The following is a 57671-nucleotide window of genomic DNA, read 5'->3' as shown; positions in this document are numbered from 1 at the left end:
GCCAAGTAACTCAATCCAACTCTAGCTCTTTTATACATTGGATCTTTGGTAATGACTAAATCATCTAAAATAATTTCACCCTGATCTGGACTAATTATTCCCACAACCATATAAAAAGAAGTAGTTTTCCCAGCGCCATTAGGTCCTAACAATCCAATAACTTGACCAGACTCAATCTTAAAGGATACTCCATCTACAACTTTTCTTTTTTTATAGGTTTTAGAAATATTTTCGATTCTTAGCAGACTCATATTCTATCAATATAGATAGCTATTCTGCTAATGTCAAATCTGGCTTGAAGCCTTTACTTTTTGAATTTTTATTTTTTTTCCACCATCAAAAAATAAAATTTCATCTCCACTAATTTCATCTTCATCTTGATAGATTTTTGGATTCCCATTGAATTTAAGTATATTGCTCTGCAAGTTAACTTCCAGCTCCTCACTGATCGCCCTGCGTTTCTTGTCTTTAACTTCGACACCACCTTTGACTCGAATATACTCCAAAGTTTTCATATTATGAGAATAATTAAAATAACAATCAGGCCCACGAATGATCATATCATTGTAGATAAGAATAACATTATTCTGAAAATGAACTTCTTTATTTTGACTGCTAAAAAGTGCCGACTCACTTTGAATATTTAAATTATTCATATTCTTTAGTTTTTTAGAAGATTGTACATCTTTAAATATTTTCATCTCCGATATATCAATCAAAACATGCATATTTCTTCCATTTAATACGAGCCCTTCCCCTTGCTCATCTCCGGGCCCCACCATTTTAATCTCTCCTGGAGAGATTATTTTTCTTAAAATAGAATTATAAAATAACTCCGCGGTATAAAATAGATATCCATTGCTGGATGTAATAACGACATTTCCTTTCACTTTCATGTTTCTGGTTATTCCATCAATTTCACCCTCATCACCAGTAACGATAAAATCAATTTTATCTTTATTATAAAATTGAACCTTCACTTTTTTTAAAAACCAATCACCTTCTCCCTGATAACCTCTGGCATTTTCCGCAAAAAGCTCCCAATCCCGATTGCCCTTTTGAGATTCAACAAGATGAACTCCATCCATTTTTTGCTCTGCTTTTTCTTGAGTTAAAGGATTCGAGTCTACAATATTATTTGCTGTCTCTAATTGTTTTGGAAAAATAAAAATAACTTCAAGAATAATTAAAAATAATAAGAATAAAAATATGGTTCTTTTTAAATTCCGCATGAGATTGATAATGATTGATTTTGCTTATTTTGCAATTTCTTTATCAGTTTTTTTAATAACAGCAAAATTAATTTCACCAGCTCCGGCCTCAGTGACAGTGTACATAATTTTTTTAACAGTCAGAAAATCAATATCTTTATCTGATTGAATCGTAATTTTTTTCCATGCAAATGGATCTTCGTCTTTTTCTCCTCGCGCATCTTCAACCGCTGTTTTAATTTTATTTTGCAGCTTACCTAAAAATTCTTGCTTTGATCTTATCAATCCTTGCTGTAATTGATCATATAATGATTTAATTAACCAATCTTGCTGAGATTGAACTTCAGCAAAAGAGGCTACCGCCGTTTTATCCAATAGAATTTCTTTTTTTGATATCGTAATTACAAAGGCAGGTTTTAATTCCTTTGTTGATTGAGCCTTTGGTAAAATAACTTCTTTAGGGGTATAAACAATAAAATCCTTAACATTGTAGTTTTGCAAAAGAAAAATAGCTAACACCGTAAACATGTCTACCATGGCCGTCAAAGAGAGAATGGCCGTTAAAGATCTTTTGCCTTTTTTTCGATTAAGTATTCGATGATATCTATATCTTTCTCCTGGTCGTCGAATCGGCATTAGTAAGGCCCCCCTGTAGCTATAGAAATATTAGGAAACCCGGCAACTAAAAAATAATCCATAATGATTATTAACTGTTCATAAGGAACCTGATCACTCATGCTCACGATTCCGTCAATTTTATCCGGATAAAGTTGTTTGAACCGTTGTAGCTGAGCAACTAAGCTGGAATTGTCATAAGAAGCCGCCACCTTTGGAATGGAAATGACTTGAGTGCCTACGGTTAAAACATAGCCATCATTTTTCACGTCGACTTTTAAAGCGATGTCAGCATTGGGAGGAGGTTTAGGTGAGCTTGCACTCTCATCTTTTTTAGCATAGAGAGAGCTCCCTATCTGAATCATTGATACCTGAGTCCACACCGCTGTGATCAACAGGAATGTAATAAGAACACTCATCAAATCAATAAAAGGAACTAAGTTAAGTTCAACACTGACAGGCCTTCCCCTTGCTCCTCCTGAATCAATATGTGACATGCTAATCCTTTATCTTGTCTCTGTTGGCAACTACTAAATTGAGTAATGACATGCTCGTCTCTACAACTTCATTTTCTGTTTTTTGAATTTGATGTTGAAACACTCCGTAAGAAACGATTGCCACAATAGCAACTAAAAGACCGAAAGCGGTGCAATTCAGAGCATGGGAAATTCCTTGAGAAAGAAGCTGAGCTTTTGTCGCGTTATCTGCCTCAGAAACAGCTCTAAAAGATCCAATCATTCCCATGATTGTACCCAATAACCCAGCTAACACCGCCACATTTCCAAATACAGCTAAAAAGGATGTCATACCTTCTATCTTAGGCATTTCTCTCAGAACCGAAGCGTCCATAGCGACTTGAATTTCCTCATCAGGTCTTTTATTTAATGCTTGCACTAACCCTGCCTTGACTGTGTTCGTTAAGGGAGACGGCCTTGAATCACAATGTGAAATAGCTTGTCGAATGTCGCCATTAACAACCATCCTAAAAATGCTGTCCGTAAAATCCCGTTTATTAACAAGTAAAGAATTCAGCTTCATCATCCTTTCAATAACAAGAATAACCGTTAATATGGCAAAAATAGCAATGATATACATGACCCATCCACCCTCACAGAAAGCTCTGGCGATAAAACTATTCGGATCACATTGTTGTATTGGGTTCACTTTAGTCCTCCTTAATTAAATAACTTTATTTATCATTTCTAAAAACAAATGGATACATAACCTCTGCCGTCGTATCCTTTGGCGGATCAGGAAAAACAATAGTTGCAAGCCTTTCTGCGATACACTTTTCAATTTCCCGATTGTTAAGTGTCGAGCTTGAAACTCTCACATTTTTAGCTACTCCATTATTTACTATCTCCCACTTTAAGACAACCTTTCCTTCTAAAGATTTTCGTCCTGATTTATCTAACCTATTCAGCTCTTGATTGTAACAACCTCTTATTAAATTTAAATTATAAGTGATTCTTCTTCTTACAGCATCTTTATCAATGGAACCCTCAAAACTCTCCTCACTTCCACCAGCTTGAATAGCAACTGTTGTTTTATCTCCGAAACCATCAATGGACCCATAACTACTGGTTCCTCCAGCTCGGCCTTTTGTCCCAATTCCCGAAATGCCTTCGGTAGCTGTCCCTTTTCCTCCACGGCCCGTGTCTTTAAATTTTGATCCTAAATCTTCACCTGGACGGTCTTCACCAAATCCTGTTGATCCACTGGCTTTATCTGCGCTCCCTAAAATATCTCCAGCTCCCTGATAGGCCTGATCCATTTTAGATCTTACTCCCCCCGAACCGAATGCACTAAATAAACCAATTTTACTGACATCTTTTTTATCACTTTGTGCATTGGCTCCAGCTTGAGATCCAATTTTAACAGCTCCACCTTGACGTAATGATGTAAATTTTTTGAGCTTATTTTGTGAATTGGCAATAGGCGCCACTTCAACAGCTTTTTTGGCAACTTGATTTGATACCGCTTTATTTTGAGAAGGAATCTTTCCTTTTACCGAAGCTTCACGATTTGCATCGGAGGCTTTCACCTTTACGATCTCGGGCTCGGGAGGTTTTATTTTTGGCAACTCTGGAGGAGTTGGCGGCTCGGGAGGTTTAGGTTGTTTTGGTTTTTCATTGAATAAAACTTCTGCAGTGTAAGTTGTTTTTATTTCTGTTGGATTAGGTTGAGTTTTTGAAGTCATCGTTGAAACATAAAATGCTAACATCAAGGACATCAAAACTGACAATGCAATGCTACCAATTTCAGAACTCGATAACAACAACGGGGCAAACGGCACAACGCCCGTATTCTCAACAAAACGAATGCAAAGCCCCAGATTTTTATCCGGTAAGTTTACAAAGAGCAAATCCCCCTGATCTAATCTCACCTGAAAGCCTTGTGACATTTTACTGGCTTTTCCCATGGAAAATAAAGTTTCCTCAGTCAATGAGGTTTTTAAATTAAGAAGCTCAACTTCCGAACCCACTGGTAAAAAAACTTTCAAGGTTGTTGAAATTTCAAGAAGTGGCCAATTTAAGGGTAACGAACTTGATGGGATATTAATCTGCTTTTCCTGTTCTGGCCCGACCTTAACTATTCCTTTATGCTTAAAATGATAACTCTGAATAACTCTTTCATTCCAAGTAAGGTTGACTTCAATCACACTACCCCTCGTCGGCGATAAATATGACTTCAAACTATGAATCTGACCTGGAGGAGCAAAAGAGACCCTCTTCTTTTTGCGCGTTGACTTTACAGGACTTAATTTATCAATTTGGGGTTTTGAAACTTGATTAAAATTAGATTTCTTAGAGTCTTTAATTTCCTTTGTTTTTTTTATAAGGTTGTCGTTAGCAGATGTCTGCTTCGACAATGGTTGTTTATCTTGAACCTTGACGACGTCAATGCCTTCTGTCTTCACAGCTGATGAATCAAGGGTCTCTTGAGACTTAGGAATCCCAACTGGCTTTGGAATTCCAATGAAAAACACGAGTTTAAATTTGCCAACAAAAATTTCATCCCCAGATTGAATGGGTTCATCAAGAACGGCTTGACCATTTTTAAAGGTGCCGTTTTGCGAACCTAAATCACAGATATAATATCCGCTATCTCTTTTTTCAATTAAACAATGAATAGGGGAAATGGAATCGTCGGACAATACCAATTGCGCTTCTAAATTAGAACCCACAACAATTTGATCAATAGTGAATTGCTTCACTTCATTCAGTTGATTGTTTTTGTAAACTCGCAATATTACTGGTGGTTTCAATTAACACCCCGAACTCGCTGAACATCCTCTGAGGTTTTTCGCATCTCAGGTAAAAAGTTTTCTCTCAATTTGATTAGCCTCTTATAGTTAAAATTTTTCTTTTGAAATAAATAAAAAAGTTCTGGTTTTTGTGTGGAACCTTCCACTAATTCATTCTCAAAATTTAACGTGGCCTTCTTGTCTTTGATTTTCACATAATTAGATTTATTAGTCACGTTTGTTGACTGGGCAAAACTATACGAAAGTCCTAAAAGAAAAATTAATAATAACTTTTGTGTTCTACTCACTTTTGCCCCTTTCGTGCTATCAACTCAAGCTCTTGTATCTTATTCCTTGACTGTTCAGGGATTCCAATAAACTTCAATTTCTGCAAAACTTCCAAGCCCTCTTGATTCTTTTTCAAATGTTCAATCAGTAAAATCGAAAAATTAAATAACACTTCCTTGTTACTACTATTCTCCTTCAGGGCCTCTCTGTATACAGATTCTGCATTTTCATATTTACCCAACCCAACCAGTGAAATGGCATAATTATTTAGAACCCGAAAATCCTTAATTCCCCGTTTATAAGAATTTTCTAAAACCAAGTTAGCTTTTTCATAGTCATAGGCTTTTATGTAGATTGAGCCCGCATTGCTCGCACTCACGGAATCATTTGGATTTAACTCTAGAGCCTTTTTAAATTGCCTTAACGCTTCATTTCTTTCCTCATTACCCAATAACACAATTCCCAAGTTTGAATAGACTTCAAAAGTAGGATTATTTTTCTGGGCCCTAAAAAGTAAATTCTTAGCAAGGTTAAATTGCCCTTTTTTGTAATAAACCATTGCCATAGCATTGAGCGCTTTGAAATCATTTGAATTTTGAATCAACAACCGTGAGCTTTCTTTTAAAACCCCTTCATCATCTTGATTTTTTATGTACACAGCTAATTGTGAAGATGAGCTTGCCGCGCTTTCACTTGTCCCCATCATTGGCTGTGGCGCCGATTGATTTCGATCAGAAGACTGAGCCGATTTCTCTTTTCTTACATTCATTGAATTATTTTCACCGAAGTCTAATCTTTCGTTTTCATTCTTGGAGCTTGCACTTACCGCATTATTTTTATATGAGCTGGAACAAGCTGAAAGGATCAAATAACTCATGCACCATAGAATTTTTATCATAAGGACATCCAGTTGATAAAACGAGTATCAAATTTCATTTCTCCAGAATTATAATATCTTTTTGGATCTTGTTTATTCATAAATTGATATGATTTTTCAAAATCATAATTATAACTTTCAAACTCAAATCCTCTTTCTACTGCTAATTTATAACTTTCTCTTGAACGATTTAAAAATGGTTCAGCTAGTTTTGGCAATGAATCTCTGTACTGCTTTTCTAAGTCAGCACCTAATCCTTTAGGAACAGGTGACTTTAAAATGGCACTTGCCATGTGCTCATTAGCTTCACCTAATAAGCTTAAAGCGCTAATGATCTCATTTGGGCTATTTAAAGCCACAACATCGTTTAATTCTTTATTTAATTTATTTAGCACACTGATTTTTTCTTCAACTGCTTTTTTTTGCTTTTCTGGTTGGTTAGGAATTTTTACTTCGATCAATTCTGAAAACGTTTCTTTGGCTTTTTTTAACTTAACCATTGCAACCCATTTGCTTCCAATATTTTTTTTGGCAACAGATAATCGTTTTTGAACACCTAACAATCTATCTTCCCACTGATACGACTGACTTGATCCTTTGAGTTCATAAATCTTTCCCATCCAATAGTAAGACTCAAGTAACTTTTCTCCATCTCCTGGATTGTTATCTATATACTCTTTATATTTTTCTTGCGCCTTAGTAAGCTGATCAGATTTTCTATATAAATCGGCAAGTACATACATCAAATCTAATTTTTCTTTCCACTTTTTAAGACCCTTAACATACTCCTCATAATCTGCTATCGCCTGAACATAGTGGCCTTGAGCCTCTTTCATAACAGCAATATTGTATAAAAAGTTCTGATTTTGTTTAGACTTTTGATCTTCCTTAATCAGTTGTTTATATAACTTGATGGACTCATCAAACAAAACAGCTTCCTGAAAAAGTTTAGCAAGAAATATCTTCGCTTTATATTTGAGATCTTTTTTGTCTTGATTCGAATTAAGAACTAACAAATAAGAGTTTTTTGCTTTCTCATTTTGAGCAGATTTTTCATAATTAACTCCTGCATTAAACAAAGCAATGATAGCAAAAGTAGATTTTGGATTCTGTTTTGCAAAATTAAAAAAAGCTTCCGCACTTTCCAAATATTTACCCTCTGCTTCAAAGTCCTGACCTTTTTTAAAACTTGCCTTTTCTAATACTTCCTTAATTTCACTACCCGCCTTGGTTGCGGCCAGACTTTCATTCTTTAAAAGCTCGCTTGCTGCGAACTCTAGACCCACATAGTCTTTCTTTAGATTATAGATATCCAACATTAAATTTGCTGAATATTCGGCATATTTAGTTTTAGGATATTTTGAAACAATTTCCTTAAAAACCTTATTCGCATCTGCAAAATAATTGTGTTGATACATCAAACGACCCTGTCTAAATTTTATCTCAGGAACCTTATCTGAATTTGGAAGTTTTTCCAGATACCAGTTAGACGCTTTAATAAATCTATCCACTGTAGGACTCAACGGAATGGGTTCTAAGCTTTTAGAATCTCTTTTGGCCAAATCTTTTTCACCAGGTAAACTTTTTTCAACTGCAATCAACAAACTCGAAGCTGAATTTTCGTAAAATTTACTCTGCGGAGAGTTGTCAATAATCCATTTATATTGCACACCCGCCTCATCGTACTTTTTCATATCATAAAGTAATTCTCCATAATAAAAATGCATATCCGAACTTTGCTGAGTCGTTGCAAATTCAGACAGATACAAATTATACCCCTCAATAGCCATGCTTTGTGAGTTCTTCGATCGTGAATTTTGAGCCGTTTGATGTTGTTGCAATGTCCAAATTCTTAAAGTTTTTTCTCTTAACTTCATTGAGTTTTCTATTAATTCAGCATTTGACTGATTAGCCTGGTACCAAGGCGACGTCGAACCATATTCCTTAATCCATTTATATAATTCTGATTTAAAGGCTGGCGAATTTTTTGAGTAAAAATAGATCTGAACTATTTGATATTGAAACTCAAAAGCTTTAGGACTAGTTGGATTTTGTGAAATCAAATATTGAAAAATCTTATGAGCAGATTGTTTTTGCCCTTTGTCTGCTGAGTAATAGGCCAATTTCTCTAAATAAAAATTAGCCTGCGCTCCCGTCAAATCATTGAAATACTGAATTGAATTCTCAAGATCTCCTGCCGCTGCGTAAAAAACAATGATATCCTTAAGAGCTTCACCCTCTAATTTAGCTTTAATCTTTTTGGCGTTGTCACGATCTTCAAGATTTCTATTCTTCTGAATAATATGCTCCATGTATTTAAGTGCCTCGTTGAATCTTCCCAACCTATACAGACACCATGCCCCTTTATAAGTAGCCATGACATTCAAACTATGACGTTGATTCTTTATTACTGAAGAATACTTTTGATAGGCCACTTTCCATTTTTCAAGTTCGAAATAATGCTCGCCAAGAGCAAAATTGGACTCGTCGACAAAAGGGCTTTGCGGGTATTTTGCTGTCAATTCAGAATAATATTTCTCTGCCTTTGCTGGCTCACCTAATTCAAAATAATTAAATCCTAAAAAATAGAGCGCTTGGGGAACTTTTGGATCCTTAGGGAAATCTTTCTGAAACCACTCGTAAAGCTGAACTGATTTTTTGAAATAATTCTTTGCCTCTTCTGTGTCTAGTTTCGGTTTTTGACTGATTTTTTTTTGCTGATACAAAACCAATTTTTTATCAAATTCTTTTTGCATCCGATAATCTATTAAGGATCCCTTTTCAACATAAAGTTCAGCTAATCTTAGCCACAGCTCTCCACGATTATTTGAATCTTTAAATTTTTTTGTTAACTTAAATAGCTCTTGAATTTGTTCATCTAAAATTTTTTCATATTCCACCATCTTAGAAATACTATCTGATTTTATGATCTCGTAAGCTTTAATGGGTTTGACGCTATCCAAATTGTGCTCATTTCTCACTTTTTCGAATTGAATCGGGTCATACTTAGGTATGAGCGCCTTTCCTTTTTCACTGGAATTTAATTTCCCACCCCTACTTTTTAAGCTTACTTGAGACAGCAACTCTCCCACTGTTTTTTTAGTTTTTCCATAAGATGGATTCAAAAACAAATTACTTACTATAACTAAAACTATGAGGAATTGATTCCCCTGATTTACATGCTTTACATCCATAAATTACTCACAACTTTGCTTCCCTAAATAGTGATAATTTCCTATTTCATCTAACCAATATTCACCTTTAAAAGGATAAAATTCAAAACCATTTTCAATATAAAATTCTCTATCTAACTGATTATCTATAGGTGAAGGCAAATCTCTTCCACCAATTTTCTTTCGTAACAGTTCCTTTTTTCCATTGATCATCTCGTACCGAATAAAACTTGATTGTTCAAAAAGATCTAACAGGTCCTCCTTCATGTTTTGCAAATGAATTTTTACTAGATCACCAATCAATACTTTGGTATTTTTGATTCTCGTATTAAGAACTCGGACAGAGTATTGCCCTAAGCCAGACGCACGATATGATCCGCTCGATTCAATTGATGTTTTTTCATCTTGAATTTTTTTCAGATAATTTAAACTTCTTCGAACATCACCCTCTTCACCAATATTTTTTAAAACCAAATAAGGTATTTTCAATGAACCAGAGTTTCCATCTAACTTTTTATCAAAAAGTTTTTTCTCTAATTCATTATAATAGGATATCGCTTCACTATTGTTGTTCAGAAAATTTGATATTTTCGCTTTGACTGGCTCATAAGTCTTTTCAAACAAAGTCAAAACTTTTTCCATTTCATCATATTTACAGATATATAAATATACGATAGCTCTTAACAATAAGGATTCAGGAATATAGAAATCATCATAATAGGCGGAATGTAAGGATTGAAAATTTGACAATGCGGATCTGAATCTGGCGCCCCTTAACATCGCCCATGATTGCTCAAACAAAGCATCATGCCACATAAAATGGTCTCGCGGTATTTGAGCGTACATCTCGATCGCCGTATCCCAGTCCTGCTTTTGATAGTAGGCCCTCGCCATTCCCATTTGTGCAGCTATCTTATTAGTATCGGTAATCGATCCATTGCTTCGATGTTCAATCAACTGCTTGAAGGTCGCTAATGCTGGCTCCGTTTTATTCATCTCCAAATATGCCATTGCCTTATTAAAAAGAGCCTGGTTATTATAACTACTACCAAATGAAACCTTTCCAAAGGAATTAACGGCATCCTCAAAGTCTTTATTTTTCAACTTGATTTCACCTATTCTAAAGTAAATCATATCTTTATTGTTTTCAGGAAAATCATTCACATCCACTTTTGATACGGCGTAATTCAACAAAGTATCATCTCCCAAAGAATCAGCAACTAAAGATAACTCCTCTATTGCTTTTTTAAGATATCTTTGATTGCCACTTCGAATGACATCAACATACTGGTAGGCCGCCACTTGAGAATACTTCATCTCTTGCAACATTTTTCCCAAGATATATTTTATTTGTGGTCTTTCATTTACCAATTCAGGCCTTCTCACTAAGTTAAATAATGCCTGAGCGGCCGATTGATATTGACCTGACTGAGCCAAATTTAAAGCGTTGGATAATTGATTCTTCAACGAACTATCTTTTATTGTCGTGGCGACAGGCTTTTCTTGTATAAGTTGTTTCCTTGTCCTGGCTAGGGTCACCGTTGAAAGTAAAATGATAATTAGAATTGTCTTCATCTATATTTGGCCTCCGGCAAGAAAAAACTTGCACCCGCTGAAAAGAATAAGTTATTAATCATCCCCTCTTCGTTTATTGCTTTTGCACTAAAAAAATTCCAACTAAAATCCCATCGTAGCGCAAAACTTTTACTCACCGCAAATATTTGACCAGTAGAAACTTGCACCGTTCCTATTCCATTTTTAGCATGGGTTTTTGTTTTCCCTCCTCCTAATCCAAAATAGAAATCAAAGGGTATTATCTTTTTGTTAAACCAAGTCATTTTACCATATATAGGCACCCATAATAAATTCGCCCCCAAATACTCCTTTGTGTAACTCAAGCTGTCGGTTCCTATGTTTTGAACAGAGAAAAGTTCTTTGGTTGCTTGCGCTTCTGTTGAACTTAAAGAAAAATATTGCAATTCAATGCCGAACATTTCGGTTAAAAAATAGCTCCCTTTTAACGTGGCCCCAAAAGTATTATAAAAGGGATCATTGGTTGTTAAAGACAGCCCACCAAATATTTGAAATCTATTTGTCTTAGGTAAAAATCTTTTTTGAATAACCGAAACCTCACTAAAAGGAGCTAAACTAGTTAATTCAGAAAACTCATTTCTTTTTATTGAAGTATCTGTGGGAATAAAAGACTTTCTTGTTTTAGGTTTAGGTTTAGATCCTTCTAATTCAAGTTCGATAATATTTAATTCTTCATTTTCAGTTTCTTGAGACAGGATAGCAAAAGGAAATAAATAAATAACAATGACCATTATATTTTTTATTATTTTTGTCCAGTTACTCATCACTTACCCTTTGTTTAAAATATATAGCTTATTCCTAAATCAAGAACCGAGGTCAAAGTCAGTCTTTCCGAAAAATCAGAATACTTCGGAGCCGGTTCATTGCAACTATCTGTTGTTGAGTTTTTTATGCCTTCATGCTTTCCAGGTTCACACTTCAAAAATGGAATAGGCGCCTGATTTACAAAAACTCTAAAATCAAATCTAAATGAAAAATTTTTATTGAAATAAAATTTTTGCCCCAGCCCTGCCGCGACTCCTGGAAAGGTTTTGTGTGGGTATTTTAAAAGTCCCGCAGCTAAAGTTCCAAAAAAATGAAAATTGGTTACGATATATTTTGATAAGCTAAATTTTCCGTAAAAGGCTTTCCAATTGTAATCAAAAAATAAACTGGAATCAATCGTTGGAGCTCTTGTAAAATCGAGCTTGTATTCATCATTTAATTGTTTGGCATACGTTGAAACTCCAGAAAAATTTTTACTTAACATCAAGCCATAAGCATTTTCCTCAGACGCGTGATAATATCCACTAAAACCCAGCTTACTGACATTGGCTATTGGCTCTGTCAAAGCCCAGCCGTAGAAAAATGACATTTCCATTTTATTGGCGGTTACAATATTACGGCTGCGTACACTATCGTTTTTATCAAAAACCGGCGTCACTGACTCTTTTGCCAATTCTTCCACAGGTAACTGAATTAAGGCCCTAACTCCACAAGGCTGCAAAATCAGAATAAAAATAATTATAATTTTAATTCCCTTTCGAACCATTACATTCCCCTTTACAAACTTCCATTTTCAAGCACAATTTCGCATATTTCACGAACTGCACCCTTGCCACCATGGTTTTGCGTAATATAATTGGCTTTCTCTCTTACACTTGGAAGTGCTTCTGGAACTGTCACACCAAATCCTGCTTTTTCAATTAATGGGATATCAAAAATATCGTCCCCCATATATAGAATTTGTTCATCGTTAAAGCCTGTTTTTTCTTTTATTTCCTGATAGGCTGGAAGCTTATTCAAACTGCCTTCATAGAAAAAATGAATTTTCAAAACTTTGGCTCTTTCTTTTACATCTTCACTTCGACTCCCCGTAATGAAAGCAATTTGGTAGCCTCTTTCAATTAGTTTTTGAATTCCATAACCATCACGGATCGAAAAATTTCTTCGCCATTCACCCGGCTGTATCATCCAAACATGATTATCTGTCATGATACCATCCACATCAAAGGCTATAAGTTTTAATGGTTTAACTTTGTCTACTGATAACAACATGAATCTATTCTCAGAAATATAATAGACTTGGGCAAGTGCTCCCTTATTTTCAGGACTAGATTCTCGACCTAAAGTCTATAATGAAATAAATTCGGCAGAGATGGCCCAGTAGATTTTTCTATTATTTCTATGAGTGTCGACGAAAGACTAGTTACAAGTTAATTCAAATTGATAGAAACAGAAATAAAAATAAAGACTACCTGATCTTAACTTTAATTAAATCCTGCAAGTGCAATAATCCCACTGGTTTTTTGGGATGGGTCGAATTCCTGTCTAGCACAAAAAGCATTTGAATTCTAAATTGCTCCATAAGAAATAATGCCTTTTCTGCCAACTCTGAAAGATCAATGGTTCTAGGGTTAATGGTCATAATATCTTGAGATTGGCCCTCCAAAGGGTTTTGATTTTTCTCGAGCCTTCTTCTTAAGTCTCCATCAGTGATAACCCCGATAAGTTCCTCATTCTCATTTATAACTCCAGCACAACCCCTAACATCTCTATGAGTCATGATAGAAACGACCTCTTTAATTGGAGTTGATATTTTCACTAAGGGAACAGAATCTCCTGTATGCATGATATCCTTAACTCTCGTTAATAATTTGAAGCCTAAGCTCCCTCCGGGATGATATTGAGCAAATTCCTCGGCAGTGAAATTCAGTTTTTTCAACACTGCCATAGCTAAGGCATCGCCCATGGCTAAGGTAGCTGTCGTTGAAGCTGTTGGCGCTAAATTCAATGGGCAAGCTTCTTTATTTACTTTAATCTGAATGACTTTACTCGCAGATTTTGCCAACGAGCTATTGGCGTTCCCAGTGATCGCAATAACTGGAATTCCCTTTCGGGCAGAGTAATTTAATATCGTGGTTAACTCTAAACTCTCACCCCCATAGGAAATAGCTAAGATGATATCACCAGAACTAATAATTCCTAGGTCTCCATGCGAGCTTTCTGCTGGATGAAGATACACCGAGGGCGTACCTGTTGAAGAAAAGGTGCTCGAAATTTTTCTGCCAACATGTCCCGATTTTCCAATTCCTGAAACAATTAATTTTCCCTTGCAGGCAGCGATCAAATCAACCGCCTCAATAAAATCTTGATTCAAATATTCTTTACATTTTAAAATGGCTTGTGCCTCTATTTCTAAAACTTCTTTAGCTTGTTCTAAAATCAAATTTGGCACTTTCTGACTCCAGTTTAACATTGTTTTTAACCTTTTTATGACTTGTCTTCATAAGTCCTGCTTTTATAAAACTCACAAACAAAGGGTGGGGATCTAATGGCTTTGATTTAAATTCAGGATGAAACTGAACTCCTACAAACCAAGGATGATCTGGCAATTCGATAATTTCAACTAAGTTTCTTTCTTTGCATATTCCCGAAGCCTCTAGACCTCTTTTTTGTAATAGATCTTTAAATTTATTATTAAATTCATATCGATGACGATGTCGCTCTAGAATTCGATGACTTTTATAAACTTGGAAAGCCTTTGATTTATCTTTTATATCGCAAGGAAAAGCCCCTAGTCTCATCGTTCCGCCCTTATGAGAATGATTTTTTTGTTCATCCATAAAATCAATAACAAATTGACCTTGTCGTTGATTTTCTTTTACAAACTCTCTGGACGTGGCTTCCTTGACTCCACAAACATTCCTTGCAAACTCGATCGTTGCCAATTGCATTCCTAAACAAATTCCAAAGAAGGGGACCTGTTTTTCTCTGGCATACTTAATCGCCGCCAACTTTCCCTCTACGCCCCTAATCCCAAATCCGCCAGGGACTAGGATTCCATCCACATTGCTTAAAACCTGAATCACGTTTTTATCATTCAATTTTTCTGAATCCACATAAATGATATCCACATGGGCATTGTTTGCAATCCCGCCGTGAATGATAGCCTCATTTAACGATTTATAACTCTCCTTAAGATCCACATATTTTCCAACAATACCAATAGTGAGTTTTGATTTTGGCCCTTTAATAATAGCGACCGTTTTAGTCCATCCATTTAAGTTAAGTTTAGAGGTTTTTAATTCGAGTTGTTTTATAATCAAATCATCCAATTTTTCTTTATGCAATGAGATTGGCACTTCATAAATGGTAGAAGAATCCTGCGCCGCAATGACATTCTCTGGATCCACGGAACAAAACAAAGCGATTTTTTTCTTTAAGGAAGCATCGATAATTTTCTCGCTCCGACAAACCAAAAAATCGGGTTGCAATCCAATTTCCCTTAGCTCCTTCACCGAATGTTGAGTGGGCTTACTCTTTAGCTCTCCGGCCGCTTGAATATATGGCACATAAGTCACATGAACAAGTGCTGAATTGGATTTCCCCATTTCATGCCTCAGCTGTCTTATGGCTTCCAAAAATGGCTGCCCCTCAATATCTCCAACTGTACCACCGATTTCTACAATGATAACCTCAGCTCCTTGAGCACAATCCCAAACTCTTTGTTTTATTTCATCTGTAATGTGGGGAATAACTTGAACTGTTCCCCCTAAAAAATCCCCTCTTCTTTCTCTTTGAATAACCGTATCGTATATTTGACCCGTGGTTACTGAATTTAATCTTGTCATAATGGCAGAGGTAAATCTTTCGTAGTGGCCTAAATCAAGATCTGTCTCAGCCCCATCTTCCGTGACATAAACTTCACCATGCTGAAAGGGAGACATTGTTCCCGGGTCTACGTTCAAATACGGGTCAAATTTCATAATCGTCACGCCAATGCCTCGAGCTTCCAATAAAGCCCCCAAGCTCGCGGCCGTCAAACCTTTTCCAATTGAAGAAACCACTCCACCCGTTACAAAAATAAATTTTTGTTTTAGCTCTCTCTTCGCTGATTTTTTAGTTGAAATCTTTTTTGTCATTTAACTCTCATTATTTTGTTGTTAGGAGCGTTCGGCTCACTTTAGTTATTTAGTTCTATTGTATAGTTCTAATTCTGCAATCCTAATTGTTTTAACTGTTTTTCAACCTTTTGTATATCTTCCGGGACATCCACACCATGAAAAAAATGATTTGTTTTTAAAACTTTAATTTTAGCTCCCAAGTACAAGGCTCTTAGTTGTTCTAAATTTTCCTGAAGCTCTAACTCTACTGGATCTGCTTTGCAAAAACGCTCAAGAAAAGCATACTGATAACCATAAATACCAATATGCTTCATGCAGGCGGTTAAAGGAAAATCTAATTTCTGATTTAGCCCTCTTGAAAAGGGAATTGGGAAACGGCTAAAATAAATAGCCTCTGATTTTTGATTGCAAATAACTTTTACGTTATTCAAAGAACTCAATTCATTTAGTTCTTTGAAATCTTGCCCCAGGGTAACCATATCTATTTCCAATGTTGAAACGAAGCAATTGACTATCTGATCTATAACTTCTGGATGAATCAAAGGCTCGTCACCTTGTATATTTATCACTATATCTGGCTTTCTATTTTTAATGGCAGAATAGACTCTGTCAGTTCCCGACGGCAAATTAGGGTCTGTCATTATAACTTGAATATTTTCATTTGATAATTCATTGGCAATTTCTACACTGTCTGTGGCCACAATAAGTTCAGTCAGCATTTTAGATTTTAAACAATTTTCAACGACCCTCTTTATCATCGATTTTCCAGCGATTTTAGCTAGCGGTTTATTAGGAAACCGAGTTGACTTCAGTCGCGAAGGAATCACTCCAAAAACTTTAAACTTTTCCATAAAGTCGACCTGTTCTTATAATTTAGAATATACAATTTTTTTAAGAATATGTTCGCGCAAATCATCTAGACCCTTTTTTTTTAAAGATGAACAGACAAAAATATTTTTTAATAACGCTTCTTCTTTAATCAATTGCACACGTTTAAGTATTTGAGAATTACCAAGCTTATCCGCCTTCGTCAGAACTAAAATCAATGAAAGTCCAAAATGTTCGGCATATTCTTTCATTTGTTTTTCTTCTTGAGCCCAATCGCGACGGATATCCATTACTAAAACAATAGCTTTCAGTTTTTCAGAATGACTCAGATATCCTTCAATCATCTCATTCCAACTATCAACTTCATCTCGACTTCTTGCCGCAAATCCGTATCCAGGCATATCAACCAAAAGGTATTGGTCATTAAAGTTGAAAAAACTGAGAAGACGAGTTTTTCCTGGTGTTTTACTTACATTTGCTATTTTGCGATCAACCAAAGAGTTAATCAGTGAAGACTTTCCCGCATTGGATCGCCCTGCGAAGGCTACCTCTTTAAGTTTTGTTACGGGAAAATCCTTTGGAAAAACAGCACTTTTAATATATTTTACAGATGGCATATTTTTAATTAATACCTATTAAGAACGAGGTCAATAGGCATGTAAAACTTGCCTTGTAACTGACAGCGTCGCATTTAAAGAATTTATCAAGTCCAAAGTTCCATTATTTCTCTATTCTCAGAATTAAGAAAGAATGCTTCGCTCAATATCACGTAAAATATTTATAAGGACCTCCCTTAATCAAAAACAAATGGCATCAGAATTGATTACTCCGTTTATCAACTCAACACCTAACCATTTCGGAGAATATAATTATGAAATTTACATTAAAAGCACTTAACAGAGATCATGATGAAATTGAAGTCGTCGATTTTATGACCATCGGCTCAGATAAAAGTTGTCATATCCACTTTTCAGAAAGTCAAATTGAAGAACGTCACTTCCGAATTGAATTTAGAAACAATCTTCCCTTCCTTAAAGACCTCCGAAGTCGAACAGGAACATGGCTAAATGATATAAAAACTGAGGACTCCATACTTAATCATAATGACATCATCAAAATGGGCGAAGTTGAACTTCAATTTATAGATAAGGCACTTGCCACCCAGTTTCCATTAAAAAGTAAAAATGTCGTATGGAATACAGAACTTTTAAGCCTTGGATCAGGATCAAAAAGTGATTTTCCAATTTTAATTTTAGGGTCTTCTGGAACAGGAAAAGAAGTTCTAGCTAAAGCGATTCATGAATCTTCAAAACGAAAAAATGGACCTTTGATCTCGGTAAACTGTTCGGCCCTTACTGAAACACTTGTTGAATCCGAACTCTTCGGTCATGTCAAAGGGAGTTTCACAGGAGCTATCCAAGACAGAAAAGGCGCTTTTGAGTCTGCAAGAGGGGGAACTCTTTTTTTAGATGAGATTGGTGATTTAAGCTACACGCTCCAAGCAAAACTATTAAGAGCCCTTGAAAACAATGAAATCAGACCTGTGGGAAGTGATAAAACCATTCAAACTGATGTTAGAATTATTGCAGCTACACATCAAAATTTATTAGAAAAAATTAGAGAAGGCTCTTTTCGATTTGATCTTTATTACAGACTTAATGTAATTCAAGTCACCCCTCCTGATTTAATTAACAGAATGGAAGATTTTGACTTACTCCTGGGAGAGTTTTGCCGCCACTACCGGGTGAGATTTAATTTTAACGGTATAAGCTTATTAAAAAAATATTCTTGGCCTGGAAATATTCGGGAATTAAAGAACCTCATTGCTCGGGCCAGTGCTCTTTATCCATCCCAACAAATAACAGAATCCTTAGTCGAAAAACTATTAGACAAACCGATTAAAAAAAATACGGATGAAGAAACTCAGGAAAATACGTCAACCCTTCCTGTTATCAAAGAAATCGAAAGGCAAATGATTATCAAAAGGCTTAAAGTCAATAAAGGAAATCAAAGACTCACCGCCAATGACTTAGGAATGCCAAAAAGTACTCTTCATGATCGGCTGAAATATTATGATATTGATGTTAAAACATTTAAAATTTATAAATAAAAACCAAGAATTCTGATTTTGCCCAGGGCTTACACCCGAAACCTTGTTCGGGCGCAAAGGAACTGTCTAAAAAAAGGTGGACAGTTCCTTTGGTACCTTACTTTATCTTTTTATCACAAATGTTTTATAAAAAATTTTATTTATTTTTCCTTTGACTAAGATTTGGTCAATTTGAAACTTCAACTTCTCAGTTAGTTTGTTTTTACCCGAAACAGTATCTAAATCATCATAATTAAAAGCTCTTATCTCACCTTGAAACAAATCAAGAATTTCTGACTCGCGGTCTCTAACTTCTATTAACACCTCTGAAGAGTTCCCCTGAAGAAACAACTCGATGGCAACCATGGGATTGGAAGAAGAATTTTTTGATTTTTTTAAATTAACCACGATCCTCCGAAGAGAAATGATATTCTGATTAAATCTTGGCGAAGAATAAAAATCTTCAAAAAGATCCTGATCAATGATGTACTTGTTTTCTGCAAGCTCCTCGATGGAGTATATAAAGGGTCGTTGTTCATGGGATAAAATACCATCCTTAAACACCTTAAAAAAATAATAAACTGAGCCAACACTCCCCAAAATAAGCAAAACTAAAATACTCTTTTTTTTTGCTGACAAACGGCTCGTAAAAAGTAAAAAAGAAGATACAGCTGCCACCAGTTTTTTACTTTGACCTATTAAAATACTTATAAAATTTGGAATAAGTTCTTTCACTAAGAACTCAAAGAACCAAATAAAAAACAAAACAAGTCTTGTAAATCCAGAGTTAATTAAATTTGAAAATCTATGGAGCTTTGCCTTTAATGTATTTGAGTTTTCATCTTCTAAAACCTTATCAATATCTAGTAATTCTAAATTTAAATTCTCATTAGCAATAGAAGTTAAATCCTGAATTTCCTCCTGAAAATGAGGGTCGTTGTCTAAGATAGCTTTTTCTAACTTAAGCAAAGATTCGTGATCTTCAGGATCTTGGTCCTTATTCAAAGGGGTATTCGACATAGGACTATTGTAGGTTAAATTGGATATAGACTGCAAGAGTTTTATATTTTGTAGTAGTGTGTTTCTATGGGTAATAGAGTTGTTAGTTTTCTATTTATTTCTTACAGCTTATTTTTTTTTATTGGTTGCGAGCATTTTTTAAGAAGAACAAATATGAGCACCAGCGAATTTGGCAAAGAAGAAACGGCCACGTCAAAACAAGTGTTATATAAAAGAAATGTCTCTGATTTAGAGAACAAACTTTCAACTCAACAAGAAAAACAACTATATTCTAAACTTTTGCCCTGGTTCACGAATGATGAGGAAAGAGTCCGATATTTGAATCAACCACGTTCTGAAGATCGACAAGAGTGGGTTCAATCAACCGGAATTCTTAACAGACCAAACAAAGTGATGCAAAAATTTAAACGCGTCATTGAGGCGCAGGATATTGCCATTGGCATGCCAAACGAGTTTGTAAAAAAGAGCTGGGGGCCACCTCTACAAATCGAAACTTCTGGAAACCCTTTATATAAAAATGAAAAGTGGAAATATCTGCGAAGCCTTTCCTCTCCCGAAGGTTTTAAGCAAGAAAAGCGTACCGTGTATTTCGAAGGCGGAAAAGTGGTTGGCTGGGAAACTGAATAATACCGACGCCTGTACGTTCGCAAGGGTTAACCATAAGAATCAAATCAAGGCGCCAAAGAAGAAGATTCAGTGTGCTTCGTCCCAGTTTATTCCTATACTGTAATTAACTTTGAGAGGAACCTTGAGATTGACGACATTTTCCATAATGGTTCTAATTTGAGGTAGCTCTGCTAATAATAAGTTTTCTTCTTCCTCAAAGAGCAATTCATCATGAACTTGAAGAATCATGCAGGACTTTACAGATTGATCTAATTTAATCATTGCTAATTTCACAATATCGCTTGCTGTTCCTTGGATAGGAGCATTGATCGCTGCCCTTTCGCCAAATTTTTTAATCATAGGAGATTTGCTTTGAAGCTCTGGAAGGTAACGTCTACGCCCGAACAGAGTTTCAACATAATTATTTTTGTGAGCAAAGCTTATGGTATCTTCAATATAGTTTTTAACATTTTTAAACTTTTGAAAATAATTTTTAATGATGGCTGATGCTTCTCCACGAGGTATATTTAAAGTCTCGGCCAAGCCAAAGGCCCCCTGGCCATAGGCAATCCCAAAATTCACAGCTTTAGCGATTCTCCGCAACTCTGAGGTGACTTCAGAGATATTCACATTGAAAACCTCAGCCGCAGTCATGGAATGGATATCAATATCTTCGCTGAAAGCTTTTTTTAGTCCCGGATCGTCTGCGAAATGAGCTAACACTCTCAATTCAATTTGAGAATAGTCTAGAGAAAGTATTTTTTTATTTACCCCCGCGATAAAACTTTTTCTGACCCTTTGTCCTCGAAGGGTTTTAATAGGAATATTTTGTAAGTTTGGGTTGGAGCTTGAAAGCCTTCCCGTTGTTGTTAATGCCTGATTAAATGTAGTATGAATTCTTTTATCTTCGGGGTTCACTAAAGTTGGAAGAACATCAACATAGGTAAGTTTTAATTTTGATAACTCTCTAAAATCTAAAATAAATTTAGCAATAGGATGATTCATTCTTTCTAAAACATCGTTATCAGTAGAAAATCCCGTTTTTGTCTTTTTAACTGCTTCCAACTGTAACTTTTTAAATAGCACCTCACTCAATTGCTTGGGACTAGCTACATTAAATTTATCTCCAGAAATAGCATAAATCTGCTGTTCAATCGCCCCTATCTCTCTCTTGAGCTCTGAACTAAAAATCTTCAGCTCGTCCGTATTTATCAAAAATCCTTTTCTTTCCATTTTATAAAGAATGGAAATCAATGGGTATTCAAATTGATACAGAATAGCCACCTGATCAAAATTTTTTAATTCCTCTTCTAGCTTTAAGTTTAGAGTTTGTAAATATTCTGATACCTCTTCCGCATTTATTTTTTCAACTAATTCTACCTGCAAAAAATCTTTAATCACGATGGGTATCTCTGAGCAGTTTTTGGATCTGATGACATACGCCATGAGCATCGTATCTAATACAACTTCAGAGCCAGAAAGATCATCTATTTGAAGCCATTTCCAAATTTCTTTTAAATTAAATCCAAACCATTTAAAACCCTTAGGCCAGTTTAATTTATTTTCTAAAGTTTCTGAAATATCAATAGTATTAAAAGTTTCTTTTTTGTGTTTTTGGATTTCTAAAAACTCATTTCCTGTTGTGACGAAAAGCTTATCACCCCAAAGGAAAAAATAATTTTTTTCTAAACCATATTTTTCTAAAAAATCTGAAAGAAGAATTGTTTTAACATTCCCCAATCCTTGATTAGCCTGTTGAGCTTGATTGACCTGTTGAACTTGGTTGGCCTGTTGAACAGCTGGTTCTGCATTCTCATCAATTAAAAGCTTTTGAAAGTTCTTAAAGTTTAATTCATCTAGAATTTTTTTTAAGTCTTCCTTATTTATTTTTTGTGGTTTTAAATTTTCTTCTGTCAAGTCTAAGGAAATATTAGTTTCAATAGTCACTAATTTTTTTGAGAGATAAGCATTTTCTTTATCTTTAATTAAGTTTTCTTTGATCTTGCCATTCAACTTCTCGATATTTTCATAAATTTGATCTAGGGTTCCGTATTCGTTAATTAATTTTTGCGCGCCTTTGGTCCCTATCCCATCAACTCCGGGAATATTATCACTAGCATCCCCCATCAAAGCTAGATAATCACGGAAATGCTCTGGAGGCACTCCCCATTTTTCTTTTACTCCAGCAGAATCCAATTTGGTATTTTTCATCGTATCATACAAATAAACATGGGGTCGAACGAGCTGGGCGAAATCCTTATCCCCACTTACAATATAAACCTCTAGGTTATTTTTTACTGACCACTCACAAATTGCCCCTACTAAATCATCAGCCTCATAACTGCTTTTTTCAAAAGCCTTTAATCCTAGGGCTTGATTAATTAATTTTAAATAAGGAATCTGAAGAACTAATTCCGGAGGCATCTCGGTGCGATTACTTTTATATTCTGGATATAAATCTTTTCTAAAACTGGGTTCTTTTAAATCATAACATAGTGCTAAAAAATCTGGTTTTTCTTCTTTTATTAATTTTACGATCATGGACAAGTAGCCATAAAGAGCATTGACAGGAAGACCTTGCGGGGATGTTAAGGGTCTTATCGCATAAAAGGCCCTAAAAAACATGGCACTCACATCAACAATACATATTTTTTTCATTCAGCAAAGCTAGTGGTCTTATATTAATTCATCAAGTAAAATTTGATCTTGAGATGAGGATTCTAATATGGACTCAGCAAGGGGGCAAATTTGTATTTCATTGGAGACTTCTTCTGCTTGAATTTCCATAAATTCCAACAAAGAAAAATATTTTTCTTCTGGAGCTAATTCTTTTCGTTCCCACTTTAGAACCTCAATAGACGAACAATTTAATCTTCGAGCCAAATCACTACAACTCCACCCAAGTCTTAACCTTAATGAATGGATCCTGTTTGAAGTCCAATTTAGATTCAAAACGCTCATATACCCACCTTAGTTGTCCTTTTGAGGGATGTCAGCAACTCCCTTTATGTTTCAGCTAAATACACAATAGAGCTTCGATTCTATATATAATTATGAAAAACTCAACAATGTTTTGATAAATTAACAATAAAAAAATAAGTGAATTTTTTTCTGTATGATATCTAGCCAAATCTACCCAGATTGTGACTTCTCTTTTGACAGTATGGGCCCTTATTCGTCTCCAGGAAAAATAAAAACTAAATCTCCCTCTTCAACAAGATCTAACTTTTCACGAGCTTGTCTTTCAATAAAATTTGTGTCCTTAGATTTACTTATGTTTTGTTCTATCTGCTCGATTTCTAATTTATTTTTCTCTAAGACGAAACCCAACCTATCTAATTCATTTTTTAAATTTAGAAGTTTTACAATATTTCCTGTACTCATCATATTAATGAAAAGAAATATAAGAGAAAACAACAAAACTTTACGGGGCGAGTTTAGAATTTTTCTAACTAAAATAAAAGGCTTTTTGACTACCATAGGTAGATTTTAAATCAAAAACCTAGTCAACATAATGAATTTTATTTAATAGCCCTACTTAGTTGCAGTGCTATTAAATAAAATTAGACAAAGGTTTAGCAACTAAGGATCTGTGAATAAATAAGTTATCTACAGATCCTAACCACTTTAATAAAATTATTCTTTATCTAAAAGCTGATTTGTCCCAATAGAAACCAATTTCACCCAGCTCTTCTTCAATTCGCAACAATTGATTGTATTTTGCCGTTCGTTCGGCTCGGCATAAACTACCTGTTTTTATTTGATGACAATGAAAACCAACTGCTAAATCGGCAATGGTTGTGTCTTCAGTTTCTCCACTTCGATGGGACATGACGGTTTTGTAATTATTTCTTTGAGCTAAATTTACAGCCTCAAAAGTTTCAGTCAGAGTTCCAATTTGATTCACTTTTACCAATAGGGCATTTGCTGTTTTTCTTTCAATTCCTTGCTTTAATCGCTTTGGATTTGTAACAAATAAGTCGTCACCAACAAGCTGCAAAGTGCTGCCAAGATCGGCTGTTGTTTTTTGCCAAGCGGTCCAATCGTCTTCAGAAAAACCATCTTCAATGCTCACTAGCGGGTACTTCTCTGACCAAGACTTGTAAACTCCTTGAAGATCTGAAGCTGAGATGAGATTTTTTTCCCAACGATATTTTCCTTCGTTAAATAATTCTGTAGCTGCGACATCTAATGCTAAAAATACATTTTGTCCTGGTTCATAACCGGCCTGAAGAATGGCTTCCATCAATAGCTCCATAGCTTCTTGATTCGATTTTAAAACGGGAGCAAATCCGCCTTCATCGCCCACCGCCGTTGATAAGCCTCTTTTAGCCAAAATCTTTTTCAAAGTATGAAAAATTTCAGATCCCGCACGTAGTGATTCTGAAAAAGAATTTTTCACCGTAGGCACAATCATAAATTCCTGAATATCTAATCCATTATTAGCATGAGCTCCGCCATTTAAAACATTCATTAATGGCACGGGCAATCGAACGGCCTGGGAACCTCCCACATAGCGATAAAGCGGGATACCCAACTCCACACTGGCTGATCTTGCGCAAGCTAGGGAAACGCCCAAGATCGCATTAGCCCCTAAATTTGTTTTGTTTTCTGTTCCATCTAAATCTCTTAAAAATTTATCAATGAAAACTTGATCTTCCACATTTAAACCAATTAATTCTGGAGCGATTTTTTCCTTAACATGTTGTATGGCTTTTAAAACTCCTTTGCCTTGATATCTTTTGGCATCTTGATCTCTCAACTCACAAGCTTCATGGGCACCGGTAGAAGCCCCAGAAGGTACGGCCGCTCTTCCCAACGCATTGGTCTCTGTCAGAACTTCAACTTCGAGAGTTGGGTTCCCACGGCTATCTAAAATTTCTCTTGCATGTACATTCGTAATTATTGACATAATTGTCTCCTTTATTTTTTTTGCAATTTTCTTAAAGCATCCATAGATTCAGAAATAGTCATTGGGTACTGTGACTTCACATAGTTCCAATCCATTCTTCTCATGGCTTCTTTTATTCCAGAATTCATTTTGGCTTGACTGGATAGAATCGTTATCAATTGTTGGGCACGAACCATATAATCATGAAGTCGTGCTAAATTATGACCGATTTTATTAGCCTCGCCATCCAAAGATTCATCGACTCCAATATTTATTTGCTGTTGACTGTAGCTCGGATTGGAAGTTAATGAAAATTGATTCTCATCCTTTGATTTAAAGTGAGGATTTTTGTTCAACTCTTCATGAACCAAAACCAACTCATCATTGACTCGCATTAACTCACGGTTTTTTTCCTCGAGATCTTTTTGATTTTTTTGTAAGTCCTCAATAATATTTTGTAAGAACATGGGACTAATTTGCGGGTTCACTTCTTTTTCAAATAAGACTTCACTAACTTCTGGCCAAACAATTTTTAAATGAATATGATGCCACTCACATTGTGCCAATCCCTGTCCAGAGTATTTTGGAAGGGCTTCAAATGAGGATATTAAATACTTCGTAATAATCGGATATTGTTCTGCAACCAAAGGTAAATCAAAGGAAATAAATTTATCATTTTTATTTAAATTTTCAATGGGAGGCTCGGGGGAAATAAAATAAGCTAAAAATTTATCTGGCTGATGGAATATTTCCCGTGGGTGAGTCATCATTTTAAGCACACTATCAAGAACTCCCCACGCATGCAGTTGGGAGTTCGAGTGACCTACCTCTTGAATGAGATCATCATAACGAAATTTCCATTTTTGAGAAACCACAGCTTGTAAAAAGTTTTCTAGTTTAGGTGCTGAAATCCAATAGGAAGGGTCACGCAGCAGCTCCATGGGCAAAGGAGAAGACTCGTACATAAAGGAGATATCTTCGCCTTTATCTTCCAGATAATTTATAAATGCATTCGAGATCTTACAGCTAAAAAACACCCAGCATTTTTACCGAGAATTCGGGGGTGGGTCTATTATTTTTTGATTTTGTTACATTTTTATGCATATTTCAACTTGGCGTTAATAATTGGCGTTAATAAACTAAATGCTCTATTGATGGTATCGAGTTCTCACCCTATCGGATAAGAATTCAATACCATTGATTACCATTCTTATTGTTTAGTCAAAGTTATCGTTTCCTCATCAGTACAATTATAAATGTCATTTTGTTTGGAACTTGTCCTCTTATCTGCTGCTCTGTAGGTGACGGATTCATAAACCCTATAAGATGAAATTTCCGAACTTTCTTTATTTAATACTAAATCTATTCCCAGAAATTTATCTCCAAACTTTCTTCCGCCCCTATTTTCAATTAATAAGAAATCTACCAACTGATTATCCCTTGAAAGAATATTCTTATCATTTATTTTTGAAGTTCTATAACCTCTTATAGATTCATTTAATTCAACAACTGAGTTAGGAATCATTTTCCCTTTTTCATCTATTAATTTAATCTGCATGTTATTTCCATTCTCAACGGTAACCAATTTAACTTTGAATTTCGATCGAAACGAAAACGTTTTTCCTATGGGTGCCTTATCAAAATCTTCTTTTAAGTTTTTCAATTGATCTTCAGATAAATCTTTCCAATGATTACAGAAAAGTGTGTTTGTATTAATAAGTTCCACGCCTTTAATTATTTTTATCAAATCAACTGCTTTTATCACTTCCGTTCCACTTCTATAAACTCGCAAAAAGGAATTTTGCATTTTATTTTCAAATAGCGCATTGATAAAAATATAAACTAACTCTGATCTTTTATTTGGATCTTTAAAATCTTCTGATTTTTCAACGACTAAATTAGTTAAAGCACGCACCTGTGCGTGTTCCTTGGGAGTAATGAAAAAGGATCCGTCAAAGTCATGGCTTTCTCCATCACAATTATCAGATCTATATACGGAGTTTGGATTCGCCTTCGTATATCGACATTGAGTATACTTATCCATCTTCATTAAAATTTTCATTCCCATAAAAATCTCATGAAGAATAATTTTCTCAGCTTCAAGAGAGTTCTTTTGAATTAATTCGTTATAAATTTCCTGAGGGAGATAGACATCACTAGCTGTTTGAACGGCAAATTGACTTGTCGTAAATGGAATCCCATGAAGACTTGATCCAATATCATCCATCTCAACTGGTAAATTATAAACTGGATTCGATTTTAAAAAATTGATGATAAATAATCTATAGGGTTCCATACTGTACCCATAATTATACTCTGCACTTGGATCAGGATCAGTGAAACTAATGTCCCTCTGACTAGATTGAGTTAAGAAATCTAGGAAAGGTTTTATATAGTTTTCTTGAGGCAGATCCTTTTCGTTAATTTTATAACTTTCAATAAGTTTGAAATTGATACCGTTTGCTCCTCCGCCATCAAGTGTGCCCTTGGTCGAGCCACCGCTTGAACCACCTTTTGGATCAGCGAAGCCAATTTTTGTGGACAATAAAATAAAAATGGCACTCATAAAGGTCTGAAATATCTTTGAAAAACTCATAATAACTCCTATTGGCTAGCAACCCAGTGATGCTCCATTTCTTTAACAGAAAACTGCAACATCACGGCCTGTTTTTTTGTTTTTGTTTTGGTATCGTTTATTTGTTAGGGCCAACGTATATCACGCCGCGCTATTTTTCATTATTAAATTACTTAACTTGATCATTTAAAATTATCATTTTTGACAAATATCTTGTTTAACTTTATGATATTTATTATATTTATGGAAATGAAATATATATCCATATTTGACTTTTCAGATTACCGAAAGTTTGTCTCTACTTGGCTTGCACAACAACCTCATAAAGGACGTGGTTTTTTTAATCAATTGGCAAGAAAACTATCCACCAGCAATGCAGCAGTTACCCAAATTTTTAAAGGGCACAGAGAAATGAGCCAAGAACATGCATTGGAACTTTCTGAGGAATTTAATTTTAACCCAAAAGAGCTCCTTTATTTTTTACTTCTAACTGACTATTCAAGAACGAGTTCTCATAAACTAAAGAAAGTGTTGAGCTTACAAATCCAAAAAACTCAAACCGAACAAAAAGACTTGGTAAACAAAGTTGAAAAGGACAAAGTTCTTACAGATGAAATGAAATCTGTTTACTACTCTTCTTGGGTTTACACGGGATTAAGAAATCTCATCGCTACGGAGCAATACAATTCAATCCACTTATTGGCTGAGCGTTTAAAATTACCACCTAACCAAGTTAATAAGGCTATTGATTTTCTGATTCAAAATCAATTTCTGACATTTGAAAAAAATAAATTAATTACAGGGCCACAGAAAACCCATTTAGAAAGTAATTCTCCATTTATCACCAAACACCATCAAAATTGGCGCATCAAGAGCCTGGTTGAAATGGAAAATCATAGTGAAAAGGACTTATTCTACACAGCGCCAATGTCCTTATCGGAGGACTTGGCTGAGCAGATTAGAGGTCAACTCGCCGAATTCATAAAAAATTTGGTAACAGAAATTGGACCCTCAAAATCAGAAACGGTTCGTTGTCTAAATATAGATTGGTTTGCCTACTAGAAAATTTATGGCCTCTGGGCTCCACTAATTAACTTACAAGAATCTGATCATCATTTTTTTATTCGCAGCAATTTTTATGAACGATAACCTCCCTGACATTATATTTTTCATTGAGCTTAAAAACAATCTGCCATGTTTCTTCTTTATGACTCGCCCCTTCTTGAATAAGATAAGCAGGGTAACTATCTATAAAGTAAAACCCATCAGGATTACCCAAATTATTTCGAATATAATCTATAGATTTACCAATTAAGGTTTTATCCAAGAGAATTGAATACGCCATAGACGATTTTACTTTCACTGATCCCTCTTTAAATTTCTTCAAATCAAGCTTTTCATGTCCCCATTTTTCCTTTACTTCTTTAGGATTTAAAGTTTTCCCTCCCCAAAATAATTGCGCATTTGAGGCCAACGGAAAAACAGCAAAGAATAATAATATAATTAATTTTTTCTTCACGGCAGGCCTCCCTGAGAACGATATCTTGGTTTTAACATAATAAACTTATCTTTTTTCATTTGCTCTTTAAATGAAGTTAAAATATCTTCAGAGGTTATTTCTTTATTTTTAAATTTTGAATATTGAATCAGACCTAATCTATTATTTGCTAAGTCCATTGCCTTCTCATTAATTGGCTCTTGGGGATTATCTTCATGGGCAGTTAATATAGATTCAGCGACATCTGTTCCCAAATCTTTAGCCATTAAGATAGACCATACATAATGTCTACAAGCATCATTTTCATCATTTACGCGACTGTTTGAATAAATTTTTAAACACAACTTTTCCGCATCCCATGAAAGTTTATAGGCATTTAAACACTTAACTTTATTATTTTCACAGAAAGAAATTTCAGAACTGTTAAGACCGTAATATTTAAGCAAACCAAAAGAATCTTCAGTTGCTTTGCAGAGCCTCTTACATTCATTAGGACACATAAACGTTGAAAGGTTCGTTTCTGCCGAAAAACATTTTGATAAGCATTCAGACGTACCTTTAATTTTTAAATTCTTCATCCAACTTTCACATTCGCCTGCGTTAACTTTTATACAGAAAAAAAATAAAATAAACCACATTTAATCAAATTTACTGAAGACCAAAACGACTTGCAAGTTTAATTCTGTCGAGGATGTTACAATGAAATGTTAATGCGTGCACGCCATCTTGATTCTTAATATTTCTACATTTTCTAATTTTACCTAAATATTTAAATAGTTGTCTCATTCATTACCGAACCCAGACGAACTGGAAAAACATTTTTGTTGCAGCATTTACTTCCAAAAGCTGAATATCTTCGTTTGGAAGATCCAGATATTTTGCTGAGGGTAACAGCGAATCCTCGCTCTTTTTCGATTCGCTTAAATCGCCTGCCATTATCGATGAAATTCAGAAGAACGCCCTTGAGTTGCTTACTTACATAGGTCTGCGAACCTCATGGGACCATTTGAGTTAGAAGATCCTAGCTTTGCCTAAAAAGCTACTACTAGAAATCACAAATTAAAACAAGCGACACCATTGTCTAAAGATACAAGAAATTGATCAGTTCTGCTAATGGGATCAACGAGCGCTTTGTTATTAACTTTAACTCTAATTTTCTGAACTATTTTATAATCAGTAGCGGCTCCACCATTGCTAAGTCTTACGGCAACTTTTCCTAAGTTCCCCGTCAATGAATTACTTGCAGATGCTAGAGAAACAATTCTGTCATAGTGATTGTAAACTCGAAATAATTCTGGTTTAGCACCGCCGTGATAAACTGTGCTCACAGCCCAAAACTCAACTTCAGCAGTTGCTGCCGAAAGGGTGTTAACACCATAAACGCTAATCTGCACAGGGTTTGCGACCTTTAAAGCGTTCATATGCCCACTGTTATCAGAATATTTTAAGCAATCTTTTTCGAAAGAATAGTTAAATACTATTTTAGCTCCAGAACTTGATGTAAATTCTTGTCTCAATTCCTGAGCTAGTAATATTTTTTCAAAACACAAAATAAATATCAAAGTAATCATACTTCTTAAAACTTTCATTTTCATATCATCTCCTATTAAAATTGTCAGAGATGGAAAATACATGAAAATTTGAAATTAACAACAATATGTTTCGTGATTTGAAAAAATTAGCTACTACAGATGTTTCTTTTCAGTTTATATCAATAAAAATTCTATTTGATAAAAATTGACATTTTTAGTCACCCTAAACAAAAAAAGCCGCGTAGGCGGCTTTTTTTGTTTAGGCAAACGATTTTTAGACAATCTATTTTTAGAAAAATTATTTCTTTAAATGCTTGTCGATAACATCCTTGAACTCACTTAAAGGCAAAGCTCCTTTTAGCGATACTCCATTTACTACAAAACCAGGGGTTCCTCTGATTCCAAATTTTTGAGCCTCTTCCATATCAGCGCGGATTCTCTTAGAAATTTTTTCATCTTTTAAGTCTTTCTCAAGCTTTGCCATATTAGCACCTACGTTTTTAGCAACTTTTTTAAGGAAGGCTTCTTTTTCAGACTTAAGATTGCTTTGACCTTCAAAGATCTCATCATGAAATTTTTCAGCTTTAGCATGGTCCTGCATGGCAATAGCCTCAAAGTATCTGGCAGCTGGTTCTGCCATTGGATGAAAGTCGAGTGGTAAATGTTTGAAAATGACTCTTACTTTATCACCGTATTCAGCTTTTACTTGCTTAACCGTCTGATAGCCCCGAGAGCAATAAGGACACTCAAAGTCAGAATACTCAACAATAGTGATTGGGGCATCTTTTTTACCAAACATAACTCGATCATCTTGAATCTCTGGCTTCAATGGATTCGCAAATTCAGCATCTCGCTGCTTCTTTTCTTCATCGAACGCTTTTTCTTGCTGTTTCTTCTGAGCTTCTTGTGCTGCCTTATTAACGATCTCAATAAATTTCTCTGGTTCCTTTTCAATTGCGACAAAAACAATTGATGGATCTTTTTCAATAACTTCTTTTATCTGCTTGGCCGTAGGGGCACAAAAAGTTAGGGATAAAGACGAAGCCGTTAACAAAACCTTATATATTCTTTTCAAAATAGCCTCCAATTTGCTAATTTATTATTTAAATTAATTAAAAAATAGTCTGACACTAATAATCTCAATTAGGAATATTTTTACCCATTGAATCATCGCGTTAGCATATCAATGAAACCATAAGTTACTCAGCAAGACGAGAGTCTAGCTCTTTAAATTGAAAACAATCTTTAAATTAAAATTTATCATATCATAAGTTACACTTAAACGAGGTCGGGTTCATTTAATCATCTAATCCGGGGTGAAATCTCATATGTTAAAGAAAGCATCTTTGATCCTATTTTTTGTAACTGGAGTAGCCCATGCGGGACTTCTGTTTACTTATCATCAATTAACTTTAAAAAATTTGGACCAAATGAATGCCTTAATAAAAAATAAAATTAAAGAATCAAAATCGGCTTATTCAGGAAAACTGGTTCCATTAAAAGAAGCGCTCCAGGCCATTTTTTCACGCCCTAATACGGATGATATGATAAATAAAGTGAGAGATCCTTTGCGCAATCAACTTGATCAGGAATCTTCTTATGAAATTATATTTGAAGAATTGATTCAAGAAGCAATTTATGCCCTTAAGAACACCAAAAACTTTAAAAGGGATGTTCAAGTCACCTATTCAATTTTTTTAGAAAATACTATTTCCGAATTTAAACCCGACATAAAAGATGGCAACTTTGAGATGAAAATGCTTATTAAAATTTCCGAAAGTAATATAATTCTTACCAAAGAAGCTAGAAAAGAAAGACAACTAAGACTGATGACCGAGGGGGTCTCCCCAAGTGAATTAGCCAAGATCATCCTGGATGAGCATAAAAAGAATTCAAGTCAAAAGTGATATTTACCATAAGGAACTCTGTTGAAAAAATTATGCTTTAATTTTACCATTTCATTGCTCTTTTTTGGTTTTAACCAAGCCTTTTCTGAGGAAATAGTCACTGAACCTAATTTCTTTGCCCAAATTTGGGAAAAATTGTCGGCACTCACTAATTTGAACTACTCAAAGAGTTTTCCGCACCCTGAATGTAACAACTCTAAAACTTCAGTTGCTAAATCTACTTTGCCTTTAGAGTCCTTGCCTCCAGAGAAGGACAGTCAAACTTGGCTATTTAAATCAGATGAAAACCCTCAGAAAGAGCCGCCCCAATTGGGATGTGTCACCGGTGAAGACGTTCGCACTGAGAGATGCTATCCTTCATTTCTTCAAGATTTAAGAACCGGCAAAACAAGTATTGATGAAATGAAAAAACAAAGACCCTACCGATTTGATATTATCGGACAAGGAAAAGAATTTATCGATCGAAGAGTTTTTGAATTTCATCACCAAAATTTTGCCAGACAAGATACGGGGTTAACCATTTTAGATGGCTATCACAATACAGATAAGGCGGTATCTCATATAACCGAAGTTGTCTTTATTCCCAGAGATCAAGTGCCGAATTACAAAGTAAATAAAAAAAATAATGAAATAAATGTCACCCTAGCGAATAAAGAAGAAATCGTATTCGATTCAACAACGGGAAAAATCAAAGCAGGTGTACTTAGTGAAAGTTCAGTCAAAGTAGGAAGTGCTGGCACTTTCAACTATTCTGGAAAAAATATCATGATTCAGACTACGGGCCTTGACGGAAATTCCAAATCCCACATGGAAACAGCAACAAAAGCCACCATTCACAAAGCTGGATTTTCTCCCTGCTCTGTTCCCTTTGAAAAACTGTGGTCAAGACCTATTGGGTCTAAGGACGCTCACTTTAAATTTCCTACGGATAAAGCATTTTATGCTTGGTTAAATAATGAATCAGGATGCTTCAAATAATACTAACTCGATAATGTCCCCACAAGGTCATCTACTTCGTTGGACCGTAAAATCATTTGGATCTTCTTCTAGGTCCTATTTTTAGAAATAATCTCATTTTGACTCAAGAAATTTTTGATTCTGCCGAATTTCATATTAAGAACGTGTTTGAAAAGGATTTTCAAACAATCCCTTAGGAATTCGGAGGAAATATGTTTTTACAAGGTAACTTACAATTAGTTTTTGATGCTCTTTATACAGTTGGCGCTATTGACCCCGTTTTAAATATGGATTGGAGCCAAATATCTAATGAAATGGAAAATAATATTCAAACTGTATATCAAACATTTAAAAAAATTAATTCCTGTTCCAGTGATTATGAACGAATACTTTCAGAGATGAGAAAAATGGATAAAAAGGACCTGCAATATATAGCCATGGAGGTTGCTCGTGAATTCTGCGAGTATCAAGATCGTTCGACTCTTCATTAGTTTTTTTGTTTTTTTTGGATCGGTTCATATCAAAGCTTGGGAAATTGATTTGTCTCGACGACAAATTGATTTTGAAAAAGTAAAGGACGAATCAAGATCACCTGCAGCTCTAAAATCAGAAAAGGAAATGAGCTTATTTGAAGCCGTTTTTGAGTCCACTGGTCCCACTCAGGAGATCGTGATTATGAATACAGATACGGGATTTGTCCCCGAAACGATTAAGCTAAAAAAAGGAAATAATTATAAATTCCACATCGTTAACGTTAGTGAGAAAAATAAAAATATTAGCTTTTCCTTTGAGGCTTTTTCAGAATATCACAACACTCTTTTTGGCAAGCCCAAAACATTTCAAATAAATCCGAAATTAGAAGGAATATTTTCCTTTAATTGTCCAGAAACTGAAATGAAAGGGAAAGTGATTATTGTGCCTGAAGACAGAAAGCTGGCCTCAGAAAACTCTAAGTAAGGAAACTAGATGTCCACCATTAGCAATGTTTTTGATGATGCGATTAAACAAAATATGGCAGTGATCTGGCCTTACATGGAAGACCCCCAGGTTTCAGAAATTTTAATTAATGGACCAGAAGAAATTTTTATTGAAAAAAAAGGGAAATTAGAAAGAGCTCCAGCAAAATTTGCAAATGATGATGTCTTGCTTGCAGCTGTTAATTCAATAGCACAAAGTGTTGGTCGAAGAATCAATGACGAAAATCCAAGATTAGATGCCAGATTGCAAAATGGATCCCGGATAGCCGCAGTTATTCGCCCTTGTTCTTTAAAGGGAACAATTGTGAGTATCCGTAAATTTACTCAAGCCAAAATCAGTTGGGCCGACTATGTAAAAATGGCCTTATCACAAAAAGCCGCTCTCTTTTTAGTCATTTGTATGCGTCTTGGAAAAAATATAATTGTCAGTGGGGGAACTGGTTCGGGAAAAACCACTTTGCTTACTTTACTGTGCAGCCATATACCACCTGGTCAAAGAATTATTGTCATCGAAGATTCAAACGAGTTAAAAATCACTTATGAACATGTTGTTTTTTTTGAAACACGACAAGCCGATGCTCAAGGTAAGTTTGAAGTTTCAATGAAAGATTTGTTGAAATCCTCGTTAAGATTACGTCCAGACAGAATTATTGTAGGAGAGGTTCGCTCTAGCGAGGCTATTGAGCTCATCAATGCGATGAATACAGGCCATAAAGGCTGCATGGGAACGGTTCATGCTAACACTCCAGAAGATGCCATCATTCGATTGGAGGCTCTAGCACAAAGTGGAGAAGCAAAGATCAGCGAAAAAGCCTTACGTTCCCAGGTTTCTTCAGCCATTGAGATGATCATCCAAGTATCCAGACTTGGTGACGGATCAAGAAGAATAACAGAAATTAGCGAGGTACATGGTTTCCATCCAGATGGCAGTTACAATGTCGTTCCCATATTTAAAATCCCAAGACTGGTAAGAAAAGGAGATAAACTGGAAGGACAGCTCGAACCTACAGGACAAAGACCCTCCTTCTATTCTGAAATCATTGATAACAATTTACTTTTTGATAAAGATCTATTTGTTCCAAATAAAGCCGCCTGATCAAATTAAAATTCTACCGGTAGAATTTCATTCGTTAAAAAAATCTCTTGATCATTCAAATGACAAACTAACGGAGTGATCAAAACTCCTAAGTCATGACTTTGTTTTAGCAGATTTGCATAATCAGAATCTATTTCTTTCGCTGCCTGAAAAGATTTCACATCATCACGCTGAATCACAAAAATAATTTCACAAGTATTCCCCTCTTTTTGAAGTTTCATTAACTCATTTAAATGTTTTTGCCCCCGGGCAGTTACAGCATCAGGAAAAAGAGCCACTCCCTTTTCTTTGAGGCTCACATTTTTGACTTCGATATAATGAACTTTTTTTGAATTGGAGTCTTCAACGCGAAAATCAATACGCGTTTCAGGACTAATTTTAAATTCTGGCTTTATTATATCAAAATTTTTCCACTGTTTTAAAAATTTATTTTCCAAAGCCTTTTTAACTAGCTGATTAGGCATCTGTGTATTAACACCTACTAATCCTGTGGGTGTCTCTAAACTTTCCAAAGTGTATTTTAATTTTCTTTCAGGATTAGAAGAATGTGAAAAATAGCATTTCTGACCTTCAAATAAGCAAGATTTAAGGCTTCCTGTATTGGGAACGTGAGCCGTAATTTGTTTATCCTGAAACTGTATATCGGCAAAAAACCTTTTATACCTTTTTAATAGAATACCTGTTTCTAATTGTTGTACGTACCTTATCCTCATTTTTGCTTAGTCCAATCTTCAACCTTTTTTAATCCTCTATCTAAGTTTTCCATCACCGAAACCCAATCATTTTCGATACGAATAATTTCGTCTGAATGTTCTTTAAGCTCTTTCACCAATTCCATCGCTTTATGGCCATTTGCTGAGATTAATTCTTCTGTTTTTTTCAGTCTTAATTCTTCTACTAATTTTAACTGTTTTTCTATCTTTAATAATTGATTTTGAAATTCCCTGTTTTTGACATTTTGTTTTCTTATTTCTTCTTTAAAATTAATTTTAGGAATAGAAACTTTAACTTGTTCATCCTGCTCTAAATGATTTTTTATTTCAGATTTAGATTTATCTGAAATAGAATTTTTTTGACGCCTTTGAACGCTCCAAATATATTCATCATAGGTTCCTGGGTAAATATCCACTCCTCCGTCTTTTATTTCTAGAATCTGACTTGACACTCTACGAATAAAAGACCGATCATGACTGACAACAACAAGTGTACCCTCAAACTCTCTCAAGGCTTCCGTTAAGGCCTCCACGGTTTCAAAATCCAAATGATTTGTGGGCTCATCCAACAATAAAAAGGGACAACGTTTTAATAAAATCTGTCCCAGGGCGACTCTTGATTTTTCGCCACCGGATAAAACTTTAATCTTTTTGTAAACAGCATCACCTGAAAATAATAAGGATCCAGCCAAATTTAAAATTTCCTGATTTTTTAAATCAGGATGAGCTGCTTTTTCTAATGCATCAATGATTCTATCATTTTCATCTAACTGATCTGCAGAATGTTGCGAGAAATATCCTAAATTTACTTGGTAACCCAAGGTCAATGTTCCCTTAATTAATGGTAGTACTCCAGACAAGGACCTTAATAAGGTGGATTTTCCAGCGCCATTAACACCAACTATTCCTAAATGAGTTCCTCGATTCAACCTCAACGTGACATTTTTAAGAATCGCATTATTTTGATAGCCCAAATCAGCATTTTCTAAATACAACGACTCTTTGCCTGTATGAATAGGAACAGGTATGGCTATCTTAGCTTTAACAGAGAGATCTTTGATTTCGATTTGTTCCATTTTTTCAAGTTGTTTTAATCGGCTTTGGGCCTGTTTGGCTTTTGTAGCCTTTGCCCCAAATCGATCGACAAAATCTTGAATACTTTTTCTTTTAGCTTCTTGATTTGAAATCTGCGCTTCCAAAATAATTCTTAATTGATTTTTTTGTTCAAAATAATCATCAATTTGGCCAGGGAATTTAGTAATATCTCCTGCCTCCACCTCAAGAGTTGACTCTGTGGTTCTTCTTAAAAACTCTCGATCGTGCGATATCAATAAAAAAGCACCTTCATAATTTTGCAAAAAATTTTCTAAAGCCAAGATGCTTTCTAAATCTAAAAAATTTGTTGGCTCATCCAACAACATCAGATTAGGCTCAAGTCCAATCAAGTAGACCAGTTTCATTCGCATCCGATAACCACCACTTAACTGATGTAAAGGCGTTTTAAAATGCGTCTCTGTTAACCCTAAACTTTCTCCAATAATCTTGAGTTCCCATATTTTCTTACTACAATTTTCATTCAAAAATTCTTCCGTCGTTTGCGATAAATTCCACTCCGATTCCTGCTCTAAATACCCGATTCTCAACTGTTGAGACTTTATCAGCTGCCCACTATCTAAAAGTTGCTCACCAACTAGGACCTTAAACAAGGTTGACTTTCCAGCACCATTTGGCCCAATCACCCCCATATGTTCGCCCTCATTGACAGAAAAACTGGCCTCTTGAAAAAGAACTTTGGTCCCAAAACTTTTATTTGCTTTTTGCAATTGCAACAGATTCATAGGCAGAACCATAACTTATCTGACAGAAATTGACCAGACTTTTGGTTGAGACTTACATGAATTCGTCCTCATTGAAAAATCCGGTGTAAATTGACTTCATTATTAAAATAGTCCCTTAATTTCATTTAGTTATTGTAATAAAAACCGAAAAGATTCACATGCAAAAGTGCAGATCCATCTTTTTCTTATTAAATTTAATTATTGCGCTTTCAGTATCATATAGCTCCGCACAATCAGCGCAGGCCAATACCTTAAAATGCATTAATGGCAAAGATGCGAAAGGTACTAAATGGATCACATCTTTCACTCAAGACACTAATTCCGATCTAAAAAGAGCCTACCTAGAATTTAAAAAAGAGAAAGAGGAAGAAAACAAAAGATTGAGCAATGAGGAAAATGACGTACCTCAGAATTGTAATGGTATAGCAAGACCCCCTTTAAAAAAAGCCATCAACACGACTTTTAAATTGATGTCTACTATCTTTCCTCAATTGGCACTTTGGGAAACACTTACCTATTATTGGGAGCACCTTCGATACGAAAAGCAGCAAAGAAATTCAATCCAAGAAAACACCCAAATAATACCAAAAAATAGTTCAAAAAGTTCAATTATAAATACGATTTGCATTTCAGAGGCAATGAAAAATGAAACTGGAGGAAATAGTGTTTATTGCAATACTGCTATTGATAAATCCTCTCCTGAGAAAAAGCGACTGAATAAAAAAATCCCCGACAATAGCATTAAAGAATGTATCGACGATTCCATGGTTGACTATATTTCTTTTTCCGTTAATTCAGCAATTCAATGTTTTTCTGAAAGTAAAACAACTGATTTTGGCCCCTTGGACTCAAAACTTATTTTTGAAAAATTAACCAATGAAAGTGCTTTTAACTATACGCTTGCGGATCCAGCAAAAGGCATTTCTATCGGACAGCTTACTAGTCCTGCAATAAGAGAATTATCCGAATCAAAAAGTGGAAAAGCTATTTTAGCAAAGCTCTCCGAAAGTGAATCAAAACATTGCAATGGGTTTAAAAATGTATTAGACAAACCACCTTCAAAAATCTATACCAATGATGTCTGCGCTTGGGTTAGCCCAGGTGATGGCCTCGCACGAAGTCTAATATATTCGATTGGTTACTACTTAACATTAAGAGATAATTATATAATTCCACAATTAAAGAAGTTTAATTCTTTTACTTATGATTCTGCCGACTGGGCTGAAGCGATCAAAAGTGCAACCACTGCAGCTTACGGTAGAGAAGGAATTAAATTTGTAAAATTAAAGTTGTCTCGACTAACGCCAAACTCGAATGCTAGGACCATAAACTCGGCACTACAAACAAGCGCCTATATCAAGGAAGTTGCTAACAAAAAAAATGACTTATATCCTAGAATACAAGCGAATTTTCAACGACAAGTTGGTTCATCCGAACAACAGGAAGGAGAGAGTTTATGCTTTATAAATTATCCAAATCCGTAGTTAAATTTATTTTATTTTTTTCATTGTTTGCCTGGTCCAAGTCACAAAGCCTTAGTGATTTATATATTGAATCAAAGAAATTAAATCAATCGCTTTCTCAAGAGAAAAACTTAGAAAATAAAATTATACTGTTACAAAAATTTGAAAAAATTGTATCCCTTGCTATCAAAGATTCTGAGAATAAAGGCAATACCAAAACCCCTATAGAAACAGATCGTATCTATATGTTTTTCCTTTCGATGGAGCCTGTTTTTATTCTGACAAAAGATAAAATTACTAAGTTAAAATGCCAACAAACAGCACATCAAATCGAATTTGAGGATATGGATCATACAAGAAAAGTGAGAGAACCATCTAAGGAAGCGCGGGAAGCTCTTTTAATACTTAAAAACTTTTGTGAATAACTTTATATTAAATATAAAATCCTAACCCTTGATACTGTGACTTAATATTTTATAAAAATGAAATATCCAATCAGCCAAAAAATCTTGTTTTTTCCAGTAAACAAAAAGTGAGTGTTGCCAATAGCCTTTTTTGGGACCACTTTTCATAACGAGTCCCTCTTGCATTGGCTCGAGCATATAAGAAATGGGCAAATACGAGACTCCATATCCATCTATTACCGATCTAACTATGGATGAAACAAAATCAGTTTCAATCACTGGAGTCAAATGTTCAATCGTGTTTTGCGCTAAAAAAAATTCCGTTTCATCTCTTAAAACCAGATCTTTTCCCGGCAAAATTAGATTTCCCTCACTGACTTTATGGACTCTAGATTGAAACAAATTGATGGGAATATTTATTGCTTTAAAAAGAAAAAACACCTTGCTTTCTGTGCTTTTTCTATTCGTTATGTACATGTCCAACTCAAGGAAGGGATCCCTATCTAACAAATGCTCTTCTTTTATTAAAGACAAATTAACTTTATCTAAATGACTTACTTTCTTAAGGACCTTTTGAGAAACTTCTAGGACGAAGGCCGGCTCTACCTCAAAGTTGATTCCAATCTTGAGTGATTTGTTCAAGTCTTTATTGTCAATACGAGAAAACATATCTTGTGTGGATTGAAAGGCTCGTGAAAACTGAGAAAAGACTTTTTGACCTTTTTCAGTTAAAGCTATATTTCGTCCTTTTTTTTCAATTAGCTTGAACCCTAAATTCCCTTCTAAAGTCTTAATTTGAATACTAAGTGAGGGTTGAGAAAGGTTTAAATATTTAGCCGCATGGGAAATACTTCCAAACTTTGCCACTTCATAAAAATAATACAGATGATTATAGTTCAACACTTCAAGTTAAATGTAACAAAATAATCTCCAAAGTAAACATATAAATATTTTAAATGTATTGTATTTATATTATATATTTTATTTATGAATATTGTTGTTCCATAATGATGCTAAACATAGGAGGTAGTTTATGAGAATCAATGTTCACTTCAACAATATGAGTAAGTCTGAGGCCGTTAATGATTTTTTACTCGATAGCCTAGACGATATTTTTAATAAATTCCATGTCGAAAGTCCTGATGTTGATGTCTATTTGAATATTATTCGGGCCAGAACTGAGTACCGGCACCCACTTTTTAGCTGTGAAATTATACTTAAAACAGAATTTAACAAAAATTACCAAAAATATCTAAAACAGGAGGAAGATTTATACCTAGCCATTAAAAATGCAACAAAAGCTGTGAGTGCCTCATTATCTAAGTGTTCAACCAAAAAAAACGATCATCGTCGTTTCAAAAGAAGAGGAGAACATGCTTTAACTTATTGAAAACAATAAGTTAGGGAGGCTCGAATCTAGCACCAAAAAGCGATGGATAAAATCCGTCGCTTTTTTTTTCAGCCAAATTATTAAATTTATTTTTAAATATTTATTTCTAAATTCCGATAGAGAACCAACAATGGAGGTCACATGTCTCAATACGATTCAAATGAAATTCACACTTTTCTATCCCAAACACCCGAGAAGGGCCTAAAGCAAATCATGGTCGACTCGAAAAACTTTACAGATGTTCACTTCAATATGTTGATAAAAATTCTTCGAAATTGTTCAAAAGAAACGTTTATTGACTGTTTAGATAAAAATGATTTTCCCAAATTAAAATTTACTTCCAATGAGCTGAAACTAAAAGAAACTTTTTGGGCGAGTTGCTGTCAAGCCCTGGCCAGCAAAGGAATCGTTAGTCCAACGGCTAAAGCTGCTTAATGCAAATATCAGTATTATGGATTTAAAGGGAAATAATCAATTTAAAAAAATATCCACTTCAGAAAGAAACGCTGTTTTCTCTGACTTAGTTAAATATCCTGAAGATATCATTTGTAAAACTGATTCAGATTTTTTTCCAATAACGCCTTCTCAGATCACAAATTCAAATAGGCTGTATTTTAAATTCAATGAAGCTGAAAAAGAAATTCTGTCCGGAACTGAAGTCGTTTGTCAATTTATCCATAAAAAAAAGGACTTATACCTCTTCAAAACATCATTTGTTAAAGATAAGTTCGCAATTTATCTAAATTTAGACATTGATGTTTTTCAAATTCAAAGAAGAGATAACTTCAGATTTGTATTTCCCAAATCTATAAGCTCTAAAGTCATTGTCAAAACGAAAAACAATTTGATTCAAATTGGAAACGTCTATGACCTAAGCAAAACGGGAATTCGAGTTTGTTTCAAAAGCTCACTTGAAAATGCAAAGCCAGATGATCTCATGGATCTCGAAATTAAAGTGATGGCAAATGATGTCGTCAAAACACAAGCTGTTCTTAGACACTTTAAAGAAGAGACGGAAACCCTTGCAGGAAAGAAATATTCTTTATTTTACTATGGATTTGAATTTTTTCAAATTACAAAGGAGAATGAAAAACTTTTGTATTCCATAAATATGGACCTCTATCGAAACTTTCTTTCTAAAATAGGAACCTGATAGTCCTAAGGCTCTTTAGCTGGCTGTTTGACCAAGTTTTTTTTGACTTGGTTTTCGACTTTCTTTCTCTCGTTGAATTCAATCGTATAAGTTTTTAAATCCATATTAAATGTGTCCGTTTTCTGTTTAATATAGTCTTCAAATGATCTTCTTTTTTCTCTTAATTCTTCTTCGAAAGTATCCCTTTCAATTTTTTGCTTTGCTGAAAAGTCTTTTCGTTTATTCTCAAGTTCATCGTACAATACTTTTTTGTCATTAAAGCTTTTCTTCCGACTAGAAATCGCTGCTCTTTCTGAACCCATATTGCTGTTAAATTCTTCTCTTTTTTGTCTTTCGGCTTTAGTAAATTCTTCACGAACAGAGTTTAAATCACGGTTAAATGAATTTCTATTTTTAGAAACTCGATCTGAAAATTTGGACCGTATGTCCGAAGGATTGAGCTTTACCTCATTCATCCACTGGAGACTCAATGCAAACTCATCATTTTCTATTTTTTTCTCTTTTGGAACTTCCTTACGAAGTTCTTCTAGCCTAGATCTGTCTTCCAAAAGCAAATACTTTTCACCGACCAAAGTTGAGTCTGATTTTGATGAGGTCGAATGGCTGCAAGAGCTCACACTTATAGCTAAAAGTAGGGATGTCACTAGTTTTCGTTTATTCATTAAGACTAGATTAAAGCTAAAAATTAATTTTGTAATTATTTTTTTAGAAAAAAACCGATAGGACTAGTATGATATTTGGACCAAGGAAATGGCACTCAAAAAACTCTAAATCAAGAGAATCGTATTCGATCCACGATACTCAATTCCAATGGAGATATATTGCCATATTTTCAGTTATATTATTAGTTGCGTTTTCGAGCACTAGCTTACCATTAATCTATCTTCTTGAAAAAAACTATATCTTATTTGAGAAACTAGCATTTGATTTGTATCCTCAACTTGTAGAGAACTTGAATCAAGAAAAACGCTGGATTTGGATGCTTTTTGGCATGAGCTTCTTATCGCTTTTAACTTTTTCAATATACTTTGGACTTAAGTTTACAAAGAATATTTTATATCCTATTCATCAAATTGAAAAACATCTACAACAAATGATGCAAGGACACTGGCAACATCAAATTGAGTTTGATGAAACAAAGGATGATTTTAAATCAATTAAGATTATTTATGACTACTTTCAAAGGTCACTCAAAACGAACACAGAAGTTGAATTAAAACTTTTACAAAGCATCATTGTTGACCCAAATAATAGAGATTCCTACCAAGCTTGGAGAGATCTAGTTATCTCTAAATCTCAAAGAATTGGACTCGAATTTGAGGAAATCTCTCAACATCCCACACAACAGTTAAATCAAAAAAAGAAAAAATCTGCTTAAAAACTCAAACTATCCTAAATGTTTTCACAATAATAGGCCTTGAGGTAAAATAAAATCCTTTCCCTGCATTCTAAAATTAATATCAATTTTTATAAAAAAGTTTATGGGGAGCTTATTCTTCACTACGTACCGTACTACGAACTAAACCTTTTTGAAAATTTTTGGCATTATTTTTGAGTGTCCTTCATATTATGACTACTAAGACGCATAAAACAAAACAGCTCCTCCTATTTATGTCATTTTTTTGGTCACACATCTTACCAAGTTTGGCATTTGGTTTTTCTTTGTTTCACGCAGAAACAGCTGAAGAATTGATTTCACACCGGGTTGGGTTCTTAACTGGGCTCCTGCCAGCAATTCAAACCGTCAAATCACAACTTGAAGTAGATGCGGATAACCAAAATAGACTATTTGTAATGAAATCAGCCGACTTTCTTATCCAAGAATATGTCTCAAATTACCTGATTTCAAAAGAAAATCCACCTCTTCCTGCCTTTGATTCAGCCATTGAATCATTAAACAAAATCTTTCATCCTTCTTTAAAAGAGAACGAAACAGTGAATCTTAGTCAAAATTTGAAACATATAAAATCAATCATTTCAACTTTAGAAAAATCCATGAAAGAGGAGATGAATGACCCAAGACAAGTGAACAAGAGTTCACAGGCATATTTAGTGGCGCTTCATCATGGGATCATTTTAACAATTCGATTTATGCAAAATTCAATACCACTAAATCACATGTTTGGAGTTTCTTCCGATAATCTCCATCAAAAAATTTATATGGAAAATCAGATGATGAAAATAGCGTTATCCAATCTGATTGAATTTCAAAAACAAGTGGATTTAACTATTCAGCCCCTTGTTCAGTCAGTTATAGATGTGATTGAAAAACAAGCGGGTAATCTTATTCGCATTCAAGAATCTTTACCTGGAATAAAAAAACCATTGTTTTTTGGAGTTCCAAATTATAAATCGCGTTTGTCGCAGTCGTATTCAGACTTTAGAAATTGGCAATCCGAAACGACCAATAATTTAAAGGAATTGGAGAAGGACTTTCCTATCGCAATAAAAAAACACTATGAAGAAAATCAGTTAAAAAAAGGTTTAGAAAAACTTGAGCAACTTCGAAGTAAAGTTTTGAGTCTTCCAGGAAAATTAAAATATTATTATGGTCGCATCATTGAGATTTCAAAATCAAATTTCAGCTCTAGTGAGGCACTTGTTTCTATTCCTCTCATTATTGAACGAATCAATGAGCGTACCCATGTGTTCTTGGAAAAACTTTCTGTGTTGATTGAAAAAATAAATCGAAGCAATGCGCCTAATGAAATGGTTTCAAGAAAAATAGAAATTCTTTTGGCAGAGGGTGCGAGTTTTTCAAACATTTTCCATTCGCAAGTGGACGAAATAAATAAAGCTATGGAGTATTTTAATTTAAATGGAGAAACAAAATTTATAGATTTTCAAGTCAACCAATTGAGAATTCTTTCTGACTTAAGTCTCCAGCATCAGGATAATTTAATAGCTGAAATTACTTATTTTAGCGAAATGATTGGAAATGAAAAAATAAATATGATGTGCCTCAGGTTCTACAAATAAAATTCTTGTTCCTATTTTTGTTCCCTATGTTCTCAAGTCATTTTTAAGTCTTTTAGCAGCATCTCGATTTTTAATGGTTTCTCTTTTATCATGAAGTTTTTTTCCTCGGACCAAGGCAATGTCGAGTTTCACTAAGCCTTTTTTAAAAAAAATTTTCAAAGGAACACACGAAAGTCCCTTTTCTTTTATTTTACCAAAAATTTTCTGCAACTCTTCCTTGTGAAGGAGTAACTTCCTTAGACGCTCAGGACTGTGATTGTTATAACTGCTTGCCTTGTAAGGGCTGATGTGGGCATTTTGCAAATAGGCCTCATCTTTTATAAAGGAAATATAGGAGTCTTTCAATTGAACGCTTTTATCTCTTAAGGATTTCACCTCACTCCCAGTTAATACAATTCCGGCCTCATAGGTTTCAAGAATTTCATAATCAAATCTTGCTTTTTTATTATCCTGTATAATTAAAATGCTCACAAATATCCCAGCTTCTGATATAAATTAACAAAGTCTTCAGTGCTTAGCTCTTCGGCCCTCGCTGTTTTACTTATTTTAAGCTCGGCCATTACATCTAAAAGATCAAGTTCTTTCAAATTATTATATTGCATTAAATTTGATTTGAGCATTTTTCTTTTTTGCTTAAAGGCCGCTTTTGAAAATTGTAAATAGTTTTTTTTATTTTTAATCTCTGTTTTCTTCGATTTAAAATGCAATACCCTGCTGGCCACTTTCGGAGCCGGCGTAAAATCCCGTGGACCTAAATCACAAAGAGTTTCCATTTGCCAAAAAGTTTGAGCGATTAAGCTCAACAAGCTAAAATCAGAAGTTTTATTTTTTGCTCTTATCTTTTGAGCTACTTCTTTTTGAAACATTAATACCATATTTGAGAAGGGAGCATCATCCATTGAGCGATCAATGACTATCGACGAAGAAATTTGGTATGGCAAATTACTAATTAAGGTGGAATCTAGTTTATTCTCAAATAAATCCCAATCAAATTTAAGAGCATCTTGATTAAAGACCTTTATCCCTTTTGAGGACCAGTACTCAGCAAAGACCTGATCAAGCTCGATAGTTGAGTAATTCTTTTTTAATTTTAAAATTAAATCGGTTAAAGCCCCAGGACCGGGTCCTATTTCTATTATGTTTTCAGAATTAATCACCTTTAATTTATTTAACATCATTTCAATCGCATAGTCAGAAACTAAAAAATTTTGCCCAAGAGATCTCTTGGCATAGATAGGACTTGAATTGAAAAATAAATTTAATCTCTCTTTGGCGGTCATTGCTTGGTCTCTTTGACTTGGGCAAAGTCTTGAATAAAATCACTTTCCTTCATCTCAGGAAAAGGTCCAAGTGTCATCGTCGATCTTTCGCCTGCATTTAATCTTTTTATTCCAACATATCCAATCATCGCCGCATTATCTGTACAATATCTTAGAGGTGGAATGGATAATAATATGTTATTTTGTTGACTCCATTCATAGGCTTTAGCTCTTAACCTCGAATTCGCACTCACTCCTCCTGTGACAACGGCTTTCTGAATGGAATATTTTTTACAGGCTCTATCCAACTTTGAAATCAAGACATCTACAATGGCTTCTTGAAAAGAAGCGCAGATATCAGCTAAATTTTCTTGAACAAATTCCTTTGAGTTCTTTTCAATAAATCGATGCCCTGATGATTTCAAACCAGAAAAACTCATGTCTAATGTTTCTTCCAAAATCATGCTTCTTGGAAAGTCGAACGCTTTTGTATTTCCACTCTGGGACAATTTATCAATTTTTGCACCGCCAGGAAAATCAAATCCTAACATTTTAGCAAATTTATCAAAACATTCTCCAGCAGCATCATCTTTAGTAGTTCCGATGATTCGATATTTTCCAAAATCGCTAGCTAAATATAAGCTAGTATGTCCGCCGCTCACAGCAAGAGCTATGAAAGGAAAATCAAAATTTTTAGTTTGTTCATATTCCTTATCCTTTAAAAAGGAAGCTAATAAGTGTCCTTCCAAATGATTGACTCCAATCACAGGAACACCCAATGATTGGGCTAAACTTTTAGCTGTGGTCACACCCACAATTAAAGCACCAATCAATCCTGGTCGGTTCGTCACGGCAACCCCTTGGATTTGATTTAGATTGATATTTGCCTTTTTTAATAACTCGTCTGTTAAAGGCAATAAATTGAAAGTATGATTCCTACTTGCTATTTCTGGGACGATACCCCCATAGGGTGAATGAGCAAGGTCTTGATTTGCTGACATTAGCTGCAAAACCTCTCCCTGATCATTAATCAAAGCCACAGAAGTATCATCACAACTCGTTTCAATTGACAAAATAAGTTTAATATTTGGCATAACTGTTGCTGATCATACCAGATATGAAAAAAAATGATAAGTCTATTCAGGTTCGTTCAATGTTATTTTTGTTTTTAAGCCTTTCAGGATTTTTTTTGATTGAAAATTCTTCATACTCGCCCGCAAATTGGTCGATCATAGATAATTTTCGATTTGGCCCAAATGAGCTGGGAGCGCCGACCCCGAAGTCATTATTTACAAAAATCTTAAGTACAGACATTCTTAAGGATACTGAAAAAAGAATTTCCCAAAACTTTGAAGTTCCTAAAGGTTTAGAAAGTAGAGTTAATTTCTGGATTGAAATTTACTCTGAATATTCATCAGAAAATAAAATTATTCATCACTTGGATTATCCATGGATTAAATATGAAGTGTTTAATATTTCTGACATTTTAGCCCGCCCAGCTCGTTTCAATTGGATTAACCCAGAAAAGGCTGAAAAAGAAACTGAAAAAAAATTGCAGTTCGTTAAATCTAAGATTGCTTCTCTTTATAAAAAACTTAAAAAAAATGTTTCTGGCCAGCCTACAGTAAATTATGATCCATCTTCTTTAGGCTTAGATGACGAAGAGACTAAATACTTTATGATGCTTAAAAGCATTCCGGGTTCTTTGACTAAAAACATCAGAACTGCCATGACCCGTATTCGGGTACAAACAGGCCAAAAAGACTTTTTTCAAAAAGGTTTGCAATTAGCAAACAGGTACTTACCACATATGGAACAAATCTTCATTGAGCATGGTCTGCCTCCTGAAATTTCTAGACTACCCTTAGTTGAAAGTAGTTTTGACAAAACGGCCACCAGCAAAGTAGGCGCAGCTGGTTTATGGCAATTTATGAATCATACTGGCAAAAAGTTCTTAGTCATCAATTCTTTTATCGACGAAAGAAGATCTCCTCTTAAATCAACAGAAGCAGCAGCTGAACTTCTCAAAGAAAATTATTTGATAATGGGACGATCCTGGCCCTTAGCTATCACGGCTTGGAATCATGGACCCGCTGGATTGAGAAAGGCCGTTAAAACTTTAAACACAAAAGACATTGTAAATATAATAACCTATTTCGAATCTAAACGATTCAGCTTTGCCTCTGAAAATTTTTATTCAGAGTTTCTAGCCGCATTGTATGTTGAAAAATATTCTGACAAGATTTTTGAAAATATCGTCCCTGTTCCTACTTTGATTTTTACTCCCTATAAGCTGACCCAAAGAATACGGCCTCAAAAGATTTTTAAAAACATCAATATCACTGAAAATGATTTTGTTGATTTCAACCCTGATTTAAAAAAAGCTGTAAAATTAAATCTACCTCTCCCCAAAGGACTAACTGTTTTCATTCAACCAGATAAAGTTCAAGACTTAGCAAAATTGGAAAATCAAAAAGTTGCCCGAAACGAATATACAAAATAGCAAACTTATTTGGTATTGAACGAATACTCAAGCAATTTATTATTGCCTGAGTCCCTAGTAAATACTGACTACATCTTTAATAAATTCAAGTAAAAATCTTTTGGCCTTATTTTCAGTTGGGTCAAAAGCTTGGAGATAATCCCCATCGGGATTTCTTACAATTCCCAACGGCTGAAGAGATCTTATTTGATTCTTTTTATTACCTTTAGCGTAAACTAACTGAACTTGCTTTGATTCTTCAATTGCCTTCACAAGAACATTAATTTCTTTAGACGAACTTAAAGAAAGCGAGTAGTTCTGCCAAAGTAAACTTTTGCCTTGAAACTTTATAAGCTCGCTTAAAGTGATATCTGAGCTTGTCAAATCAGAACTGGTCACACCAGTTTTTTGAGTGCTCAGAGATTTTATACACTCATTAAAAACAAACATACAGGCCCTCGCATCTTCGTAAGCTCGATGGGCAGCCAGACTCGGAAATCCAAAATGTTTTATTAACGTCTGCAGTTTGTGATTTTCAACCCCTAAGATTAATTTCCTTGAAAGTAAACTGGTACACAAAACAGGCTCTTTAGGAAAAGCAATATTATTTTTTTCAAAAACATAGGAAATAAATCCCAGATCAAAAGGAGCATGATGAGCAATTCCCACGGAGTCCTTAAAAAAATCTCTTATTTCGTGAATATTCTGGCTAATCGACGGCTTGTCTGCCACCATTTCATTTGAAATTCCATGGATACTGATAATAAAGTCTGACATTTTTACTTTGGGTTTGAATAAAAACTCAATCCTATCTATTTCTTTCCCATTTTTCCACTTAACGGCACCGAATTCAACAATATCGTCTTTCACAGGATAAGAACCACTGGTTTCTGTATCAAAAGCCACCAAGTTTATTTCTGATATCTTTGTTTTTAAGAGAGAATCCATGAATTTGACTTCCTAATTTAATTTAAATTTCATTTAATAACTATTATGTTCGTCACTTTTTTCTTTAACTGTTAAACTTTTTAAGAAATAATGAATTTTATGGAAGTATCATACAAAAATTATTTAGCCACCAGTTTTTTCACTTTGTTTTTTTTTGCAACTTTAGCTTTTTCACAGAATAAAGATTCAAAAAATGATTCCTCTATAGAAGGAGACACTACCATATTGTCTCATTTCGTATACCATGGTCTGAGTCAGACCCAACGGGATCCAAGCTTGCAAACCACCCTGTTTTTTCCCCTCGGACCTCAGCTCAAGATTGGCCTTTGGGGATCCAACGTCAGCTACGAAGGTTTTAATAATCATATTTGGCTAAAGATTATTTTTGATCTAAAAATTGAATTTAACAAGGATGCCAGCTTTGTTTTGGGTTATAATTTGAATCAATTTTACAAAGATAGATTACGGAACGGCAATACGCTTAAACTCACTTTAGATGTCTTTGATTACATGGTAAGTTATGAAAACGAAAGCAATTGGGAAGGTACGGAAACAAGCTCTCGCTACGTTGGTTTTGGTAAGACTTACACGATTTTCAGCACCTTCAAATGGAACAACCAGCTTGGATACACAATGGTTGAGGTCAGCTCTCTACAAAACTATTTTGATTTAAGATCAACGATAAGTTCTAACTATAATAAACTTGACTATCAAGTCGGCCTCACGGCTACAAGCAATCCTGGACAGTTTAATGGCAATGGTGATTTTTTTGCGTTCATCGGATTGGGTTTTAAATATTGATGATTCAATCTCGCTATAAATAAAATAAATACAAACCCTATTAATCTATAGCTATTTAGCGCAATTTCTTTTATAATGCCACTTTCTGAAAGGTACCTAACTATGTCATTTTCTACTTTTGCCATTTCCCCTGAACTTATCGCGCACCTAGACTCTATCGGATTTACACAACCCACCGAGATTCAAGTTAAGGCTATTCCTTATTTATTAACAAATACCGGAGATTTCATCGGGTTAGCGGCAACAGGAACAGGAAAAACAGCTGCTTTTGGAATTCCTCTAATTGAAAATATAGACATCTCACAACGAACTCCTCAAGCCCTTATCTTAAGCCCCACAAGAGAATTAGCTATCCAAATAGTTGATCAGCTAAAAAAATTAAGCTCTTTTAAAAAAATGAAAATTGCTCCTATCTATGGAGGCTCCAGTTATCGAAAACAAATTGATGATGTTAAAAAGGGAGTTCAAATTATCGTAGCAACTCCAGGTAGATTAATAGATTTGCTAGAACAAGAAATTTTTAATCTGCATGATATTAAAACTGTCATCCTTGATGAAGCCGACGAGATGATTTCCATGGGCTTTCGTGACTCTTTAGAAGAAATTCTCAAGAGAACTCATTCCGACTCTGCAAATGAAGAAAAGCAAAGCTCTAAAAGAAATGTCAGAGCTGCCTGTAAAACTTGGTTATTTTCAGCTACCATGAGTCCCGCCATTAAACGATTAACCCAACAATATTTAGAAACTCCTTTTACTATTGAAATCCAAAATAAGGGTTCCTTATCAACACAAATCACTCAACTCTATTTTACAGTTAAAGAAGATTTAAAATTAAAAGCATTAACTCACCTGCTTGATGCCTTACCCGAGTTTTATGGAATTATATTTTGTGAAACTAAATTGAAGTGTGCTGAGGTTGAGGAGCAACTTACCAAACGTGGTTATTTTGTTGATTCACTCCACGGCGATAAGCAGCAAAAAGAACGCGAATGGACCCTCAAAAAGTTTAAGGCTAAGGATGTTAAAGTTATTGTTGCCACCGACGTTGCCGCTAGGGGTTTAGATGTTTCTGATTTAACCCATGTTGTGAACTATTCCCTGCCTTGGGATGTCGAGTCTTATGTTCACCGTATTGGAAGAACAGGCAGAAATGGAAAAACGGGTTATTCGTACAGTTTAGTTTCACCAAGAGAATTGCACACTCTCAGACAGATCCACCAAAAAACAAAAGCCAACCTTGTAAAAGGATCAATCCCCACTTTCAAAGAAGTTATCACTCATAAATTAAAGATGGCTTCTGAACAATTATTGAAATTTGAGAACCATATAAAAAAAGATGTTATTGAAACTTTTAAAACCACCGATGAGTATTCCCATTTAGAAAAACTGACAAAAGAAGAACTCATCACAAAATTTCTCAATCTGAAGCTTGAAAAAAATCAACACGAGGAAGAAGTCCCTTTTGATTTTTTAAATGGCCGCGTCCCAAGAGAATTAGCAGCTCCTGGATCTAAAGATGCCGCTTATTCTAACTCTCGAAACGATGAAGGCTCTTATGGAGGACCACGAAGAGATTACTCTCCAAGACGAAATAGTGGGAGCGGAGGGGCTAGGGGAAATTACCGAGGTGCTGGTGGCTCCAGCCGTGGTGGGTTCCCTAATGACAGAAGACCTTTTACTCCGAGAGATGATAATGCTTATTCTCCAAAAAGTCGAAGTGTCAAAGCCTCTAAGGATATTAAAGGAAAAAAAATGACAACAGGAACCGACGAATTTGCTAGCTCCAGCAGGAAACCAAGATTTTTTTCTAACGAAATAGATTAAATCAGAACTTCTACAATTAAAAATATTCTTAGAGTCTGAAACAACCAGACCCTAACGTTTTACTTTTTTATCCGTGAGTTTTTTTACGAAATTATCATAGACATTAAGTTCTTCTTTGGATTCGCCAAAAACGACTTCAAGTTTACGTTGCTCTTGCCCATTTGATTTTAATTCTTTTTGCTTGATACTGATCCTGACAAACCCTATTTTTTTACTGGCCTGAGGATCGTTTTTGGTATTGACAATACTCGTTGTCCCATTCACATCTACGGTCGCATGCTCTAACGTAGCCTTTATTTTATTCATGATCAAATCTAGTCTCTCTTGGGCTATGGAACCACTCATCTCTTCCTTCTCTTCAGATATGGTCCCCGTTGCCACTACAGATTTTAAATCAACAATGGAGTCCTCTAGGCCCGTTGTAATACCTTTAATTTTTTCCATAACTTGAATAAAACTTGAGTTTGGATTTGCTGTACCTTTCTCAAAAAGTAAATTTTCTGGTATATCAAAATTAAAACCATCTTGACTAATTTTGACATTCTGAGCTTCATCAGACAACTGATCCGCAAGATAAGCCGCTACCACTTTGGCAGAGCCCATATCCAGTAAGTTTGGAGTTTTGTCCATTGGCTCCATGAAGGTTTCAAAGGCCTTCATTGGTTCATTTATCAAATCTAGAAATAGCTTTTCCAAAGTGATTTGCGCCCCATAGTTCTTAAAGTTATATTCAATCACCGATGGAGTTGAAAAGTAGTCTGAGACTGCTTTCTTTGTTTCCTCTGTTTGTCCCAAAAGCCACATCACCAAAAAAAAAGCCATGAGTGCTGTCATGAAATCTGCAAGGGCCACCTTCCAAGAACCACCATGATGCCCGCCACCTGCGACAATCACTTTTTTTATAACTATCATTGGTTTTTCTTTTCCAGCCATTTAAATCCTTTAAATTTTAAAATCTCAAATTTTTAATGCCCTTCAGTTACCTTTTTCAAATCTTAGGCAGCCTTTTTAATTTCTTTTGTTGCCTTATCCATTTCGTCGAAAGACGGTCTTTCTTCTGGCATGATAGTTCTTCTTGCGTACTCAACACAAACCAAGGGAGGTGCCCCTCTTTGCAAAGCCACCATCGCCGCCTTAATACAAGCTAAATATCTTCCCTCTGCTTCAATATCAGCAGCCATTTTGGTCGCCGTCGGCCCAATCATACCGTAAGCTCCAAAAACCCCCAACATCGTTCCCACAAGGGCTTTGGCAACCAGCGTTCCGATAACCTCTGTCCCTTCCGTCAAATGCGACATTGTTTTCACGATCCCAAGAACCGCAGCAACAATCCCCAGACCTGGAAATCCATCTGCCACGGCCTGAACCGCATGCATTGCTAGATGTTCTTCAGCGTGTATAGCTTTAATATCGCCATCCAAAAGATCATCCACATCATAGGGAGATAATTCCGCAGAAAGAGTAATTTTCATCGTATCACACAAAAAGTGCACAGCATGATGGTTATGCATAAAACCAGGATACGCTTTAAATATCTCACTTTTCTCTGGCTCTTCGATATGTTTTTCAATTCCCTGAGGACCTTCTTTTCTGAAAACTTGAAAAAGCTGAAACATTAATTGCATCAGCTCCAAAAAATCTTTTTTCTGAGGCCCCTTCGCCGTCATCGCTTTCATTCCTAACTTCATGCCCATCTTAATAATTTTAACTGGATTAGCTATGATGTAAGCTCCTAAAGCCGCTCCCCCGATAATCATAAGCTCCAAGGGTGCCGCAATAAAAATGATGTGCATATGACCACCGGCCAATATAAAGCCGCCAAAAACCATACCAAAAACTACAAGGATACCAACAAAGCCCATAGTGACTCCCCTTTGGTTTGCTATCGGAACAATTGATTAAATGTTGAGAATTTTAACTCTGAATAGGTAAATTTATGACCTTCGACTTGATTTCATAGACTATCATCCAGGAATTAATTATATTTTCAGGAACAACCGAAACCCCATGAGGAGTTCATTTGGATAACCTAGTCAGACATCAAATGATTATTTTTCTTTTATTTCTTACTTCTTTTCTGCCCTCACACTCTTGGACTCAAGAAAAAGATTCTGATCCACTTCTTGTGAGAACCGTAGAATTTAAAAATTCTATCTCTTCCAATGAAAACTTTAATGCGACTTTTGAATTGTCGCTTCCCCCTGGATATCACACGTATGAGGATAATTTTAAAGTACAAGTATTAGAACCAAATGGTTTTAAGATCAGTACTCTAAAGCTTTTTCCAGTTAAGGAGTGGTTTGATAAATTTTCAAAAAAAAATCGCAGAGGTATCGAAAAAACTTCCACTTTGTCATTTCAAATTGAAGCTCCTGATAAATTCATCGATGAAAAAGGTAAGATTGTTTTAGAAATTACCTACCAAGCTTGTACAGACAGTTTTTGCCTTTTTCCAAAATCTAAGGATATCACTTTACCAGTTACTTTTGTTGGCACAACCACAGCTGAAAAAATTGAGGAACTTCAGAACTCTGTGTTCACCCTAGATTCTTTTGAAGAACTTTTAAAACAAAGCTGGTGGTTAGCAATTATAGTGGCCTTTTTTGCTGGAATTCTTACCAGTTTTACTCCCTGCATTTTTCCTATGATTCCAATCACCATTGCGATACTAACCAAAGACTCAGAGAAGAGAACCCGACTTAATAATTTTTTAACCAGTATCATTTACGTCCATGGAATTGCTACCACTTATTCTGTGTTTGGACTTATCGCTGCTTATACAGGAAGTCTATTTGGCTCTATTTTATCAAATACCTATTTTTTGATTTTTATTTGTACTTTATTTCTGATTATGTCTTTTTCTATGTATGGTGCTTTCGAGCTTCAACTTCCCCATGCCTTTAGAAACCGATTTGGCAAAGGAACAAAACACACTGGTTTTTTAGGAGCTTATCTTTCTGGACTACTCGCTGGTCTGGTCGCGAGCCCCTGTGTTGGCCCTGTCTTAGTAGCTATTCTTACTTATGTTTCGACACAAAAAAGCATGTTTTTTGGATTTTTCCTATTGTTTTCCTATGCCATGGGAATGGGGCTTATATTCATTATTTTAGGTGCCTTTACTGAGTTAAGTAAAAAATTGCCAAGATCAGGGCCCTGGATGGATTTTATGAAATTCCTGCTTGGAAGTTTGATGCTAACGGCTTTTTACTACTACCTCCAATTTTTGTTATCAGAACGCCTTTTTCAAATTGTACTGGGTTCAGGCTTGATCTTGCTTAGCAGTTTATACGGAACCTTTATGCCCATCCCCCACCCAAAAAGAAGAGACTATTTAAGAAAAGGACTTATGCAGACAATTTTTGTTCTAGGTCTAACCTCTTTAGTTCTGGGTGTATTCGATCTTAATTTTCTTAGAACAAATCCTCTCATCTCCGAATCGTCGCAAACTAAATCCGATTGGCTACCTTATTCTGAAGAATATTTTTTCAAGGCCAGCAGCCAATCTAAACCCATCATTCTTGATTTTTATGCGGATTGGTGTGCTGCCTGCCATGAATTAGACAAATATGTTTTTTCATCCTCAGAATTTAAAAATGCTACTAAAGAGGTAGTGCTTTTAAAATTTGATGCAACCAAGGATTCAGATTTGTTAGCGAAATTAAAAAAGAAATTCCAAATCAAAGGTCTCCCAACGATTCTCTTCTTTGATTCTAAGGGACAGTGGCTCGAGAAATTAACTCTTACTGAATTTGAAAAGAAAGAACTCTTTTTAAAAAGACTTCAAAGTTTGAAATAAGGACTTGTCCAAACCTTTACCGCTTTGGCTCATTTAGCTTCACTCCCGCGTCATCCAACTCGCCTTTAAGACCCCACATTTTGCTCAACAAACGGGGCGCATGTGATCCAAGATACGACATGATAAGAAACTTAATAAATCTCCCAATGAAAATAACGGCCGCAAGCTTGATAAGAGGGGTATTCGCAAGGCTGGCGAGGATCACGGCCGGCTGCTGCATAAAAGGAGTAATAGCTACTGCAAAAACTAAAAACAAACCATATCTTTCGAAAAACTCCATCGATAAGGTCCAAGTCTTTGTCTCAATGACTCCCGGATACATATCGAGAATCCAGGGAAGGCCTTGAAATTCGACGAGTGTTGCCAGCGCAAGCGCACCCAAAGTTGATCCTACGGCAACGCAAAGGGCGAGAATGAACCACCGTTTAGGCAGGAGCATTGAACTCGATATAAGAATCCCGTCAGTAGGAATAACAATAACAAGATTGTCTAGCGCCGCCAGAAAACCAATGAGTGGAGAATACCAAAACCTGTCTGCATAGCGCCGCAGAAATTGGACATAGGAACGAATCTTTTCATGCAATCTATCAGATATCAAGGGTACCTTTCCTGAATTGACTTGGAGGATTTGTCCTCAGTTTTATGGTGAGACGAGTGAAGAACTTTTTCGGTATAAGCGAGCATCAGTGTTGAAAATAAAAACACGACATGGATGACGATTTGCCACTTTACCTGCTCAAAGTCTTTTTTGCCGA

59 protein-coding genes (2 of these 59 cut by a window edge) are annotated in these 57671 nt (G+C 35.1%); 19 read left to right on the top strand and 40 right to left on the bottom strand.

Annotated elements, in window-relative coordinates; genetic code table 11:
• The 17 genes from lptB to J0M15_03030 form a co-directional block, all read right to left on the bottom strand.
• Window positions 1–251, bottom strand: partial view of an LPS export ABC transporter ATP-binding protein gene (gene lptB / locus J0M15_03110; GenBank protein MBN8536019.1) — the start only. It extends 472 nt beyond the left edge of the window; only the first 251 of its 723 coding nucleotides appear in the window; its start codon is at window positions 249–251; the stop codon falls past the left edge of the window.
• Between the two features lie 33 nt (window positions 252–284).
• A complete protein-coding gene (lptC, locus tag J0M15_03105) occupies window positions 285–1232 on the bottom strand; it encodes an LPS export ABC transporter periplasmic protein LptC (GenBank protein ID MBN8536018.1) in 948 nt (315 codons plus the stop codon).
• Window positions 1233–1256: 24 nt separating this feature from the next.
• Window positions 1257–1847, bottom strand: coding sequence for a biopolymer transporter ExbD (locus J0M15_03100; protein ID MBN8536017.1), 591 nt, complete (start codon window positions 1845–1847; stop codon window positions 1257–1259).
• Window positions 1847–2323: a biopolymer transporter ExbD gene (locus tag J0M15_03095; GenBank protein ID MBN8536016.1), complete on the bottom strand. Its 477-nt coding sequence runs from the start codon at window positions 2321–2323 to the stop codon at window positions 1847–1849. The genes J0M15_03100 and J0M15_03095 overlap by 1 nt, the downstream gene beginning before the upstream one ends.
• A 1-nt stretch (window position 2324) precedes the next feature.
• A complete protein-coding gene (locus tag J0M15_03090; protein MBN8536015.1) occupies window positions 2325–2921 on the bottom strand; it encodes a MotA/TolQ/ExbB proton channel family protein in 597 nt (198 codons plus the stop codon).
• Between the two features lie 94 nt (window positions 2922–3015).
• Window positions 3016–5094, bottom strand: a complete 2079-nt coding sequence (locus tag J0M15_03085; GenBank protein MBN8536014.1) for an FHA domain-containing protein — start codon at window positions 5092–5094, stop codon at window positions 3016–3018.
• Window positions 5091–5381 carry a hypothetical protein gene (locus J0M15_03080; GenBank protein ID MBN8536013.1) on the bottom strand — a complete coding sequence of 97 codons (291 nt, stop codon included), beginning with the start codon at window positions 5379–5381 and terminating at the stop codon, window positions 5091–5093. The genes J0M15_03085 and J0M15_03080 overlap by 4 nt, the downstream gene beginning before the upstream one ends.
• Complete coding sequence (locus tag J0M15_03075; protein MBN8536012.1) at window positions 5378–6259, bottom strand: tetratricopeptide repeat protein; 882 nt, start codon at window positions 6257–6259, stop codon at window positions 5378–5380. Before J0M15_03075 ends, J0M15_03080 begins: the two co-directional genes overlap by 4 nt.
• On the bottom strand, window positions 6256–9432 hold the full coding sequence (locus J0M15_03070) for a tetratricopeptide repeat protein (GenBank protein MBN8536011.1): 3177 nt from the start codon (window positions 9430–9432) through the stop codon (window positions 6256–6258). The genes J0M15_03075 and J0M15_03070 overlap by 4 nt, the downstream gene beginning before the upstream one ends.
• Window positions 9433–9435: 3 nt before the next feature.
• Window positions 9436–10986, bottom strand: a complete 1551-nt coding sequence (locus J0M15_03065; GenBank protein ID MBN8536010.1) for a tetratricopeptide repeat protein — start codon at window positions 10984–10986, stop codon at window positions 9436–9438.
• The gene (locus tag J0M15_03060; GenBank protein MBN8536009.1) at window positions 10983–11768 is read right to left on the bottom strand and encodes an outer membrane beta-barrel domain-containing protein; all 786 of its coding nucleotides are present in this window, start codon (window positions 11766–11768) and stop codon (window positions 10983–10985) included. Before J0M15_03060 ends, J0M15_03065 begins: the two co-directional genes overlap by 4 nt.
• 14 nt (window positions 11769–11782) lie before the next feature.
• Window positions 11783–12535 (bottom strand): outer membrane beta-barrel domain-containing protein, encoded by a 753-nt coding sequence (locus J0M15_03055; GenBank protein MBN8536008.1) that lies wholly within the window; start codon window positions 12533–12535, stop codon window positions 11783–11785.
• Between the two features lie 11 nt (window positions 12536–12546).
• Window positions 12547–13041, bottom strand: coding sequence for an HAD hydrolase family protein (locus J0M15_03050; GenBank protein MBN8536007.1), 495 nt, complete (start codon window positions 13039–13041; stop codon window positions 12547–12549).
• Between the two features lie 196 nt (window positions 13042–13237).
• On the bottom strand, window positions 13238–14242 hold the full coding sequence (locus J0M15_03045; GenBank protein MBN8536006.1) for a KpsF/GutQ family sugar-phosphate isomerase: 1005 nt from the start codon (window positions 14240–14242) through the stop codon (window positions 13238–13240).
• Entirely contained in the window at window positions 14193–15908 is a 1716-nt protein-coding gene (locus J0M15_03040) for a CTP synthase (GenBank protein MBN8536005.1), read from the bottom strand. Before J0M15_03040 ends, J0M15_03045 begins: the two co-directional genes overlap by 50 nt.
• Before the next feature lie 68 nt (window positions 15909–15976).
• Complete coding sequence (gene kdsB / locus J0M15_03035; GenBank protein MBN8536004.1) at window positions 15977–16741, bottom strand: 3-deoxy-manno-octulosonate cytidylyltransferase; 765 nt, start codon at window positions 16739–16741, stop codon at window positions 15977–15979.
• Between the two features lie 15 nt (window positions 16742–16756).
• A complete protein-coding gene (locus J0M15_03030) occupies window positions 16757–17335 on the bottom strand; it encodes a YihA family ribosome biogenesis GTP-binding protein (GenBank protein ID MBN8536003.1) in 579 nt (192 codons plus the stop codon).
• Between the two features lie 254 nt (window positions 17336–17589).
• On the opposite strand from J0M15_03030, the gene J0M15_03025 reads away from it, so the two are divergent.
• On the top strand, window positions 17590–18828 hold the full coding sequence (locus J0M15_03025; protein ID MBN8536002.1) for a sigma 54-interacting transcriptional regulator: 1239 nt from the start codon (window positions 17590–17592) through the stop codon (window positions 18826–18828).
• Window positions 18829–18930: 102 nt separating this feature from the next.
• Here J0M15_03025 and J0M15_03020 read toward each other — a convergent pair whose 3' ends face one another.
• The gene (locus tag J0M15_03020; GenBank protein ID MBN8536001.1) at window positions 18931–19827 is read right to left on the bottom strand and encodes a flagellar basal body-associated FliL family protein; all 897 of its coding nucleotides are present in this window, start codon (window positions 19825–19827) and stop codon (window positions 18931–18933) included.
• Between the two features lie 66 nt (window positions 19828–19893).
• On the opposite strand from J0M15_03020, the gene J0M15_03015 reads away from it, so the two are divergent.
• Window positions 19894–20454 (top strand): hypothetical protein, encoded by a 561-nt coding sequence (locus J0M15_03015; GenBank protein ID MBN8536000.1) that lies wholly within the window; start codon window positions 19894–19896, stop codon window positions 20452–20454.
• A 66-nt stretch (window positions 20455–20520) separates the two neighbouring features.
• Here J0M15_03015 and polA read toward each other — a convergent pair whose 3' ends face one another.
• The 6 genes from polA to J0M15_02985 all read right to left on the bottom strand — a co-directional run bounded on the left by polA (window position 20521) and on the right by J0M15_02985 (window position 27920).
• The gene (polA, locus tag J0M15_03010; protein ID MBN8535999.1) at window positions 20521–23091 is read right to left on the bottom strand and encodes a DNA polymerase I; all 2571 of its coding nucleotides are present in this window, start codon (window positions 23089–23091) and stop codon (window positions 20521–20523) included.
• Window positions 23092–23109: 18 nt separating this feature from the next.
• Window positions 23110–23394: an XRE family transcriptional regulator gene (locus tag J0M15_03005; protein MBN8535998.1), complete on the bottom strand. Its 285-nt coding sequence runs from the start codon at window positions 23392–23394 to the stop codon at window positions 23110–23112.
• A 210-nt stretch (window positions 23395–23604) separates the two neighbouring features.
• Complete coding sequence (locus J0M15_03000) at window positions 23605–23913, bottom strand: septum formation initiator family protein (protein ID MBN8535997.1); 309 nt, start codon at window positions 23911–23913, stop codon at window positions 23605–23607.
• Between the two features lie 163 nt (window positions 23914–24076).
• Window positions 24077–25345, bottom strand: coding sequence for a phosphopyruvate hydratase (gene eno / locus J0M15_02995; GenBank protein MBN8535996.1), 1269 nt, complete (start codon window positions 25343–25345; stop codon window positions 24077–24079).
• A gap of 11 nt (window positions 25346–25356) precedes the next feature.
• Complete coding sequence (locus J0M15_02990; protein MBN8535995.1) at window positions 25357–26361, bottom strand: hypothetical protein; 1005 nt, start codon at window positions 26359–26361, stop codon at window positions 25357–25359.
• A 173-nt stretch (window positions 26362–26534) separates the two neighbouring features.
• On the bottom strand, window positions 26535–27920 hold the full coding sequence (locus J0M15_02985; protein ID MBN8535994.1) for a hypothetical protein: 1386 nt from the start codon (window positions 27918–27920) through the stop codon (window positions 26535–26537).
• Between the two features lie 204 nt (window positions 27921–28124).
• Here J0M15_02985 and J0M15_02980 point away from each other — a divergent pair, with 204 nt between their 5' ends.
• The gene (locus J0M15_02980; GenBank protein ID MBN8535993.1) at window positions 28125–28961 is read left to right on the top strand and encodes a TIGR02147 family protein; all 837 of its coding nucleotides are present in this window, start codon (window positions 28125–28127) and stop codon (window positions 28959–28961) included.
• 58 nt (window positions 28962–29019) lie between these two features.
• Here J0M15_02980 and J0M15_02975 read toward each other — a convergent pair whose 3' ends face one another.
• The 4 genes from J0M15_02975 to J0M15_02960 all read right to left on the bottom strand — a co-directional run bounded on the left by J0M15_02975 (window position 29020) and on the right by J0M15_02960 (window position 32004).
• Window positions 29020–29418: a hypothetical protein gene (locus tag J0M15_02975; protein MBN8535992.1), complete on the bottom strand. Its 399-nt coding sequence runs from the start codon at window positions 29416–29418 to the stop codon at window positions 29020–29022.
• Window positions 29415–29975, bottom strand: coding sequence for a hypothetical protein (locus J0M15_02970; protein MBN8535991.1), 561 nt, complete (start codon window positions 29973–29975; stop codon window positions 29415–29417). The genes J0M15_02975 and J0M15_02970 overlap by 4 nt, the downstream gene beginning before the upstream one ends.
• 474 nt (window positions 29976–30449) lie before the next feature.
• Entirely contained in the window at window positions 30450–30992 is a 543-nt protein-coding gene (locus J0M15_02965) for a hypothetical protein (GenBank protein ID MBN8535990.1), read from the bottom strand.
• Window positions 30993–31227: 235 nt separating this feature from the next.
• The gene (locus J0M15_02960; protein MBN8535989.1) at window positions 31228–32004 is read right to left on the bottom strand and encodes a thioredoxin domain-containing protein; all 777 of its coding nucleotides are present in this window, start codon (window positions 32002–32004) and stop codon (window positions 31228–31230) included.
• Window positions 32005–32257: 253 nt separating this feature from the next.
• On the opposite strand from J0M15_02960, the gene J0M15_02955 reads away from it, so the two are divergent.
• From J0M15_02955 to J0M15_02935, 5 genes are all read left to right on the top strand, one after another.
• Window positions 32258–32836, top strand: a complete 579-nt coding sequence (locus J0M15_02955; protein MBN8535988.1) for a hypothetical protein — start codon at window positions 32258–32260, stop codon at window positions 32834–32836.
• Window positions 32837–32857: 21 nt separating this feature from the next.
• Window positions 32858–33814 (top strand): hypothetical protein, encoded by a 957-nt coding sequence (locus tag J0M15_02950; protein MBN8535987.1) that lies wholly within the window; start codon window positions 32858–32860, stop codon window positions 33812–33814.
• A gap of 191 nt (window positions 33815–34005) precedes the next feature.
• Entirely contained in the window at window positions 34006–34284 is a 279-nt protein-coding gene (locus J0M15_02945; protein ID MBN8535986.1) for a cytochrome, read from the top strand.
• 28 nt (window positions 34285–34312) lie between these two features.
• Complete coding sequence (locus tag J0M15_02940) at window positions 34313–34750, top strand: cupredoxin domain-containing protein (protein MBN8535985.1); 438 nt, start codon at window positions 34313–34315, stop codon at window positions 34748–34750.
• Window positions 34751–34759: 9 nt separating this feature from the next.
• The gene (locus J0M15_02935) at window positions 34760–35866 is read left to right on the top strand and encodes a CpaF family protein (protein ID MBN8535984.1); all 1107 of its coding nucleotides are present in this window, start codon (window positions 34760–34762) and stop codon (window positions 35864–35866) included.
• A 5-nt stretch (window positions 35867–35871) separates the two neighbouring features.
• On the opposite strand, the gene sfsA is transcribed toward J0M15_02935, so the two are convergent.
• Both sfsA and J0M15_02925 read right to left on the bottom strand, forming a co-directional pair.
• Window positions 35872–36573 carry a DNA/RNA nuclease SfsA gene (gene sfsA / locus J0M15_02930; protein MBN8535983.1) on the bottom strand — a complete coding sequence of 234 codons (702 nt, stop codon included), beginning with the start codon at window positions 36571–36573 and terminating at the stop codon, window positions 35872–35874.
• A gap of 2 nt (window positions 36574–36575) precedes the next feature.
• Complete coding sequence (locus J0M15_02925; GenBank protein MBN8535982.1) at window positions 36576–38417, bottom strand: ABC-F family ATP-binding cassette domain-containing protein; 1842 nt, start codon at window positions 38415–38417, stop codon at window positions 36576–36578.
• Between the two features lie 158 nt (window positions 38418–38575).
• On the opposite strand from J0M15_02925, the gene J0M15_02920 reads away from it, so the two are divergent.
• Together J0M15_02920 and J0M15_02915 are read left to right on the top strand one after the other, a co-directional pair.
• Window positions 38576–39901 carry a hypothetical protein gene (locus J0M15_02920; protein MBN8535981.1) on the top strand — a complete coding sequence of 442 codons (1326 nt, stop codon included), beginning with the start codon at window positions 38576–38578 and terminating at the stop codon, window positions 39899–39901.
• Window positions 39874–40305 carry a hypothetical protein gene (locus J0M15_02915; protein ID MBN8535980.1) on the top strand — a complete coding sequence of 144 codons (432 nt, stop codon included), beginning with the start codon at window positions 39874–39876 and terminating at the stop codon, window positions 40303–40305. The genes J0M15_02920 and J0M15_02915 overlap by 28 nt, the downstream gene beginning before the upstream one ends.
• A 21-nt stretch (window positions 40306–40326) precedes the next feature.
• Here J0M15_02915 and J0M15_02910 read toward each other — a convergent pair whose 3' ends face one another.
• Entirely contained in the window at window positions 40327–41184 is an 858-nt protein-coding gene (locus J0M15_02910; protein MBN8535979.1) for a LysR family transcriptional regulator, read from the bottom strand.
• Between the two features lie 133 nt (window positions 41185–41317).
• Between J0M15_02910 and J0M15_02905 the strand changes: the two genes are divergently transcribed.
• The 3 genes from J0M15_02905 (at window position 41318) to J0M15_02895 (ending at window position 42827) form a co-directional block, all read left to right on the top strand.
• Complete coding sequence (locus J0M15_02905) at window positions 41318–41674, top strand: HPF/RaiA family ribosome-associated protein (GenBank protein ID MBN8535978.1); 357 nt, start codon at window positions 41318–41320, stop codon at window positions 41672–41674.
• A gap of 141 nt (window positions 41675–41815) precedes the next feature.
• Window positions 41816–42109, top strand: a complete 294-nt coding sequence (locus tag J0M15_02900) for a hypothetical protein (GenBank protein ID MBN8535977.1) — start codon at window positions 41816–41818, stop codon at window positions 42107–42109.
• Between the two features lie 16 nt (window positions 42110–42125).
• On the top strand, window positions 42126–42827 hold the full coding sequence (locus J0M15_02895) for a PilZ domain-containing protein (protein MBN8535976.1): 702 nt from the start codon (window positions 42126–42128) through the stop codon (window positions 42825–42827).
• 5 nt (window positions 42828–42832) lie between these two features.
• Here the strand turns inward: J0M15_02895 and J0M15_02890 are convergent, their stop codons facing one another.
• The gene (locus J0M15_02890; protein MBN8535975.1) at window positions 42833–43489 is read right to left on the bottom strand and encodes a hypothetical protein; all 657 of its coding nucleotides are present in this window, start codon (window positions 43487–43489) and stop codon (window positions 42833–42835) included.
• A gap of 68 nt (window positions 43490–43557) precedes the next feature.
• Here J0M15_02890 and J0M15_02885 point away from each other — a divergent pair, with 68 nt between their 5' ends.
• Both J0M15_02885 and J0M15_02880 read left to right on the top strand, forming a co-directional pair.
• Window positions 43558–44205: a hypothetical protein gene (locus J0M15_02885; protein ID MBN8535974.1), complete on the top strand. Its 648-nt coding sequence runs from the start codon at window positions 43558–43560 to the stop codon at window positions 44203–44205.
• 233 nt (window positions 44206–44438) lie between these two features.
• Window positions 44439–45806 (top strand): hypothetical protein, encoded by a 1368-nt coding sequence (locus J0M15_02880; protein MBN8535973.1) that lies wholly within the window; start codon window positions 44439–44441, stop codon window positions 45804–45806.
• Window positions 45807–45830: 24 nt separating this feature from the next.
• Here the strand turns inward: J0M15_02880 and smpB are convergent, their stop codons facing one another.
• The 3 genes from smpB to tsaD are packed head-to-tail and all read right to left on the bottom strand — an operon-like array spanning window position 45831 to window position 48159.
• The gene (smpB, locus tag J0M15_02875; protein MBN8535972.1) at window positions 45831–46283 is read right to left on the bottom strand and encodes an SsrA-binding protein SmpB; all 453 of its coding nucleotides are present in this window, start codon (window positions 46281–46283) and stop codon (window positions 45831–45833) included.
• Window positions 46274–47086 carry a ribosomal RNA small subunit methyltransferase A gene (rsmA, locus tag J0M15_02870; protein MBN8535971.1) on the bottom strand — a complete coding sequence of 271 codons (813 nt, stop codon included), beginning with the start codon at window positions 47084–47086 and terminating at the stop codon, window positions 46274–46276. The genes smpB and rsmA overlap by 10 nt, the downstream gene beginning before the upstream one ends.
• Window positions 47083–48159, bottom strand: coding sequence for a tRNA (adenosine(37)-N6)-threonylcarbamoyltransferase complex transferase subunit TsaD (gene tsaD / locus J0M15_02865; protein ID MBN8535970.1), 1077 nt, complete (start codon window positions 48157–48159; stop codon window positions 47083–47085). Before tsaD ends, rsmA begins: the two co-directional genes overlap by 4 nt.
• Window positions 48160–48182: 23 nt before the next feature.
• On the opposite strand from tsaD, the gene J0M15_02860 reads away from it, so the two are divergent.
• Complete coding sequence (locus J0M15_02860; protein MBN8535969.1) at window positions 48183–49568, top strand: lytic transglycosylase domain-containing protein; 1386 nt, start codon at window positions 48183–48185, stop codon at window positions 49566–49568.
• A gap of 54 nt (window positions 49569–49622) precedes the next feature.
• Here J0M15_02860 and J0M15_02855 read toward each other — a convergent pair whose 3' ends face one another.
• On the bottom strand, window positions 49623–50495 hold the full coding sequence (locus J0M15_02855) for a WYL domain-containing protein (GenBank protein MBN8535968.1): 873 nt from the start codon (window positions 50493–50495) through the stop codon (window positions 49623–49625).
• Window positions 50496–50594: 99 nt separating this feature from the next.
• On the opposite strand from J0M15_02855, the gene J0M15_02850 reads away from it, so the two are divergent.
• Window positions 50595–51296 carry a hypothetical protein gene (locus tag J0M15_02850; GenBank protein ID MBN8535967.1) on the top strand — a complete coding sequence of 234 codons (702 nt, stop codon included), beginning with the start codon at window positions 50595–50597 and terminating at the stop codon, window positions 51294–51296.
• Window positions 51297–51398: 102 nt separating this feature from the next.
• Window positions 51399–53120: a DEAD/DEAH box helicase gene (locus J0M15_02845; GenBank protein MBN8535966.1), complete on the top strand. Its 1722-nt coding sequence runs from the start codon at window positions 51399–51401 to the stop codon at window positions 53118–53120.
• Between the two features lie 51 nt (window positions 53121–53171).
• Here J0M15_02845 and J0M15_02840 read toward each other — a convergent pair whose 3' ends face one another.
• Together J0M15_02840 and motA are read right to left on the bottom strand one after the other, a co-directional pair.
• Window positions 53172–54053 (bottom strand): chemotaxis protein MotB, encoded by an 882-nt coding sequence (locus J0M15_02840; protein ID MBN8535965.1) that lies wholly within the window; start codon window positions 54051–54053, stop codon window positions 53172–53174.
• A 62-nt stretch (window positions 54054–54115) separates the two neighbouring features.
• Entirely contained in the window at window positions 54116–54982 is an 867-nt protein-coding gene (motA, locus tag J0M15_02835) for a flagellar motor stator protein MotA (protein ID MBN8535964.1), read from the bottom strand.
• A 158-nt stretch (window positions 54983–55140) separates the two neighbouring features.
• On the opposite strand from motA, the gene dsbD reads away from it, so the two are divergent.
• Window positions 55141–56916, top strand: a complete 1776-nt coding sequence (gene dsbD, locus J0M15_02830) for a protein-disulfide reductase DsbD (protein MBN8535963.1) — start codon at window positions 55141–55143, stop codon at window positions 56914–56916.
• Window positions 56917–56932: 16 nt separating this feature from the next.
• On the opposite strand, the gene J0M15_02825 is transcribed toward dsbD, so the two are convergent.
• Window positions 56933–57514, bottom strand: coding sequence for a VTT domain-containing protein (locus J0M15_02825; protein MBN8535962.1), 582 nt, complete (start codon window positions 57512–57514; stop codon window positions 56933–56935).
• A protein-coding gene (locus J0M15_02820) for a TIGR00645 family protein (GenBank protein ID MBN8535961.1) crosses the window boundary here: on the bottom strand, window positions 57511–57671 show its end. 391 nt of this gene lie beyond the right edge of the window; the window shows 161 of its 552 coding nt (coding positions 392–552); its start codon lies beyond the right edge, outside the window; its stop codon occupies window positions 57511–57513. Before J0M15_02820 ends, J0M15_02825 begins: the two co-directional genes overlap by 4 nt.

The sequence above is a fragment of the Deltaproteobacteria bacterium genome (assembly GCA_017302835.1).
Classification (GTDB): domain Bacteria; phylum Bdellovibrionota; class Bdellovibrionia; order Bdellovibrionales; family Bdellovibrionaceae; genus UBA2316.
Note: the sequence above shows the minus strand (reverse complement) of the source record. Positions and strands in the feature narration are given on the sequence as shown.

Bases quoted from the DNA above. Each gene is read 5' to 3' on its own strand.
- J0M15_02955 (MBN8535988.1), top strand. From the start codon at position 32,258: ATGTTAAAGAAAGCATCTTTGATCCTATTTTTTGTAACTGGAGTAGCC.
- rsmA (MBN8535971.1), bottom strand. From the start codon at position 47,086: ATGACCGCCAAAGAGAGATTAAATTTATTTTTCAATTCAAGTCCTATC.
- J0M15_02895 (MBN8535976.1), top strand. From the start codon at position 42,126: ATGGATTTAAAGGGAAATAATCAATTTAAAAAAATATCCACTTCAGAA.
- J0M15_02945 (MBN8535986.1), top strand. From the start codon at position 34,006: ATGTTTTTACAAGGTAACTTACAATTAGTTTTTGATGCTCTTTATACA.
- J0M15_03025 (MBN8536002.1), top strand. From the start codon at position 17,590: ATGAAATTTACATTAAAAGCACTTAACAGAGATCATGATGAAATTGAA.
- eno (MBN8535996.1), bottom strand. From the start codon at position 25,345: ATGTCAATAATTACGAATGTACATGCAAGAGAAATTTTAGATAGCCGT.
- kdsB (MBN8536004.1), bottom strand. From the start codon at position 16,741: ATGGAAAAGTTTAAAGTTTTTGGAGTGATTCCTTCGCGACTGAAGTCA.
- J0M15_02885 (MBN8535974.1), top strand. From the start codon at position 43,558: ATGATATTTGGACCAAGGAAATGGCACTCAAAAAACTCTAAATCAAGA.
- J0M15_03000 (MBN8535997.1), bottom strand. From the start codon at position 23,913: ATGGTAGTCAAAAAGCCTTTTATTTTAGTTAGAAAAATTCTAAACTCG.
- J0M15_03070 (MBN8536011.1), bottom strand. From the start codon at position 9,432: ATGGATGTAAAGCATGTAAATCAGGGGAATCAATTCCTCATAGTTTTA.
- J0M15_02905 (MBN8535978.1), top strand. From the start codon at position 41,318: ATGAGAATCAATGTTCACTTCAACAATATGAGTAAGTCTGAGGCCGTT.
- J0M15_02845 (MBN8535966.1), top strand. From the start codon at position 51,399: ATGTCATTTTCTACTTTTGCCATTTCCCCTGAACTTATCGCGCACCTA.
- J0M15_03060 (MBN8536009.1), bottom strand. From the start codon at position 11,768: ATGAGTAACTGGACAAAAATAATAAAAAATATAATGGTCATTGTTATT.
- J0M15_02880 (MBN8535973.1), top strand. From the start codon at position 44,439: ATGTCATTTTTTTGGTCACACATCTTACCAAGTTTGGCATTTGGTTTT.
- motA (MBN8535964.1), bottom strand. From the start codon at position 54,982: ATGGGCTTTGTTGGTATCCTTGTAGTTTTTGGTATGGTTTTTGGCGGC.
- J0M15_02925 (MBN8535982.1), bottom strand. From the start codon at position 38,417: ATGAATCTGTTGCAATTGCAAAAAGCAAATAAAAGTTTTGGGACCAAA.
- tsaD (MBN8535970.1), bottom strand. From the start codon at position 48,159: ATGCCAAATATTAAACTTATTTTGTCAATTGAAACGAGTTGTGATGAT.
- J0M15_02970 (MBN8535991.1), bottom strand. From the start codon at position 29,975: ATGAAGAATTTAAAAATTAAAGGTACGTCTGAATGCTTATCAAAATGT.
- J0M15_02860 (MBN8535969.1), top strand. From the start codon at position 48,183: ATGAAAAAAAATGATAAGTCTATTCAGGTTCGTTCAATGTTATTTTTG.
- J0M15_03040 (MBN8536005.1), bottom strand. From the start codon at position 15,908: ATGACAAAAAAGATTTCAACTAAAAAATCAGCGAAGAGAGAGCTAAAA.
- J0M15_03095 (MBN8536016.1), bottom strand. From the start codon at position 2,323: ATGTCACATATTGATTCAGGAGGAGCAAGGGGAAGGCCTGTCAGTGTT.
- J0M15_03005 (MBN8535998.1), bottom strand. From the start codon at position 23,394: ATGAGCGTTTTGAATCTAAATTGGACTTCAAACAGGATCCATTCATTA.
- J0M15_03030 (MBN8536003.1), bottom strand. From the start codon at position 17,335: ATGCCATCTGTAAAATATATTAAAAGTGCTGTTTTTCCAAAGGATTTT.
- J0M15_03045 (MBN8536006.1), bottom strand. From the start codon at position 14,242: ATGTTAAACTGGAGTCAGAAAGTGCCAAATTTGATTTTAGAACAAGCT.
- J0M15_03090 (MBN8536015.1), bottom strand. From the start codon at position 2,921: ATGTATATCATTGCTATTTTTGCCATATTAACGGTTATTCTTGTTATT.
- J0M15_02840 (MBN8535965.1), bottom strand. From the start codon at position 54,053: ATGGCTGGAAAAGAAAAACCAATGATAGTTATAAAAAAAGTGATTGTC.
- lptC (MBN8536018.1), bottom strand. From the start codon at position 1,232: ATGCGGAATTTAAAAAGAACCATATTTTTATTCTTATTATTTTTAATT.
- J0M15_02915 (MBN8535980.1), top strand. From the start codon at position 39,874: ATGCTTTATAAATTATCCAAATCCGTAGTTAAATTTATTTTATTTTTT.
- J0M15_03075 (MBN8536012.1), bottom strand. From the start codon at position 6,259: ATGATAAAAATTCTATGGTGCATGAGTTATTTGATCCTTTCAGCTTGT.
- J0M15_02850 (MBN8535967.1), top strand. From the start codon at position 50,595: ATGGAAGTATCATACAAAAATTATTTAGCCACCAGTTTTTTCACTTTG.
- J0M15_02900 (MBN8535977.1), top strand. From the start codon at position 41,816: ATGTCTCAATACGATTCAAATGAAATTCACACTTTTCTATCCCAAACA.
- J0M15_03020 (MBN8536001.1), bottom strand. From the start codon at position 19,827: ATGTCGAATACCCCTTTGAATAAGGACCAAGATCCTGAAGATCACGAA.
- J0M15_03065 (MBN8536010.1), bottom strand. From the start codon at position 10,986: ATGAAGACAATTCTAATTATCATTTTACTTTCAACGGTGACCCTAGCC.
- J0M15_02980 (MBN8535993.1), top strand. From the start codon at position 28,125: ATGATATTTATTATATTTATGGAAATGAAATATATATCCATATTTGAC.
- J0M15_02890 (MBN8535975.1), bottom strand. From the start codon at position 43,489: ATGAATAAACGAAAACTAGTGACATCCCTACTTTTAGCTATAAGTGTG.
- polA (MBN8535999.1), bottom strand. From the start codon at position 23,091: ATGAAAAAAATATGTATTGTTGATGTGAGTGCCATGTTTTTTAGGGCC.
- J0M15_03055 (MBN8536008.1), bottom strand. From the start codon at position 12,535: ATGGTTCGAAAGGGAATTAAAATTATAATTATTTTTATTCTGATTTTG.
- J0M15_03015 (MBN8536000.1), top strand. From the start codon at position 19,894: ATGGGTAATAGAGTTGTTAGTTTTCTATTTATTTCTTACAGCTTATTT.
- J0M15_02985 (MBN8535994.1), bottom strand. From the start codon at position 27,920: ATGAGTTTTTCAAAGATATTTCAGACCTTTATGAGTGCCATTTTTATT.
- J0M15_02965 (MBN8535990.1), bottom strand. From the start codon at position 30,992: ATGAAAATGAAAGTTTTAAGAAGTATGATTACTTTGATATTTATTTTG.
- J0M15_03100 (MBN8536017.1), bottom strand. From the start codon at position 1,847: ATGCCGATTCGACGACCAGGAGAAAGATATAGATATCATCGAATACTT.
- J0M15_02855 (MBN8535968.1), bottom strand. From the start codon at position 50,495: ATGGATTCTCTCTTAAAAACAAAGATATCAGAAATAAACTTGGTGGCT.
- J0M15_02920 (MBN8535981.1), top strand. From the start codon at position 38,576: ATGCAAAAGTGCAGATCCATCTTTTTCTTATTAAATTTAATTATTGCG.
- J0M15_03050 (MBN8536007.1), bottom strand. From the start codon at position 13,041: ATGTTGTTATCAGTAGACAAAGTTAAACCATTAAAACTTATAGCCTTT.
- J0M15_02935 (MBN8535984.1), top strand. From the start codon at position 34,760: ATGTCCACCATTAGCAATGTTTTTGATGATGCGATTAAACAAAATATG.